The following is a 56,208-nucleotide window of genomic DNA, read 5'->3' as shown; positions in this document are numbered from 1 at the left end:
CGGCGAGCGGCTCGTCGTCGTAGGCCGCGTAGTCGTCGAAGAAAGTCTCCTGCCAGTCCTCGATCTCCTCGGCCGCCTGCTGCTTCTTCGTACGGAGCGTGTCCAGGTAGACGGCGATGGTGCGGGCGAAGGCATCCGGCGACGAGAACAACCGCTTCTTCAGGAGCAGCGTGACCAGGTCGGCTGCCTTCCGGCCGCCCTTGTAACGGGTGCCTAGCTTGGCGCGGCGCAGCAGGGCGTACTTCTTGAGGAGCTCGTGGATGCGGCGCTCGTCGTCGGTGTACTCGACAGGCAGGGCGACGGTCGTGCGCTCCAGGAAGCGACGGGTGCCGTCCGGCTCACGGATGTCGGTCTTGAGCCTACGTACGACCGTGTCCTTGACCGCGGCCGGGTCGGGATCGACACCGCGGGCGAAGCGCTGGCTGTCGATGATTTCCAGGAGGGCGGTGTACGACTGCTGGTAGCCGTTGTGCGGGGTGGCCGACAGGAAGAGCCGGTGCTCGAAGTGGGGCGCGAGGCGACGGATCAGCTTGGTCTGCTGAGAGTCGACGGGGTAGAGCTGCTGGGGCGCGGAGGGCGCGACATGGTGCGCTTCGTCGAGGATGAGCAGGTCGAAGACGCGCTTCGTGGGAGTGGCCGCGTCGGCGTTCTCGACAGGGAGCACTTCTGCGAGCAGGCGCTGCGCCTTGGGGCCACGCAGCCAGGGCAGGCTGACGATGCACTGCGGATAGATGTTGAAGGGGTTGGCCGCGCTGCCGTGGCTGCGGCGCACCTCGGCGCTGCGCTCGGAATCGATGATCGTGAAGTCCAGGCCGAACTTCTCGGCCATCTCGTCGCGCCACTTCACGGTCAGGCCGGCCGGGCAGACAATCATGATCTTGTGGGCGCGGTTGCGCAGGATCAGTTCCAGGGCGACGAGGCCAGCCTCGATGGTCTTGCCGAGACCGACGTCGTCGGCGAGGAGCAGGTTCACACGCGGTGCGGCGACGGCTCGGGACACAGGCTCCAGCTGGTACGGCTCCACAGCCACGCCGGAGCGGAACGGCGCCTGGAGTGTACGTACGTCCGCGGAGGTCACAGCCGACCAGCGGACCGCGTCAAGGAAAGCGGCAAGGCGCTCTGGAGGGTCGAAGCCTCCGGCAGTCACATCAGGGAGTGAGCCAGCCGGCAGCCTGCGCCGCCCCGGCTCGACCTCCCAGATCACTGAGAGGGTGTCGTTGTAGCGACCGTCCTCGACGCTGTTGAGGGTGACCAGAGTGGTGCCCCTGCTCGTGTCACCGCCCAGCCTCTCCGACTCGCCGAGGTCCACATCGGCCACCACCCACCGCTGGCCCCGTACCTCGACCAGGTCACTGATCTCAGGGACGGCGGTCGGATCCTGGGCATCGCCGCGGCGGCGGACCGCCCGCTGCGCCACTCCCGCCAGGTCGGTGGTCGACGATGTCGTCATCGGCTCTCCGCGCTCCTCACCCCACCCTGAACCGATACGGCGTCGGCCTGGGCGAATCCCGTCAAACACAGCAATTCAAACATGCACACGGACAGAGGCTGGGCGGCTCCCGATCCTGCCCGTCTCCTGCGCCTACTCTGGCACCGCCTCACACAGGCAGTACAGGTTTCGTCACAGCACGTCGAAGCCGGTCAAGTTGATCAGCTCATGAAAATTTCCGCGCCGGGTGAGATCGCCCTCGATCTTCAGGTCACGCCGGGTGCGGTGAGCGTCGGTCGCCCGGTCGTAGTCCCCTTCCGTGAGGTGAAGGTGTATCTGCCGCTGCTGACCGACGAGATCCCCGTTCTCCTGCATCAACCGGCCCTCCACGGTGACCTCGCCCGGCCCGAAGTCGGCGACCCGCTTGAGCTTGGTCGGACGACCCACGATGGTGACGCCGCGGTCCGGTTCCTGGCGCCGCAGATCCTGGGCGCCCTCCCGCAGCACGGGCACGAGGCGCTGAGGGAACTCTGCTACCGAGGTCTCGTACGGCACCGGCCATCGCGGCGACCAGGCGAAGTCGAGCGAGAAGCCATGGCCCGTCTGGCGATTGCCGTTCCCTGCCTGAGGGTTACGGCTGTCCTGCCCTCCGATTCCGGCCAGAGCCTCACACAGGTCGGCGGAGATTCCTTGCTCCACGCCCTCCGAGAAGGGGGCGGAGTCATCTGCCACCGCTGCTTGCTCAGCCGCCGTACGTGCCGCGGTCACCGCCTCGTACATCCTGCGCGACACCTGGCGAGCGAACGGCTCCGGCGCCACGTCCAGTTCGGGGGCTTCTTCGAAGAGCGATCCTTCCGATGTCGCTTCGGGCAGCGGGACTTGAACGGTGAAGATGTAGCTTCCTGGAGCGCTGGGGCCGAACCGGGCTCTCTCCACGAAGTCCTTCGCGCGCTGCGGCTTGCGTCTCGGCTGTACCAGTCGATGCTCCTCCGCGACGGTGTCGCAGGCCGCGGCCATCAGCAGATCCCGGGCACTGGTGACAGCCAGCACTGCGTCCAGCACGGGGATCGTCCCCGACGGTGTCCGTGGCATGGTCCTGATGTACTGCACGTCGAGGCCGGTCAGCGTCAGGTCCTGATGAACGACAGACGGCGGCCGCCCCTCCGTGGCGGACAGCGCATCGATCAGATCCGCCATCCGGTCCGCGTAGTCGGCGAGCTCACTGTCCAGAGGAAGGAGCACACGGTGGCGCTGCCCTCCCCATTCCAGCTCCCAGCGGCGGCTGTAGCGGACCCGGCCACCTGGCTTCCATCCTCTGCTGCGTAAGTAGTGGGCGACATCCCGCGGGCGCAGGCGCTCCAGCTCGTGCTCCGGTACTCCGACTGCTGTCATGGCACGGGCACCTCCTCGCACGCACTGTCGAAGAATTTGTGCAGAGCATCGACTGTGAGCAGATTGTCGCGCGGCACAGTGACAGTGAGGGTCTTCTGCCCCTGCTGAACGGGCATGGAGTGGTGCTCCAGCGACAGCCAGTAGGCCGAGTGGTGCAGGATCAGAGCTCGTTCATCGAGTCGGATGTACTCCTGCGGATCGGCGGGGACCACCACCATCACCAGGTAGCACGGAACCTGCCTTCGGCCCCGCAACCTCTTGAACTGCTCGATCGGGAGAGGGATCTTGAAGCCCGATTCGGTCGAAGTGAATTCGCCGACTCGACGGGACTTCACCTGGAGGGCGATCTGGACATCCAGTTCCGGCATCTCGTGGTCCCGGCCGAGGATGAGGTCCTTGCCGATGTCCGGGTAGGGCACGGCCACCTGAAAGCCGGCCGCGGCGGCTATGGCCGCCACGAACGTCTCCCCGTACCAGCCCTGGTGGTTGTTCAGCTCCATGCGCCCCCGCGCTCCGGTAACAGGCCACCCGTCACGCGCCCCACGCCCGGAGTGACACACCGTTCACTGTCCGCGCAGGCTACTCGAGCAATGATCTTCCAGAAAGGCCGAGATCCGGCCAGCCCCTGGTGTCAGACCACGGCGGATCCGTCATCGGCCGGCATCGGCCGTCGGGCCTCCGCCAAGGCCACTGTGTGCACGAACCATTCCAGGACGGCGCAGATCTCTTCGCTGCGGCTCGCGAAGACCTCCACCGGGAAGGAAGGACGCAGGTCCAGCTTCGCCTCCGCGAGATCGATGCCGTCGATCTTGTTCAACCTGGCCATCAGCTCGCGCCGCAGAGGTTCATCGTCAAAGGGCTGCCGTCGCTTCAAGTGCTCGAAGACGGCCTCGACTGTGCCCGTGACCGGATAGATCGCCAGTGGCCACAGCTTCCTGGACTCCAGCGCGTTGCCCGCATCGAGAGTTGGGAAGCAACTTGTCTCGCTCGCCTTGCCATAGGCGCGATAGCCACCCTGCTGCTCCCAGAACCGCAGTGCGTCTCCCACCCCCGTGACGGTCTCCGGCGTCTGGTTGTCGCGCAGTTGCGCTTCGAAACGGGCGGCGGCTGCCTGCTGTTCCTCGTCCAGGTCGTTGGTCGGCAAGAGGTCGCCAGCAACCTCCTTGCCCAGGAGGGTGGCCAGGTCAGCGGTGGTCAGCCGATGAGACCGGCGAGCGCGACGCGCATCGTCGAAAGGGACGCCCTCCGCTTCCAGGAGAGTCTGCGGGTCCGCTGACTGGTCACCGGCGGCCCAGTGAAAACCTTCCGAGACACGGCCATCGGCTGTCAGGACTCGGTAGGCAGCGTGTAGCCCCGCCTTGGAGGCCAGGTGGCTGCCCACTGCAACGGCATGGGTACCGATCAGCGCGGCAACGTCCCCATATGTCGTCCACGTACCCGCAGGCATGGCCAGAAGCGCGGCCCTCAGCTCCTTCCAGCCGACCCACTCGTCGTCGGCATGAACCATGCCTTCGATGGGACCGGGCCACAACTGCACTGCTCGCCCGCCGAGTTCGTCGGCGCGCGCGAGGATTTCCGCTCTGCCCCACCGCTCCTGCGCCGCGATCCCCTGGTTCATGCGCAGGGCACTGGAGTCGAGGATTTCCTGCTTGCGCCGGAAGGGGTGGTTCGAGAGCCGTGCGTTGTCCGCGGAGAGCGTGAGATTGCCCAGCGTGTGAACGAGCAGTGCATGCAGTTCGTCAGAGCTCTGGCCGTCTTCGGCCTCCTCAGCGAGCAGTTCGAACCATTGTTGTGCGGGGCTCTGCGGCAGCACGTGCTCCACGGTGAGTTTCGCCTTGGAGTAGTCGACCGGCTCGCTCGAACGGTAGCTCTCTTCCAGCCTGCGGAGCACCTGGAACCGCTGGTTGCTCCGTCCGAACTTGTAGAACGGCCGGGTGCGGATCGCCTCACGGACAGCCTCGTCTCCTGGCCACGCCCGCGCTCCCGTCTTATTTCTCGACAGGAACCGGCGTACGGCTTCTGCCGGGAAGCCGTCCTTGTCCGCCTCCTTCTCCAGCTCCCTGGGAAGCTCCATGAATACCCGGTTGCTTCCGGTCGTGGAGAGCCCGGCGAACAGGCGTCGCACCATGTAGCTCTCGGCGTACGCCAAAGCCTTTGCCGCATCGTGAGCCGTGACTTGACCGGCGTCGACCAGATCGAGCAGATGGAGGGCAAGGGGGTAGTGGGTCTGGCCGCCCCACCGAGTGAGCCGCTCCAGCGCCTCTCGCAGCTCCGGATTCCCCTCAAGCTCGGGCTCCAGGATCCGCTGCAGTCGTCCGGCCCGCTGGGCAAGCGCGCCGATCTCTGCCTCCAGTGCCGTCTCACTGCCGCTCAACAGCTCCAGACGCTTCTTCTGGTCACGGTAGATCTCGCTCTGCTTGGCCCGGCTGTTGCCGCCCACGACCAGGTCGAGCCAGACGAGCAGTTCGAGGTTCTCCGGACCGAGCTGTTCCTGCATGGGCAGCCAAAGGTTGCGGTACACCGACTCGCCACGGGTCGGCAGACACATGAAAAGGTAGTTGCGCAGCAGGTCGCTCTGGCTCAGGCCCACGCCGGTGTTGTTGATCGACTCGAAAATCCGGTAGACGTTGTCGCCCTCGGCGGCGGTGATCTCGACGATGGACAGCAGACTGCTCAGCACTGTCTCCACGGCGTCTGTCCATGCCTCGCCGCCGCTCTCCTCGCCTGTGGCGAGCGCCCCCAGGAAGAATCGGTACGCGCCACCCACGTTTCCGGGTCCGCCGGCCTTCGGCGAAGATTCGACACAGGCGGTGAAGGCATCCCGGTCGGCCTGGGTCGGCAGCAGGCGGTAGTGGTCCTCTCCATCCCGGTAGCTGTTGACCAGTAGGAGGTCGTGGATCCGGGCGGCCTTCTTGTCCGTGCCCCGTTCCCGATGGCGGTCCCTCAACGCAGTGAAGGCGAGCATCAACGTGGTGAGCCGCTGCTGGCCGTCGACAACGAGCCAGCGCTGCATGCCACCCGCAGTAATCCGCCCCGGCGCCAGCACGACGGAGCCCAGGAAGTGTGCGGCAGGCGGCCTGCCCTCCAACTGGTCTTCGACCAGCTCCAGTACGTCGTCCCACAGTTGTTGCAGTTCCTCCCGCTGCCAGCTGTAGGTACGCTGGTACAACGGAACCTGGAACTGCTTCTCGCCCTGGACAAGCTTGCTGAACGTGGTCTCTTGAGCGTGCACGCGCCTGTTCCCCCCAAGGTGTACCGGACCAGGTCGCCATTCTTCCCCATCCGGGTACGGTGATCAGGAGAACTGACGGACCGCACGAGCGGGGGCGCTGATGGCGACGCTGGGAATCCACAAGGACTTCCTGATGGAGTTCGCCAAGCTGGAAAAACCGGTCCAAAGACGCGTCCACGAAGTGTTCGAGAAGTTTCGAGAGCACCGCCACGCCGGACTGCATCTCGAAAAGCTCGAGAAGGCCCGGGACCCCCGCATCCGGACCATCCGCATCAACCAGTTCATGCGCGGTGTCCTCCTCGCTCCCGAGTCCGGCGACAGCTTCCTGCTGCTCAAGGTCCTGCCACATGACGACGCCATCGCCTGGGCGGTCAAGCACCGTGCCACCATCAATTCAGCCACTCAGGGCATCGAGCTTCGTAACGACGTCGCCCTGGAGCGGGCGACCGCCGGCGTACGGAGTCTCACCTCGACGGACACCAAGCGGCTCTTCGGGCATGTCAGCGACACGGACTTGACCCGCCTGGGGATCGACACCGACCTCCTGCCTCTCTTGAGGCATCTCGGTACCGAGGCACATCTCGATGCGTTGCGGAAGATCCTTCCCGAGCAGCAGTACGACGTTCTGGCCGGTCTCGCCGCCGGCATGGAACCGGAAGACGTATGGCGAGAGGTAGTCCAGGTACAGCTGGAGCACACTGGGCCGAGCGTCTCCCAACAGATCAGTGTCGTCGTGGGCAGCGACGAGTCGACCGCGCCGCAGCATCACGACGAACTGTCGGTCGCCATGGCCCGCTCACAAGGACGAATCGCTCTCGTCTCCGGGCCCGACGAGTTGATGGAAGTTTTGGCCAAGCCCTTCGACGCATGGCGGGTGTTCCTTCACCCGAGTCAACGGCGCGTGGCCTATAGGTCCTCGTACAACGGCCCCGCCCGCGTCACAGGCGGTCCCGGGACGGGCAAGACAGTGGTCGCCCTGCACCGCGCGCTGCACCTGGCCCGGCAGTTGCCGCGTGACGCCGGGGACGAGTCGATCCTGCTGACCACGTACACCCGGGATCTCGCCGCCGACCTCCGCCACAGCCTTGAACTACTGATCCCTGATGCGCAGTTGCGCGGCAGGATCCGCGTCATCAACGTGGACGCGCTCGCCAACGAAATCGTGCGAGAGACTCGCAAGGCCCCACTGAAGATTGTCACGAGTCAGAAGGACATCACCGCGCGTTGGGCACGCATTGCCCGTCGTCTCGGTATCGACTTCACCGATGTCTTCCTCGACCAGGAGTGGCGCCACGTCGTGCTCGCGCAAGACCTACGTTCGCCTGAGGCATATCTCAAAGCCTCGCGTAGTGGACGTGGTGCCGCCCTGGGGCCTCTGAAGCGTGCGCAGGTATGGCGAGCGCTCGAGGCTTTCACCAATGAGTTGCGCCAGGCCGACGAATGGACCTTCCTCCAAGTGTGCGAGGAGGCCGCCCGCCTTCTTGGCGAGCAGGACGAACCGCGTCGCTACAGGCATGTGGTGGTCGACGAAGCACAGGACCTTCACCCCGCGCAGTGGCGGCTGCTCCGAGCCCTGGTCTCATCCGGGCCAGACGATCTGTTCATCGCGGGCGACACCTACCAGCGGATCTACGGGAACAAGGTGTCGCTCCGGAGCCTCGGAATTTCTGTGACCGGACGCTCCACACGTCTGCGTATCAACTACCGAACCACTCAGGAAATCCTGGCCTGGTCCACTGCCCTCCTAACGGGAGAGCCGGTCGACGACATGGACGGCGGGGACGAAGCACTCATCGGATACCGATCCACCCTTCACGGCGCGCAACCGCAGACCAGCGGGGCTGAGAGCAAGCCCGAGGAGATCGCAGGCCTAGTGGCCCAGATCGATGATTGGGCCAAAGCTGGTGTGGCGCCGCGCGAGATTGGGGTCGCCGTGCGGTTCATCCAACTCGGCAAGGACATCGCGCAAGCTCTGGGGAAAGCCGGACTGCCCGCCGCTGTACTTGGTACGTCATCAACGGCAGGTGACGGGGTCCGTATCGGGACGATGCACCGAATGAAGGGGCTGGAGTTCCGTTGTATGGCTGTCGCCGGGGTGAATGACGGCGTCGTTCCCATGCGCAGCGCGGTCACCGCCGAAGAGATCGACCCTCAGAAGCATCGAGAGGACCTGCTGAGCGAGTTGAGCCTGCTATTTGTCGCTTGCACCCGGGCACGTGAGGCCCTGCGTGTCTCGTGGCACGGCGAACGTAGCCAATTTCTGCCCGCTGCCGGTGCACGGTGACGGCCCTACCGGGCTAGGCAGAAGGCTGCGGCACGGTTCGCTTTGAATCGTCAGCCGTGAGGAGCGTTCACCTCGTCTGGGTTCCCAGAAGTTGGCCCAGAATCAAACCAGCAGACGAGTCGGGCTGTACGCCGGGTTCTGTGCCCCGGTCCCTCGCGGGTGCCGGGGTGACGGCCATCCATCTAGGGCCGGTGTTGCCACCGGCCTCGTGCGGTCTACCCGGGGACTCGGGCGGGCGGCCCTCGAACGTCCCCGCAGAAGCACCGGGGTGCTTCCTTTTGACCTTGCTCCGGGTGGGGTTTACCTAGCTGCCCAGGTCACCCTGGGCACTGGTGGTCTCTTACACCACCGTTTCACCCTTACCGAGGACCGAGGTCCCCGGCGGTTTGCTTTCTGTGGCACTGTCCCGCGAGTCGCCTCGGGTGGCCGTTAGCCACCACCCTGCCCTGTGGAGCCCGGACGTTCCTCGGGAAGCCCCCTGAGGGGACTCCACGCGGCCGTCCGCCCGGCTCGTCTGCCGTGTCGACCATGTTACCGGGCGCCGGCCTCGTCTCGTTCCGGCCGGGGGTCCGGGCCGCGGCGGAGCCACTGACGGGCGGGGCGCACCGGCACCGGCTCCGCCGACCCCTTCGGTGCCGAGGCCATCGTCGCCAGCACCGACCCCGCAAGGATCAGCGCGAAGGAGACGGCGATCGTCGCGGTGAAGCTCTCGTCCAGGAACAACGCGCCCGCCGCCACCGCCACCGCCGGGTTGACGTACGTGATCACCGTCGAGCGGGTCGGGCCTATCTCCTTGATGAGCTCCAAGAAGGCCACGAAGGCCACCGCGGTGCACAGGACGCCCAGGGCGAGGAGAGAGAGGAGGGCCCCGGAGGACGGCATCGAGGCCGGCCAGGTCGCGGCCGCCGCGGGAGCGTAGACGATCGTCGCCAGGGTCAGGCAGGGGGCGATGAGCTGCAGTGTCGGTACGTCCTTCAGGCGGCGGGCCGCTATCAGGGGTGCCGTCGCGTAGCCGATCACCGTCAGCAGGACCTCGCCCAGGGAGCGGGCGTCGCCGCCGGTGAGGTGGGGGACGGTCAGGACGCCCACGCCGGCCAGGCCGATCAGCAGTCCCGCGATCCGGCGTGCGCCCAGGTGTTCCCGTTCGCCGCCGAAGTAGCGTGCCGCCACCACGCCCACGATCGGTACGCCCGCTATCAGCAGGCCCGCCGTGGAGCTGGACAGGTGGCGTTCGGCGTCCGTGAGCGTGAACCAGGGGCCCATGATCTCTATGCACGCGAAGGCCAGCATCGGGCGCCAGTGGGTGCGGATGGTCAGCCACAGGCCTCCCTGGCGGATCGCCAGGGGAAGGAGGAGCAGGGCGCCCACCGCACAACGCGCGAACACCACCATCGACGGGGACACCTCGTCCACCGCCACCTTGATCATCAGATAGGGGATGCCCCAGATCACTCCCATGAGGGAGAAGAGGAACCAGCCTCGTGCAGTCATGTACAGAGCATGGGTGTCAGGACTGTCCCGCGTCTTGAACGCTGTTGCGGTACGCCGCCGGGGTCACGCCCAGCACCCGGCGGAACCAGCGGGTCAGGTGGGCCTGGTCGGCGAAGCCCACCAGGGCGGCCGCCTCGGCCGGGCGAACGCCCGCCTCCAGCAGAGCGCGGGCCCGGGTCACCCGGTACTGGGCCAGCCAGGCGTACGGCGGGACGCCCATCGTCGTACGGAAGGCTCTGAGGAGCTGGTAGCGGGAGAGGCCCAGGTCGGCGGCCAGGTCGGCGAGTGAGGGTGGGGCGGTGAGTTCGTCGGCCAGTCTGTCTCGGACCAGGAGGGATATTCCCTGCGCCCCGGGGACGTGGTCCGTCGCCGGGCGGGCCGTGGAGTGGCGGCGGGACAGGGCTGTCAGCAGCCACGGGAGGCGGGATTCCGCTTCCAGCGGGTCGGGGCAGGTGGCCAGGTCGGTGTGGGCCCGGCGGAGGGCCGCGGCCAGTTCCGGGTCGTCCAGCACCGGGTCGCGGAAGTGCGGTGTGCCGGTGCCCAGGGTGCCCTCCGCCAACAGGGACGGGTCCGCGTACAGGGCGCGGTAGGCATAGCCCTCGGTCGGGGTGGCCGGGCCGCCGGTGTGCATCTCGCCCGGGGCCAGTACGACGATCGCTCCGGGGCCGTTGCGGATGTGGCCGCCCCGGTAGTCGATGATCTCGGAGCCGCTCACGCACACCCCGATGGTGAACTCCGCGTGCGCGTGCGGGGCGTAGATGTGGCGTTCGAAATGCGCCGTCAGCAGGTCGAGCGGCGGCCCGCAGCGGCCCAGCCGAGCCCTCGTCCACCGTGCTTGTTCCGCCACCTTCGGCACCCCCTACGCCCTGCCGCCTTGGGCAACCACTACGCGGTGCCACCTTAGGCAACCCCTACGCGGTGCCGCCTTGCGCAACCCCTACGCGGTGCCGCCTTCGGCAACCCCCTGTGCACCTACGCTGCAACACGCTCAGGCACCCGTTCCATGCCCCATCCGCTCCAGCGCGTCGAACGCCGCCCCCATCCGCTCCCGGTGGTTTTCGAGGACCTCCGCGAACGGGTCGCCCGCGAGCTGGCGCCGCACGGAGGCCACGCACACCGCGCGGTACGCGGCGACGGTCACCGCCGCCAGCAGCTCCGGGTCGGCCTCCCCGGCCTCGGCGAGCGCTCCGGCCAGCGCCCGTTCCACCTCCTCGGCCCCCTCGCGGGCACGCGCCAGCAGCGCCGGCGAGGCGGCGACGACCGGCCAGAAGCCCTCGAAACCCTCCCCCACCCCGCCCAGCGGGTGCCCCGCGCCGATGAACCGGAAGGCCAGGCGGCGCAGCGCCGCGAGCGGGGGCTCGCCGGGGGTGCGGTCCCGTACCGCACCGGAGAAGGCCTGGACGGCCTCCGGGATGCGGTCGAGGAACAGGTCCTCCTTGCGCGGGAAGTAGTTGAAGACGGTCATCGCCGAGACGCCCGCCGCCCGCGCGACCTCGGCGACGGTCACCTGGTCGAAGCCGTGTTCCCGGAACATCACCGTCGCGACGTTCGAGATCCGCTGCCGCGTCTCCCGCTTCTTGCGCTCCCGCAGGGACTCCCCTGGCCTGCTCTCATCGATCACAAGAAAACTATAGCCGCTCGAAACTTTTAGTGACTACAGTGAAGCCATGACGGCAACGACAGCAACGACAGCAACGACAGCAACTGATCGCAAGAACGACATGGACTACGACGTGGTGGTGGCCGGCGGTGGGCCCGTCGGGCTCTTTCTCGCCGGGGAGCTGCGGCTCGGCGGGGCGAGTGTGCTGGTCGTGGAGCGGCTGGCCGAGGTGGACGTGACCATCAAGGCGGGCGGCATCAACACGGCCGGCGCGGTGGCCCTCTACCGGCGGGGCATGCTGCCCGAGCTCGCGGAAGCCTGGGAACGGAACCGGTGGCGATTGCAGGCCTTCCTCGGGGACCGCGGTGCCGACGCGCCCCGGACTCCCCCGAAGTTCGCCGGGCACTTCGCCGGGATCATGATGCGCGGTGACCTGTTCGACGGCTCCGACCCGGCGTTCGCCGACATCGGCCCCGCCGACCAGGTCGGCCTCGGGGTCCCGCAGGCCGAACTGGAGCGGATCCTGGCCGCCCGCGCCGAACGGCTCGGCGTCGAGGTCCGCCGGGGCGTGGAGCTGACCGGCTTCGACGTCACCGACGACACCGTCACCGTACGGCTGGGCACCTCCGAGACGGTCCGGGCCGGCTGGCTCGTCGGGTGCGACGGCGGGCGGAGCACCGTCCGCAAGCTCGCCGGGTTCGACTTCCCCGGTACCGAACCGGAGATCACCGGCTATCAGGCCGTCGTCGAGATGAGCGGCGGCGAGCGGCTGGGGGCCGGGTGGAACACCACCGACGTGGGGACGTACGTCAACGGGCCCTTCCCCGGCCGGATCCTCACCGTCGAGTTCGACGGGCCGCCCGCCGACCGCTCCGCGCCCATCACCGCCGAGGAGATCCAGGCCGCCCTGCGCCGGGTCTCGGGGGTGCCCGAGGTGACCGTCCACGAGGTGCACTCGTCGACCCGGTTCACCGACAACGCCCGGCAGGCGAGCACCTACCGCAAGGGCCGGGTGCTGCTCGCCGGGGACGCGGCGCATGTGCACTCGCCGTTCGGCGGGCAGGGGCTCAACCTCGGCCTCGGCGACGCCATGAACCTCGGCTGGAAGCTGGCCGCCGTCGTACGCGGCCGGGCCCCCGAGGCCCTTCTCGACAGCTACACCGGCGAACGGCATCCGGTCGGCGCCTGGGTGCTGGACTGGACCCGCGCCCAGATCGCCGTGATGCGGCCCGACCGGCACGCCCGCGCCCTGCGCCGGGTGGTCACCGATCTCGCGCTGACGAGGGACGGGACGACGTACCTCGTCAAGCAGATCTCGGGCGTCTGGCAGCACTACGACCTGCCCGGCGAGCACCCGCTGACCGGCCGGAGCGCCCCTGACCTGGAGTTCTCCGACGGCACCCGGCTGGGCGACCGGCTGCACGGCGGCCGGGCGGTCCTGTTCGACCTCGCCGACGATCCCAAGCTGCGCGCCCGGGCGGAGGGGTACGGCGACCGGGTGGACGTCGTCGGCGCGACCTGCCCGGGGCGTCCGGAGCTGACCGGCCTCCTCGTCCGGCCCGACGGGTTCGTGGCCTGGGCCGCGGACGGGAACGACGACCTGGGAGACGACCTCGACGACGCTCTGACCCGCTGGTTCGTCACGACAGCCGGCTGAGCCTGCGGTACGACAGCCGGCTGAACCTGCGGTTGACCTTGCCGCAACGTCAACGTCTCTACTGGTGGCATGCGGATCGGAGAACTCGCCGCCACCGTCGGCGTCACCACGCGCACGGTGCGGCACTACCACCACCTGGGCCTGCTGCCCGAGCCCGAGCGGCTCTCGAACGGCTACCGGGACTACACCCTCCGGCATGCCGTGGTCCTCGCCCGGATCCGGCGGCTGACCGAGCTGGGGCTCGGGCTCGCCGAGGTGCGGGACGTGCTCGCGGACGACGCCGGCAAGGATCTCGTCGAGGTGCTCACCGAACTCGACGAGGACCTTGCCCGGCAGGAGGCGGAGATCCGGGAGCGGCGGCAGCGGCTGCGGGCCCTGCTGGACGCGGGCGAGCTGCCCGCCGAGGGACCGGTCTCGCCCGAACTGGCCGCCTTGTTCGCCACGGCGGCCCCCCGGCTGGCCGACTCCCCCATGGCCGCCAAGGACCGTGAGGTGTTCGCCCTGATCGAGACGGCGGCGGACCCGGCGCAGCGCGAGCGGCTGATGTCCCTGGCCGGCGCCATGGCCGGCTCGCCACAGGCGACCGCCCGGGTGAACGAGGTGTACGTGCTCCTCGACGCGCTCGCCGACGCCGGCACCGACGATCCCCGGGTGGCCGAGGCCGCCCGGGCGATCGCCGGCTGCATCCCCGCCGGCCTGCTCCCGGAGCACGGCTTCGACCACGGAGACAGCTTCCTGCGCGCCCTCTACGCGGACCTCGCCCCGGCACAGGCCGCCGCGGTCCGCCGGGCGCTGGACATCGTCGGCGGAGACCGGCCGTGAAGGCCGGGTACGCCGTGCTCCGGCACGAGCTGGGGCTGCTGGCGAGTCTGGTGCTGTGGGCCGGTCGGCGCACGAAAGGGACCGGGGAACGCTTCGGGTACGCCCGGGGCCAGGGCGCCATGATGTTCGGGCTCGCGTTCGTGTGCGTGATCGAGACGGTCGCGCTGTCGGTGCTGCTGCGCGACTGGCCGGCCGTGCACCGGATCATGCTGGTCCTGGACGTCTACACGGTGCTCTTCGTCGTCGGCCTGCACGCGGCCTCCGTGGTCCACCCGCACCTGCTGACCCCGGACGCCCTGCACGTCCGCAACGGCGTCCGGCTCGACCTGCGCATCCCGCTGGACGCGATCAAGTCCGTACGGCACGAGACGCGTTACCAGCACGACCGGAACGCCGAGGACCGACTCGACGTGCCCATCGGCTCCCAGACCTCGGTGACCCTCGAACTGGCCGCGCCCCTCGCCCACTTCACCCTGCTGGGCCGCCGCCGCGAGGTGAGCGTCGTGCGGTTCCACGCCGACGACGCCACCGGTCTCGTACGACAGCTCACGCGGGCGCGAACCGCACCTTCATCGTCCCCGGATCGGCCTGGGTCAGCCGCACCGGCAACCGCTCGCCCAGCGGAAGAGGCGCGCCGCCCTCGATCCGGCCTATGACGGCGGGCTGCTGCAACAGCACCTTCCCCACGGTCGGCTGACGCGCCTCGACCTCCACCACGCACCCGTCGAAGACCTCCCCGACCCGGTCCTTGAGCAGGGCCGCCTCGACGATGTCGACGCACTCCCGCTCCACCGTGCCCGCCCGCCGCGCACCCTCGGCCATCTCCTTGGGGAGCAGGTCCAGCGCCATCAGCACCCAGTCGGGCGGGGTCTCGCCGGCGGCCGCCGCCAGGCACAGCTCCGAGGCGTAGCGGTCGGCCAGGCGGCGCAGCGGCGCGGTGCAGTGCGCGTAGGGGGCGGCCACGGCCGCGTGGGTGGTGATCGCGGGGACCACGCCGTCCCGGAAGACCGTGTAGCCGGCGCCGCGCAGCAGCGTGGTGCACTCCTGGAGGAAGGCCGCGTGGCGGGGGCGGCGGGGGTTCAGGGAGCGGATCAGCGCGGCGTACGACACGTGGTGCGGCCACTCGATGTGCAGGGCGGTCGCGGTACGGCGCAGCCGCGCGACCGCGCCGTCGGGGGCGGTGGGCAGGGTGCGCAGGACGCCGGTGCCGTGGGCCAGCATCAGATCGGCGGCGGCCATGCCGGTGAGCAGGGAGATCTGGGCGTTCCAGGCCTCGGCGGGCAGCGGGGCGCGGTAGCTGAGCCGGTAGGTGTGGTCGTACTCGACGATCTCCTGCTCCGGCACGTTGAGCGAGATGCCGCCGCGTTCCACCTCAAGGCGTTCGCGCGCCTCGCCGATCGCCCTGAGCAGGGCGAGGGGTTCCTCGGCGGTCCCCTCGTCGATGTGCCGCTGCACGCCCGCGTAGTCGAGCTTGGCCCGGCTGCGGACGAGGGCCCGGCGGACGTCGGCGGTCAGCGTGCGCCCTTCTTCGTCCAGGTCGATGGTCCACAGGACGGCCGGGCAGGTCTGGCCGGGGAGCAGGCTGGCCGCGCCCTCGCTGAGCACGGCGGGGTGCAGCGGGACCCGCTCGTCCGGGAAGTAGAGCGTGTTCACACGGTGGTGCGCCTCGGAGTCGAGGTCGCCGCCGGGTACGACGAAGGCGGCGACGTCGGCGATGGCGTACCGGACGCGGTAGCCGCCGTGGTGCCGGGAGAGGTGCATCGCCTGGTCGAGGTCGTTCGCGGTGGGCGGGTCGATCGTGAGGAAGGGGATGTCGGTCGCGTCGTGGGCGGGCACGGCCGGGTACCTGGCGGCGCTCTCGGCCTCCGCGAGCACCTCGGGCCGGAAGCCGTCCGGGATGCCGAGGTCGTCCCGGAGTACGGCGAGCGCGGCCCGGAGGGGAGCCTCGGGAGCACCCTTGACACGTATGTGGCGGCTGGGCATAGGACGAGCGTAGTCACATCGCGCTGGTCCGGCGCTCTACGCTGGCGCGAAGCGTCGACGACGGACGTGATGTCGAACTTGGTGTCGGGCTTGATGGTGAGCTCGATGGTGATGAGGAGTACGTGTGCTGGTCCTGCTGCCGCCCTCGGAAGGCAAGGCGTCCTCGGGCCGTGGTGCCCCGCTGAAGCCGGAGTCGCTGTCCCTGCCGGGGCTCGCGGACGCCCGCGAGGCCGTGCTCGCCGAACTGGCCGACCTGTGCGCCGGTGACGAGGAGAAGGCGCGCGAGGTCCTCGGGCTGAGCGAGGGGCTGCGCGGCGAGGTCGCCAAGAACGCGGAGCTGCGGACGGCGGGCGCGCGGCCGGCCGGGGAGATCTACACGGGGGTGCTGTACGACGCCCTCGGCCTGGCCTCCCTGGACACGGCCGCGAAGCGGCGGGCCGCGCGGTCGCTGCTGGTGTTCTCGGGGCTGTGGGGCGCGGTCCGGGTGACGGACCGGATCCCCTCGTACCGCTGCTCGATGGGGGTGAGACTGCCGGGGCTCGGTGCGCTGGGGACGCACTGGCGGAAGCCGATGGCGGAGGTGCTGCCGGAGGCGGCCGGAGCGGGGCTGGTGCTGGACCTGCGGTCGGCGGCGTACGCGGCGGCGTGGAAGCCGAAGGGGGAGGTGGCCTCGCGGACGGCGACCGTGCGGGTGCTGCACGCGCCGACGCGGAAGGTGGTGAGCCACTTCAACAAGGCGACGAAGGGGCGGATCGTACGGAGTCTGCTGACCGCCGGGATCGCGCCGGCCGGCCCGGGCGAGCTGGTGGAGGCGTTGCGCGACCTGGGGTACGAGGTGGAGGTCGCGGCGCCGGGCAAGGCGGGGCAGGCCTGGGCGCTGGATGTGCTGGTGGCGGAGGTTCACTAGGAGCCGGCTCAGGCAGCTCAGGCAGCTCAGCCGAGCCAAGCCCGGCTCGGTCCGGCCCGGCCCATTGCAGTATGTGCAACGTGCTTTGCGCGGTGCGCATCGCCCCGGCAGGATGTCGGCCATGCCCACCTCCGTGCTGGACCTCGCCCCCGTCGTCCCCGTCGTCGTGATCGAGGACGCCGGCGATGCCGTCCCGCTCGCGCGGGCGCTGGTGGCCGGGGGGCTGCCCGCGATCGAGGTGACCCTGCGGACCCCGGCCGGGCTGGACGCGATCCGGGCGATCGCCGGCGCGGTGCCGGACGCGGTGGTCGGGGCGGGGACCGTGCTGACGCCCGGCCAGGTCACGGAGTGCGTGGCGGCCGGGGCCCGGTTTCTCGTGAGCCCGGGATGGACGGACGGGCTGCTGGAGGCGATGGCCGGGTCCGGGGTGCCGTTCCTGCCGGGCGTGTCGACCGCCTCGGAGGTGGTGGCGCTGCTCGAACGCGGGGTGCGGGAGATGAAGTTCTTCCCGGCACAGGCCGCCGGCGGCACGGCCTATCTGAAGTCCCTCGCGGGTCCCCTCCCGCAGGCCCGCTTCTGCCCGACCGGCGGGATCGGCGCGGAGAACGCCCCGGAGTACCTCGCCCTCCCCAACGTCGGCTGTGTGGGCGGCACCTGGATGCTCCCGGCGGACGCCGTGGCCGCCCGGGACTGGGCCCGCGTCGAGTCGCTGGCGCGGGCCGCGGCGGGCCTCAGGGACGCAGGTGGGACGTGTCGTTGAAGAGCCGCACGCTCGCGTTGCCGTCCGCGTAGTACGCCACCGCCGACAGGGAGGCCGCCGACAGTTCCATGCGGAACAGGGACTCCGCCGGGGCGCCGAGGGCGAGCCGCACGAACGTCTTGATCGGCGTGACGTGCGTGACCAGCAGGACCGTGCGGCCCGCGTAGGCCGCGACCAGCCTGTCCCGGGTGGCCGCGATGCGCGTCGCCGTCTCGGCGAAGCTCTCGCCGCCGCCGGTGGGGTGGGCCTCCGGGTCGGCGAGCCAGGCGTTCAGGTCGTCCGGGTAGCGCTCGCGGACCTCGCCGAAGGTGAGGCCCTCCCAGGTGCCGAAGTCCGTCTCCTTGAGCCCCTCCTCGACCGTGACGTCGAGGCCGAGGCGGGTGGCCACGGCCGCGGCGGTCTGGCGGGTGCGGGTGAGCGGGGACGCGAGGATCACCTCGATCGTGCCCCGCCGGGCGAGGGTCTCGGCGGCGCGCCGCGCCTGCTCCTGGCCGACGTCGGAGAGGGCGGGGTCGGTGCCGCCGCTGCCGGAGAAGCGTTTCTGGGGGGTGAGGGGGGTCTCGCCGTGGCGGAGGAGGACGAAGGTGGCCGGGGCACCCATGTCCGGCGACGCCCAGCCGGAGGTCGGCTGAGGTGACGTGGCTACGTTGCGTGCGGCGCGGGTGTCGGGGGCGGGGGCCTCGGTCGTCGTCACAGTGCCGGTGAGTGGGGGCTGGTCGCGCAGTTCCCCGCGCCCCTGAAGGGGCGCTGTCCTCGCCGTCGGTGCCCACGGCTCGCCCCGCTTGCCCGCGTCCATCGCCTCGTTCGCCAGTCTGTCGGCGTGCTTGTTCTCGGCTCTCGGGATCCACTCGTAGGTCACCCGGTCCGCCGGGAACACCCGGGACGCCTCTGTGGCCAGGGGCTTCATGTCGGGGTGTTTGATCTTCCAGCGGCCCGTCATCTGCTCGACGACCAGCTTGGAGTCCATGCGGACGTGCACGGCGGCGGTCGGGTCGAGGTCGTGCGCCGCGCGCAGGCCCGCGAGGAGGCCGCGGTACTCGGCGACGTTGTTGGTGACGACGCCGAGGTACTCGGCCGCCTCCGCCAGCGTCTCGCCGGTCGCCGCGTCGATGACCACCGCGCCGTAGCCGGCCGGCCCCGGGTTGCCCCGGGAGCCGCCGTCCGCCTCGACGATGAACTCCCTTGCCACGTACGCCCCTTAAGTGTTCCTACAGACCCGACTCGGACGTGCGCACCAGGATGCGGCGGCAGTTCTCGCAGCGCACCACCGTGTCGGGCGCGGCCGAGCGGATCTCGTTCAGCTCGGTGATGGCGAGCTCCTGGCGGCAGCCCTGGCAGCTGCGCGCGTACAGCTTGGCCGCGCCGATGCCGCCCTGCTGCTCGCGCAGCTTGTCGTAGAGCTTCAGCAGGTCCGCCGGGACCGCGCCCGCGATGACCTCACGCTCCTTGGCCACCGTGGCCGCCTCGGCGTCGAGCTCACCGGACGCGGCGGTGCGGCGGGCGGTGGCCTCGTCGATCCGGCCCTGGACGGCGCCGGTGCGCTCGGTCAGTTCGGCGACCCGCTCCTGGGCGGACTCGCGGCGCTCCATGACCTCCAGGACGACGTCCTCCAGGTCGCCCTGGCGCTTGGCGAGGGAGACGATCTCCTTCTGGAGGTTCTCCAGGTCCTTCGGGGAGGTGACCGCGCCGGAGTCCAGGCGCTGCTGGTCGCGGGCGGCGCGCTGGCGCACCTGGTCCACGTCCTGCTCGGCCTTGGTCTGCTCGCGGGCGGTGTCGCTCTCCTCGGTCTGCGCGGCCACGAGCAGGTCGCGCAGCTGGGTGAGGTCCTTCGTCAACGAGTCGATCTCGGCGTGTTCGGGCAGCGACTTCCGCTTGTGCGCCAGCTGCTGGAGGCGGACGTCCAGGGCCTGGACGTCGAGGAGTCGGATCTGGTCGGCGGACGCGGCGTTCAGTTGGGGGCTCCAAGGGAGGGGGTGTGGCTGGTCCAGGGGTCGGTGACCGTCTTGGAGACGTGCACGCGGAGGTCCCAGCCGTGGCGGTCGGAGATTTCGTCGAGCTGGGCTGCGGCCAGCTCGCACCAGGGCCATTCGGTGGCCCAGTGCGCCGCGTCGAGCAGCGCGAGGGGACTGTGGGCCACGGCTTCGGAGGCCGGGTGGTGGCGCAGGTCCGCCGTGAGGAAGGCGTCCACCCCGGCGGCGCGTACGACGTCGAAGAGGCTGTCGCCGCTGCCGCCGCTGACGGCGATCGTACGGACGAGGGCCTCGGGGTCACCGGCGACGCGGATGCCCTGCGCGGTGGCGGGGAGGCGCTCGGCTGCCCGACGCGCGAGTTCACCGACGGTGACCGGGTGGTCGAGTTCGCAGACGCGGCCGAGGCCCCGGCGGCCCTCCGGGTCGGTGGGGTCCGGGACGAGGGGGCGTACCACCCGCAGGTCCAGGGCGCCCGCGAGCGCGTCGGAGACGCCCGGGTCGGCGGTGTCGGCGTTGGTGTGGGCGACGTGCAGCGCGATGTCGTTCTTGATGAGGGTGTGGACCACCCGGCCCTTGAAGTGGCTCGCCGCGACCGTCGTCGTACCGCGCAGGTAGAGGGGGTGGTGGGTGACCAGCAGGTCGGCGCCCAGCTTCACCGCCTCGTCGACGATGTCCCGCACCGGGTCGACGGCGAAGAGGACCCGGGTGATCTCCTGCTCGGGGTCGCCCACGACGGTGCCGACCGCGTCCCAGGACTCGGCCCGCTCGGCGGGCCACAGGTTCTCCAGCGCGGCGATGACTTCTGACAGACGGGGCACGGGGAAAGGCTACCTGCCTGTTCCCCGGGGCCGTACCTGCTCGCCCACGGGAGGCAACGCCCAGCACACCCGTCACCGTTTCCTCAGGCGAATCGCCGCGTGTGCACCCGTATGTGTGAAGTCGCCGACCGGCGGTCCCCCGTCTGTGCGTGCGAAAACTAGCTTCATTGCCGGAGGTGACCGAGCGATGACGGCCTGTGCGATCGAACCCTCGGCTGCGGACGAGGACGACAGCGCGCCGAGAGCGGGCTGCACCATCACGGCGGACGGGGCGTACGCGGCCCGGCTGGCCCAGCAGGAAGGTTCCTGGTACCCGGAGCGGTGGACGCTGGACGGCCCCGAGCCGTACGCCGTTCCGCTGCCCGGCAACCAGCCCGAGGAGCCGGGCACCGAGGTGCAGCCGATGGGCGACGGGCGGGTGCTCATCCACCGGCTGGTGGACGGGCGGCACCACTTCGCCCTGCTCTATCCGACCGGGCCCGGCACCGGTGAGCTGCCGCTGGGTGCGGTGGAGTGCCCGGACGCGGGCACCTCGCTGCGGCTGCTGCCGCCCGCGCCGGGCGGCGGTGACGCCTGCGCGCTCGCCGTCGGGCCGCGCTCCTCGGTGGTGTGGCTGGTGGCGGGCGGGGCCTTCGGGCCGGAGCGGCTCGCGGTGGTTCCGGGGCGCTGTTCGGGCGGGGTCTGGCTGGACCGGGGCGGGCGGATGCTGGCCCTGGACCGGGAGCTGGGCGGGCGGACCAAGGCGGTGGTGGTCGATCTGGAGCGGGGCGGCGAGGTGTCGCCGCTGCTGCAGATCGCGGCGGACAGCGACGACCGGCTGCTGGTCGCCGACCCGGACAGCGGGCTGATCCTGGTCGGCTCGGACGCGCCCTCCCCCGGGCAGGAACGGTTGGGCTGGGGTGTCCTCGGCAGCACGCTGCCGGTGCGCTTTCCGGAGAGCCTGCGGCTGGCGGAGTGCACGGTGACGCCGTTCGCGATCCAGCCGGGGCTGGTGCTGATGCCGGAGAGCTGCGGGGTGGCGCTGCGCATCGACGGCCCGCTGGGCAGCTGGGTCGGCGTCTGGCGGCCGAGGGCCCGCGGGGTGTGCCATCTCCCGGCGCCGGAGGGGTGGTTGGCCGGCGCCGGGCTGTGGACGCAGGACGGGGTGCTGCGGCTGCCGTACGCCACGGGGGAGGTCCCGTGCGGCGTGGCGGAGGTCGCGGTGTCCTGGGGGGAGACGGGGGAGCACGGGGGGCCGGGGGACGCGGGCCCGGGGGATCCGGTTCGGGACGGCACGGCTGCCGGGGCGTCGGGTACGCCCGGGGAGCCGGCGGAACCGGATCCTCCGGAGCCTGTCGTGGCCCGGCCGGTGCCCCTGCAACAGGCCCCGCTGGGGCGGCTCGTAACAAAGTAGAGAAGGCTTGTAACGAAGTAGCACCGGTCGGCGTGCCTGCCTGGATTCGCCCTGTGGTGGGTTGGTTAAACTCGCCGCGCTGTAAGAAAGATCATGTTGACGGGGTGAATTCTTCCGATGAGCGACACCAGCACGTCTCAGCACCTGTCCGCCGACCTGCACGAGTCCGACAGCCACGGCAAGCACCGTGGTCCGGTCTCGGCCCAGGACGGCGAATCGGCCCCGAGCGGCCGGCACCGCAAGCCGGAGCCGGCCGAGACCGCGGCCTGACGGTACGTACGTACGACAGCGGCTCCGCCCTTGTGGGTGGGGCCGCTGTCGTCTGTACCGCAACTGCCACAACTGCCGCTACTGCCGCTTCAGCCCCAGCACCTCCGCCGCCGCGAAGGTCTCCCCCGGCGGCCGGTCGGCGTAGTGCGGGGTGAGCAGGGCGTCGAGTTCGCCGTAGTCGAAGGTGTCCTGCTTGCTGTCGAACCTGGCCTGGACCCGCGGCCGTTCGACGATCGCGACCATGCCGCCGTGGACGACCAGCAACTGGCCGTTGATCCGCCCGGCGGCCGGGGAGGCCAGGTAGCCGACGAGCGGGGCGACGTGTTCGGGGGCGAGCGGGTCGAGGCCCTCGGCGGGCCGCTCGAACCCGGCGAAGACGTCCTCGGTCATCCGGGTGCGGGCGCGCGGGCAGATCACGTTGGCGGTCACGCCGTACTTGGCGAGGGCGAGGGCGGTGGAGGTGGTCAGGCCGACGATGCCGCCTTTCGCGGCCGCGTAGTTGGGCTGGCCCGCGGAACCGGCGAGGAAGGCCTCGGAGGAGGTGTTGACGATCCGGCCGTACACCTTCGCGCCGCCGGCCGCCTTGGACCGCTCCCGCCAGTGCGCGGCCGCGAAGCGGGTGGTGTTGAAGTGGCCCTTGAGGTGGACCCGGATCACCGAGTCCCACTCGTCCTCGGTCATGGAGAAGACCATGCGGTCGCGCAGGATGCCGGCGTTGTTGACGAGGATGTCCAGCTTTCCGTAATGGGTTGTCGCCAGGGTGAGAAGGTCTCGCGCCTGTGTGAAGTCGGCGATGTCTCCGGTGTGGGCGACGGCCCGGCCGCCCGCGGCGCGGATCTCCTCGGCGACCTGCTCGGCGGGGCCCGCGGAGGCCGCCCCCGAGCCGTCCCGGCCCGGCCGGCCGAAGTCGTTGACGACGACGGCCGCGCCCAGCCGGGCCAGTTCGAGCGCCTCGGCCCGGCCGAGCCCCCGGCCCGCGCCGGTGACGATCGCACTGAGCCCTTCGAGCGGCCGTTCCGACAGTGGCCTTTCCGGCATACGGCGGCCCCTCAGATCTCTATGCAGGTGCGCAGCGCGGTGCCGGTGCGCATCTGGTCCAGGGCTTCGTTGATCTCCGCCAGCGGCACCCGGTGGGTGATCAGGCCCTCCAGGTCGATGCGGCCGGCCCGCCACAGGGCGATCGTGCGCTCGTAGGAGCCGACCACGTCCCCGCCGCCGTACATCGACGGCAGGATCCGCTTCTCGTCGAAGAACAGCTCGAACATGTTGAGCTGGAGGAAGTCGTCCATGGCGCCGGCGCCGACGACCACGAGGGTGCCGCCGCGCCGGGTGTTCTCGTACGCCGTGCGGGCGGTGGCGGACCTGCCGACGACCTCGAAGACGTAGTCGAAGCCCTCGCCGCCGGTGACCTCCTGCTTGGCGCCGGGCAGTTCGTCGGGCGAGACCGCCCTCGTGGCCCCGAACCCGATCGCGGCCTCGCGCCGGGACGCGACCGGGTCGACGGCGACGATCTCGGCCGCCCCCTTGAGCCGCGCCCCCTGGATCGCCGAGATCCCGACCCCTCCGCACCCGATCACGGCCACCGACGCACCCGCCTGCACGTCGGCCGTGTTGAGGGCCGCGCCGAGCCCGGTGGTCACCCCGCAGCCGATCAGCGCGGCGATGTCGAAGGGCACGTCGTCCGGGATCGGCACCGCGCACCCGGCGTCGACCACGACCTCCTCGGCGAAGGTGCCGGTGCCCGCGAAGCCGAAGACGTCACCGCCGGGGCGCCTGAAGTTGGGGGTGCCGGCGTTCATGAACCCGGCCAGGCACAGTTCGGTCTGCCCGCGCTTGCAGGCCGGACAGGCCCCGCAGGCCGGCAGCCAGCAGACGACCACCCGGTCGCCCGGCTTGACCCGGGTGACGCCCTCCCCCACCTCCAGGACCTCGCCCGCGCCCTCGTGGCCCGGCACGAACGGGGCCGGCTGCGGCAGCACCCCGTTCATCGCCGACAGGTCCGAGTGGCACAGCCCGGTGGCGCGCACCCGTATCCGCACCCTGCCGGGGCCGAATCCGACCGCCTCGACGTCGTCGAGGACCTCAAGCTTCTCCTGGCCTGTCTCCTGCAGTACGGCTGCGCGCATGGTGCGGCTCTCCCCTCGACTGCGTTCTGGACCGAGCTGGTTCAAGCTGGATCAAGCTGGATCAGGAGTGTTCGACGACGGTGTCGGCGAGGACGGGCGCGTCGTCCCGCTCGACGGCACCGACGGCGACGCGGACCTGCGAGTCGCCCTGCCACATGCGGATGCGCAGGGTCTCCCCCGGGTAGACGACCCCGGCGAACCGCGTCCCGTACGACCGCACCCTGCTCACGTCCCCGCCGAGCAGGGTGTCCACGACCGCCTTGAGCGTCATGCCGTAGGTGCACAGCCCGTGCAGGATGGGCCGGTCGAAGCCGGCGAGCTTCGCGAACTCCGGGTCGGCGTGCAGCGGGTTGTAGTCGCCGGAGAGGCGGTAGAGCAGGGCCTGGTCCTCGCGGATCGGGCGCTCGACGGTCCGGTCCGGCTCGCCGGCGGGCGGGGCCGGCCGGGTGGCGGGGCCGCGGTCGCCGCCCCAGCCGCCCTCCCCCCGTACGAAGATCTGCGCGCCGTTGGTCCACAGCGGGCCGTCGGCGTCCGCGACCTCGGTGCGCATCACCAGGACGGCCGCCTTGCCCTTGTCGTACACGGCGGCGATCCGGCCGGTGGCGGTCGCGGTCCCCGCGACCGGGATGGGCCGGTGCAGGGTGAGGGACTGGCCGCCGTGCAGCACCTTGGCGAGGTCGACGTCGACGCCGGGCATGGACAGTCCGCTGATCACCCCGGGCGAGCCGGCGCCCGCGACGGTGGCGAAGCTGGGCAGCACGTGCAGCCGGGTCTCCAGGGTGTAGCGCAGTTCGTCGGGGTCGGTCGCCGGGCGGCCCGCGCCGATGCCGAGGTGATAGAGCTGGACGTCCCGGCGCTCCCAGCCGATCTCCCCGGACCGGGGTTCGGCGGCAAGGGCCTTGGCTGCGTCGATGGGCATACGGCTCCTGATGGCTCAAGACCCCGGTACGGCCGTCCGCACCGTCGGCCGCACCGAGGTCGTCACGGGCCGACCTAGAACGCGTTCCAGTCCGGCGCCCCTTGTATAGCCCAGCACTCGGCAGTTGTGAAGGCTCCTGACACTGTGTCAGGTCGGGTGCCGGTTCGCCGGCCGGTGACATTTGTCCTGCCCTAGTCCGTACAAGCGCATCTGCCGCACGGTGGGCCCGGGTTCGTAGCGTCGTAGTCATGACACGGACAAGTGGGACGGCAGGCCGGACAGAGCGTGCCGTGTCCTTCGCGGGGGCGGTCAAGACCTTCGGCGCGGTGCGCGCCGTCGACGGGGTGGACCTTGAGATCGGGCGCGGTGAGACGGTCGCGCTGCTCGGCCGCAACGGCGCGGGCAAGTCGACGACGATCTCGTTGCTGCTCGGGCTGAACGCGCCCGACGCCGGCACGGTCGAGCTGTTCGGCGCGCAGCCGGCGAAGGCCGTACGCGGCGGGCTGGTCGGAGCGATGCTCCAGGAGGCACGGGCGGTGCCCCGGGTCACCGTCGGCGAGCTGGTCGCCTTCGTGGCCCGGCGCTATCCGACGCCGATGCCCGTCCCGCAGGTCCTGGAGCTGGCCGGTATCGGCGAGCTGGCCGGGCGGCGGATGGACCGTCTGTCGGGCGGGCAGACACAGCGCGTGCGGTTCGCCGTGGCGCTGGCCGGGAACCCCTCGCTGCTCGTCCTGGACGAGCCGACCGCCGCCCTGGACGTGGAGGCGCGGCAGGCGTTCTGGCACTCGATGCGGGCCTACGCCCGGCGCGGCCACACCGTCCTGTTCTCCACGCACTACCTGGAGGAGGCGGACGCGCACGCCGACCGCATCCTCGTCATCGACCGCGGCCGGATCGTCGCGGACGGCACCGGCGAGCAGCTCAGGCGGGCGGCCGGCGGCAGCCTCGTCTCCTTCGACCTGGCGGGCGGCGCCACCGAGGGCCTGGCCCGGTTGCCCGGCGTGCGGTCCCTCGAAGTGCGCGGCGACCGTGCGCTGCTGCGCACCGACGACTCGGACGCGACCGTGATCGCACTCGCCGCCCGGAACGCGATCCGCGGCCTGGAGGTCACCCCCGCCTCCCTCGACGACGCGTTCCTGGCCCTGACGTCCGGCCCGCGAACCGGCGACGGTGCGCTGTCCGGCCCGCCGCCCCGCGAAGCCGCCCCGAACGGCACCTCCCCCGCCCGCACCGCCTCCGAGACGGAGACCGTCTGATGCTCGACTACCTGCGCCTCGAAGTACGCCGCACCCTGCGCGACGTCGGCTTCGTCATCGGCGGGATCGCGATGCCGGTGATGATGTACCTGCTGTTCACCAACCTCGGCGGCGACGACGGCGGCTACAGGACCCAGGCCATGGTCGGCATGGCCGCCTACGGCGCGGTCGGCTCCGCCCTCAACACTGGCGGCGGGGTCGCCGAGGACCGGGCGATCGGCTGGCTGCGGCAGCTCCGGGTGACCCCGATGACCCCGCGCCAGGTCGTCCTCGGCCGGGCGCTGACCGGCTCGGTGACCGTACTGCCCGCGATCCTCGCGGTGCTCGCGGCGGGCGGTCTGGTCAACGGCGTACGGCTGGCGGCCTGGCAGTGGGCGGGGGTCGCGCTGCTGCTGTGGCTGGGCTCGATCCCCTTCACCCTGCTCGGCCTCGCCAACGGCTACGGACTGACCGCCCAGACCACCGGCGTGGCGAACATGGCCTGCAACCTGGGGCTCGCCGTGATCGGCGGCCTGTGGTTCCCGGTCAGCCTGTTCCCCGGCTGGCTGCGCGCCCTCTCGGAGTACACCCCGACCAACCGCTTCGCCGAACTCGGCACCTCCGTCGCCGACGGGCGCACCCCTGCACCCGGCGCGATCGCGGTCCTGACGGTGTGGCTGCTCGCGTTCGGTTCGTACGCTGTGCTGGCGTACCGCCGGACCGGGCGGACCGTGTGACCGGGGGAGCGAGAGAGATGTCCTGGATGCGAGGGATCACCTGCCAGGTACGCCGGGGGCGGGCGGCGCGGACCCAGTGGAAGGCCGACATGGCGGAGTTCAAGGCCGCGCAGAAGGAGTCGCAGCGCACGGGCGAGTGGTCCGAGAACCCGGGTCCGCCGCCGACCGGCTTCTCCCTGCTGCCGTGGCTGCTGCTGGGTCTGGGTTCCTTCTCCAACCTCCTCCAGGGCAAGACCCCCAACCCCTGGGTCGGCGGCCTGGGTCTGTTCGCCTTCAACTCCCTCTACATCTACGTCGTGTTCCGCTCCTTCGTGAAGGAGAAGCGCGAGGCGGCCGCGACGCGGGTGGCGCTCGGCCTGATGGGCCTGCTCACCTGCGGCCTCGCCCTCGGCTACGGCGGCAGCTGGCTGTACTTCTTCCCGCTGCTCGGCCTCGCCACCGGGGCCTGCCTGCGCGGCCCGCGGCTCGGCCGGATCGGCCTCTCGCTGACCGCCCTCGCGGCGGCGGTCTCCGTGTTCCGGGCGGGCTGGGACGCGATCAACGTCGCCTACGGGACCTTCCTGTCCACCATGGTGACCGCCGCGATCCTCTCCCTGTCCGAGGCGGTACGGGAGCTGCGCGCGGCCCGCGAGGAACTGGCCCGGCGCGCGGTGGAGAAGGAGCGGCTGCGCTTCTCCCGGGATCTGCACGACCTGCTCGGCCACACCCTCTCGGTGATCGTCGTGAAGTCGGAGGCGGCCCGCCGCCTCGCCCCCCGTGACATGGACGCGGCCCTCTCCCAGATCTCCGACATCGAGTCGGTGGGCCGGCAGGCGCTCACCGAGATCCGCGAGGCGGTCACCGGGTACCGCGAGGGCAGCCTGGCCACGGAGCTCGACCGGGCCCGCTCGGTCCTCTCGGCGGCGAGCGTCGAGCCGGTCGTCAGGCAGACCGGGACGCCGCTCGCCCCGCAGACCGAGACACTGCTGGGCTGGGTGGTGCGCGAGGCGGTCACCAACGTGGTCCGGCACAGCGACGCCACCCGCTGCGAGATCACCGTCGACAGCGGCGCCGAGCGGGTCCGGTTGACGGTCACCGACGACGGCACCGGCGCGGACGCTGCAGAGCCCCGCCACGAGGGCGTCGGCGGCACCGGCCTGAAGGGGCTGACCGAGCGCCTCGCGGCGGCGGGCGGCTCTCTCGAAGCCGGCCCGTCGCCACGCGGCGGCTTCACGGTCACCGCGGAACTCCCCACCGAGTCGCTGGAGTTGCTGACCTCGATGACGGTGGCGACTACGGCGCCCAGGGCGAGCTGACGACCCAGCTCACGTCGTCGGTCCACGAGGTCGCGCTGTCCCAGGCGTTGGAACCGCCGTCGCTCGCTATGTAGACGTTGTAGTTGTAGTGGCGCAGATATCGCGTCGGGTAGTTGTACGAGGCGAACGAGGTGCCCGTGCCGCTCTTGCCGGTCTCCGGGCAGAACGTGGCGTCGGCTCTGAACGTGGCGGTGCCGTCCATGGGCTGCCGCAGAAGCTTGAAGTTGTAGTGCCGCAGGAAGTCGCCCGGGTAGTTCCGCGACTCGAAGGAGACGCAGGAGTTGCTCGCCAGTCCGCGGCGGACGATCCAGGTGGCGTCGCTCTTGTCCAGGGCGGAGCTGCTGGAGGTGATGGCGGAGAGGACGGCCGCGTTGGCCTGGTGGCGGACGTAGTCGGTGGTGCAGCAGGACGTGGTGGCCTTCAGGGAGATCTCCGAGCCGGGGCTGAGCGTGCCGGTGGAGCCGGTCGCGCCGCCGTAGCCGACGGAGACGATGTTGGACTGGACGGCGTTGTCGGCGGCGTCGGTCGGGATGCCGGAGGTCATCACGCCCTCGAAGAACGAGCCGATGGAGCCGTTGCTGTTGTCCCCGCCGGTGCCGAGGACGATCGCGCCCTCCTGGTGCATGGGCGAGTAACCGCTGCCGGTGGTGGGCTCACCGCCGGAATAGGTGGTGGTGAGACCGCCGGATTGGGCGTTTCCCCATTTCAGTGCGAAATGGTCCTGGCCGTTGTTCTTCAGCAACGCGGTGACGAAAGGGATCGCCCCCGTCCCCGTGTTGGAGGAGTTGGTGCTGTGGCCGAGGTCGGACTGGAACAGCCCGTTCTCCAGGTCCGCCTGCACCCAGGGGCCCGAGCCGTAGCAGGGCGCGAACCAGCACTCGGTGCCGAAGTTGATGGCGTCCATGTGGCCGTTGCCGGTGTCCTGGTTGTTGGTCTCGGCGTTGCCGTAGTCGAAGCAGCAGCTGCCGTTGACATGAGTGCCGGAGGTGACCATGTACATCCCCTCGGCACCGCCGTTGGTGGCGACACCGGAGGTGGAGTTGTCCCGGTAGCCCATGCCGGCCGAGATCTCCAGGCCGTAGACCTGGTGCCCGCCGACGGTCACCGGCAGCGCGTCCGCCGGGGCCCCGACATCGGCCGCGCCGGCCCCGCCCGCACCCTCGACGGTGAGGTCGTTGTGCCTGCTGGACTGGTCGTAGATCCTGGTGACGATGCAGGTCGTGCCGGAGCAGAAGGAGTCCTGCGCGGCCGCGTCGGCGTATCCGCCGGTGGCCAGCAGACCGATGTTCGCGGTGGCGCCGTCCGAGGCGCGCTGCACCTGGTACAGGGATCCGCTGTACGACGAGTACAGCGCCCGGACCATGCTGTGCGCGGCCACGCACGGCGTGCCGGCGGTGGCGTAGACGTCACAGGGCAGCGAACCCGCGGCGGCGGCCTGCGGAGCACCGGCCCCGACGACGAGCGCGGCGACGGTCGCGAAGGCCGCGAGCGCGGACAGCAGGGCTCTCCTGACGCGTGGCGGACAGGAGCGCGGGGCTCGTAAGGACACTGAGAACACGATGCACCTCTTCTTCGGTTCCTCGTAGGGCGGTGCGGGTTCCTGGCCGGTATACCGAACGTCGTTCGACCGAAATACCGAACCTATTCAGCGGTCGACATACCGACCATTGACCGGGAATTCGGAGAATTGCAGAGGTGATTGTTTGAGCACGGTCAATCGCCGTCAAGCCCTGCGGCGCGGAACAAGGACCACTCTTTAATGACCGGGCCCGAGGCTAGGCTTGGGCTGTGTACGAGCCTGCGAACGAGATGCCCCGGGACCACCGGCCCGCCAAGTCGATCAGGGTGCTGCTCGCCGAGGACCAGGGCATGATGCGCGGGGCCCTCGCCTTACTGCTCGGGATGGAGCCGGACATCGAGGTCGTCGCCCAGGTCGCGACGGGTGACGCGATCGTGGACGCCGCGCTCGTCCACCGGCCCGATGTGGCCCTCCTCGACATCGAACTGCCGGGGATCAGCGGCCTGGACGCCGCGGCGGAGCTGCGCGCGCAGGCGCCCGACTGCCGGGTGCTGATCCTGACCACCTTCGGCCGGCCCGGCTATCTGCGCCGGGCCATGGAGGCCGGGGCGGCCGGCTTCCTCGTCAAGGACGGACCGGTCGAGGACCTGGCCCGGGCGATCCGGCAGGTGCTCACCGGGGAGACCGTGGTCGACCCGGCGCTCGCCGCGGCCGCGCTCAGCGCCGGGCCGAACCCGCTCACCGCCCGCGAGTGCGATGTGCTGAAGGCGTCGGTGGACGGCGCGACCGTCGCCGACGTCGCGGCGAAGCTGCACCTGTCGGAGTCGACGGTCCGCAACTACCTGTCCGCCGCGATCGGCAAGACCGGCACCCGCAACCGCACGGAGGCGGTACGGGAGGCCCGGCAGCAGGGGTGGCTGTGAGCGGGGCCCGCCGGTGCGGTCACCGCGTCACTCGCGCCTCCTTGTAGGCCGTGCCCTTCGGCGCCAGGCACACGAACCACTGGTCCGGAAAGCCCTCGGCCGAGCGGATGCCCTGCTGGACGTCACCGGTGCCGCCGTCGGCCGCGACCCGGTGGAGCCGGGTACTCGTACCGTCCTTCCAGAAACAGGTGACCTCCCGCGCCGTCTTGGCGACGTGACCGATGACGAGACGCTCGGGTCCGTCCGAGCCCGGCACCAGCCTGACCGCACCCAGTTCCAGATCCGTGCCCGCCAGGACGCCGCCCTTGGGGACCGAGTCCTCGATCACCCGCGCGCTCTTGCTCCCGTAACCGCGCACCGTGAAGTACATGGTCTTGCCGACCAGGTCGGAGACCTTGCGCACATCCGGGGGCGGCGTCTCCGCGTACTGGGCCATCGCCGCCCACTGGGTCTGCGCCTCCGTCCTGTCGCGCGGCGCGTCCCATACGTCGACGTAGACGTGCCACCGCTTGCCGTCCTCCGTCCCGCTCGCCAGCGTCGTCCGGTGCGGCCGGTACGGGGAGGTCTCGGACCGGGACGGCGACGGCTGCGTGGCCACCTGCCCGCCGCCCGTGCCCGGCAGCCCCGCCAGAGCGACCGCTCCCGTCGTCCCGGCGATCACCAGCGCCGCCCCCGCGACCACCGCCCAGCGCCGGGCCCTGCGCCGCCGACCGCCGCGCATCACCGCGTGCACAGGGGCTATACCGATCTCGACCTCGTCCGCGGCGTCCGCGAGGAGGAAGGCGATGTCCGACTCCGTCTGTGTCATGCCGTGGTTCTCCCGGTTCCCGCTCATCGGCCGTACCCTCCCTGCGTCACCATCTCGGCCAGTCCCGGTATGGCACGGAGTTTCGCGATCCCCTTGGCCGCGTTGCTCTTGACCGTGCCCACCGAGCAGCCCATCGCCTCCGCCGCCTGGGTCTCCGTCAGGTCCTCCCAGTAGCGCAGCACCACCGCCTCCCGCTGCCGCGCGGGCAGTTGGGCGAGCGCCTTGAGCAGGGCGCTGCGGTCGTCGGCCTGGGCGATCCGGTCCCCCGTGTCGGGCACCTCGCGCACCAGGCCCGAGTCGTCCTTCGGCGCGAGGAACTCCTTGAGTTTCCTTCTGTGCCTGCGTGCGTGCGCGTTCATCATCACGCGCCGTACGTACGCCTCCGGATCATCGGCCGAACCGACCTTCCGCCAGGCCACGAAGACCCGCTCGAGCGTCGACTGGACCAGGTCCTCGGCGGCGTGCTGCTCCCCCGTGAGGAGATATGCCGTACGCATCAGCCGCGGCCAGCGGCCGGTCATGAAGCTCTGGAACTCCTCGTTCCGAGCGTTCTCCCGTTCCCCCATGGGCACCTCCTAGATGTAAAGAGGAGTCCACGAGCCGCCCGGACCGTTGCCTCATCCAGCGGACGTCGGCGAAATTCTTCCCGGCAGCCACAGCAGCATCAGCACCGCCCCCGCCAGCAGCACCCCGGTGCTGGCGCGGAAGGCCAGCGCGTACCCCTCGGTCAGGGCCGCGGCCCCGCCGCCCGTACCGGTCCGGGCCGCCGCGACCGTCGACATCACCGCGAGTCCCAGCGAACCGCCCATCGTGCGCGAGGTGTTGACGAGCCCCGAGAGCAGCCCGGCCTCCGCCGGCGCCGCCCCGGAGGTGGCCAGCGCGGCCAGCGGGGTCGCGGCCAGGCCCGCGCCGAGCATCATCAGGATCCCGGGGAACATGATCGCCGTCAGGTAGGCGCCGTGCGGGCCCATGGTCGACTGCCAGCCGAACCCGGTCGCCGCGACCAGCGTGCCCGTCACCGCCACCGGCCGCGTGCCCGCCCGCCGCATCAGCCGGGGCGCCAGCTTGGAGCCGACGAGCACCGCGACCGAGCTGGGCACCAGGGCGAGGCCCGCCTCCAGCGGGGAGTAGCCGAGGACGTTCTGGGCGTAGAGCGTCATGAAGTACCACATGCAGAACATGGCCGACCCGGACACCAGCATGGCCGCGTTGGCCGACGCCACCGTCCGCCGCCCCAGCAGGCCGAGCGGCATCAGCGGGGCCGCCGTACGCGCCTCGACGGCCAGGAACAGCCCGAGCAGGGCGAGCCCGGCGATCAGCGGTACCAGGGTGGCCGCCGCCGTCCACCCCTTGGCCTCGGTCTGCGAGACCCCGTACGCCAGGGTCGCCAGGCCCGCCGTCACCAGCAGCGCGCCGGGCAGGTCGAGCCGCCGTCCGTCCCCGGCCCGGCTCTCCGTCAGCCACAGCACGGACCCGGCGAGGACCAGCGCGCCCACCGGCACGTTGATCAGCAGCACCCAGCGCCAGGACAGCACGTCCACCAGCACCCCGCCGACCAGCCCGCCGGCCGCGCCGCCGCCGGCCCCGACCGCCGTCCAGGTGGCGATCGCCCGCGCCCGGGCCGGGCCCTCCGGCACGGCGGCCGTGAGCAGGGTCAGCGTCGCGGGCGCAAGGACCGCCGCACCCAGCCCCTGCACGGCCCGGGCCAGCAGCAACTGCCAGCCGTCCTGGGCGAGGCCGCCGCCGAGCGAGGCCAGCGTGAACAGACCGAGCCCGACCAGGAACATCCGCTTGCGGCCGTACAGGTCACCGGCCCGCCCGCCGAGCAGCATGAACCCGGCGAAGGCGATGGCGTACGCGTTCACCACCCACTGCAGGCCCGACGCGCTCAGCCCCAGGTCCGCGCGCATCGACGGCAGCGCCACGTTCACCACGGACACGTCGAGCACGACCAGGAACTGCCCGGCACACGCCAGCGCCACCACCAGCCAGGTGGGGGGCGCGGTACGGCGGGATATTCGTGAGGTGTCCGCGGCTTCGAGCATGACCGTCATGCTCTCAAGCCGGTTACGGTCCTTGCATCGGCTTTTCGGCCCACCTGGCCCTCGGTCGTACGGCCTACACCGCCCCGCGCCGGGCCTTCTCAGCCGTAGGCCTACACCGTCCTCCGGAGCATGGTCACCACCGCGGCCCCGCCCAGCCCGATGTTGTGCGCGAGCCCCACCCGCGCGCCCGGTACCTGCCGCTCCCCCGCCGTGCCCCGCAGCTGCCAGACCAGTTCGGCGGTCTGCGCGAGGCCGGTCGCACCGAGCGGGTGCCCCTTGGAGATGAGCCCTCCGGAGGGGTTCACCACCCAGCGCCCGCCGTACGTCGTCGCCCCGGACTCGACGAGCTTGCCCGACTCGCCCACCGGGCACATGCCGAGCGCCTCGTACGTCAGCAGTTCGTTGACGGAGAAGCAGTCGTGCAGTTCCACGACGTCGACGTCCTCGATGCCGAGTCCTGAACGGTCGTAAACCTGGCGGGCCGCCGCCCGTGACATCGGCTGCCCGACGACGTCGATGCACGAGCCCGACGCGAAGGACTCCTCGGTGTCCGTCGTCATCGCCTGCGCGACGATCTCGACGAGGCCGGTGAGCCCGCGCCGCTCGGCGAACCGTTCCGAGACGACCACGGCCGCCGCCGCGCCGTCGGAGGTGGGCGAGCACTGGAGTTTGGTGAGCGGGCGGTGGACGGTGCGGGCGGCGAGGATGCCGGCGACGTCGTACACGTCCTGGAACTGGGCGTACGGATTGTGCGCGGAGTGCCGGTGGTTCTTGGCGGCCACGGCGGCGAACTGCGCCTCGGTGGTGCCGTACCGCTCCATGTGCTCGCGGGCCGCGTCGCCGAAGATCTGCGCGGTGGGCGGCGTCATCTCGAAGCCGTGCCGGGCGGTCATGATCCCGTAGTGCCGGGCGACGGGTGACGTCGAGAAGTCGTCACTGTCCGCCCCGCCCCCCAGCGCTCCCCTCTTCATCTTCTCGAAGCCGAGGGCCAGGACGCAGTCGGCCGCGCCGCCCTCGACGAGCTGACGGGCCAGCATCAGGGCGGTGGCGCCGGTGGCGCAGTTGTTGTTGACGTTGTAGACGGGGACGCCGGTGAGACCCAGTTCATAGACAGCGCGCTGACCGGCGGTGGAGGGCTGGAAACAGTAGCCGACAGGAACCTGTTCCACATCGCCGTACGAGATCCCCGCGTCCGCGAGCGCGGACCCGCCCGCTTCCCGGACCATGTCCCAGTACTGCCAGTCACGGGTCTCGGGCTTCTCGAACCTGGTCATTCCGACCCCGGCGACATACGCCTTCACGACACTCGCGGCATTCATGGCGGCACTCATGGCGCGTGAGACTAGAACACGTTCCATAAATTGACCAGAGCCTGACAGCGGATCAGAAACCCATGGGACGGTCAAGAATTCGTTAGGAGCTCGAAGCAACGGAATAGTTGCCTGTGCATACGAGGTTTACCCACCACTTATCCGATGCCGGATCCGACTCTTCGCGCACTTCCCGTCACTCTCTTGGCCCGGAGGCCTCACTCCATGACGCACACGACCGACCAGCCCGCCCGGGGCGCCAGCGGGGCCGTGGTCCCGGTGCTCGCCTTCGCGGGCATCGTGGTCGCGGTGATGCAGACCCTGCTCGTTCCGGTCATCAAGGACCTGCCGCAGCTGCTGGGCACCGAGCCCAGCAACGCCACCTGGGTCCTGACCTCGACGCTCCTGTCCGGCGCCGTGGCCACTCCGATCATGGGCCGCCTCGGCGACCTGTACGGCAAGCGGCGGATGCTGATATTCAGCCTCTCCGTGATGGTCGTGGGCGCGCTGGTCAGCGCACTCACCAGCGAACTGCTCACGATGATCGTCGGCCGTACCCTCCAGGGCTTCGCCATGGGCGCGATCCCCCTGGGCATCGGTCTGATGCGCGACATGCTGCCGCGCGAGAAGCTCGCCTCGGCGATGGCCCTGATGAGCTCCTCGATCGGCGTCGGCGGCGGTCTCGCGCTGCCCGCCGCGGCCCTGGTCGCGCAGCACGCCGACTGGCACGCCCTGTTCTACGGCGCCGCCGGCCTGGGCGTCATAGCCATCGTCCTCACCCTCTTCGCCGTACCGGAGTCCCCGGCGCGCGCCGCGGGCACGTTCGACGTCCTGGGCGCGATCGGTCTCTCCGTCGGCCTGGTCCTCTTCCTCCTCCCGATCACCAAGGGCAGCGACTGGGGCTGGACCTCCGGCACCACGCTCGGCCTCTTCGCCGCCGCCGCCGTCGTCCTCCTCCTGTGGGGCGTGATGGAGCTGCGGGTCAAGGCCCCGCTCGTCGACCTGCGCACCACGGCCCGCCCGGCGGTGCTCTTCACCAACCTCGCCTCGATCATGGTCGGCGTCAGCTTCTACGTCGTCTCGCTGGTCCTGCCGCAGCTGCTCCAGCTCCCGAAGGCCACCGGCTACGGCCTCGGCCAGTCGATGGTCACCGCCGGTCTGCTGGTCGCCCCGCTGGGCCTGACGATGATGTTCACGGCCCCCGTCTACGCCCGGCTGTCCGCCAAGTACGGCCCCAAGACCACCCTGATCCTCGGCATGCTGATCATCGGCATCGGCTACGGCGCGGGCCTCGGCCTGATGAGCGCGGCCTGGCAGAGCCTGGTCATCGCGGTGGTGCTGGGCGCCGGCATCGGCCTCGCGTACTCGTCCCTGCCGGCCCTGATCGTCGGCGCGGTGCCGGCGTCGGAGACGGGCGCGGCGAACGGTCTCAACACGCTGATGCGGTCCATCGGTACGTCCGTGTCCAGCGCCGTCATCGGCATGGTGCTGGCCAACACGGCGAACAACGTGGGCGGCGTCGCCATCCCGACCATGCACGGCTTCCGGGTCTCCTTCCTGATCGCGACGGGTGCGGTGGCCGTGGGCCTGGTCCTCGCCCTGCTGCTGCCGAAGCGGAGCACGCCGGCGGCGGAGGCCGCGCAGCACACGCAGTTGCGGGCGAGCAGCGACGAGGAGGCGGTGCTGGCCGACGCCGAGGAGGTGCTGCGGGGCTTCCGTGGGCGCGTGCTGGACGCCGCGGGCGTTCCGGTGGCCCGCGCCAAGGTCACGCTGATCGACCGGCGGGGGCGGCAGGCGGGCGCCACGCTGTCCGGTGACGACGGTACGTATGCACTGACGGTGCCGACCGAGGGGGCGTATGTGCTGGCCGCGAAGGCGGCGGGGCACGGACCGTTGGCCTCTTCGGCTTCGCATGCGGGGGATGAGCGGGCCGTTGACCTGGATCTTTCGTTGCCGGTAGCGACTGTTACGGCTTAACGGGCGCGTTGTCGGCTGCGGGTGCGTGGGGGCTGGTCGCGCCCACCCGGCGGAGCCGCACATTGATACAGCCCCGCGCCCCTTCAGGGGCGCTGCCCCTGAGGACGCATCATTCGTACCCCCTGTCGAACAATCGGCAGGGGGTACGACAGCATGGGGCGCCGAGACCGTCGTACGACCGAAAGGACCCCCATGGCCGTGGCCGCACCCCAGCCCGAGACTCTGGCCGCGCTCGAGAAGGCCAAGGGGTTCATGCCCGTGCACGAGGGGCTGGCGCTGTACGCGGCCGCTGTCGAAGCCGGGGCACTCGGCCTCCCGCTCCTGGAGGTCGGGACGTACTGCGGGCGCTCCACGCTTCTCCTCGCCGACGCGGCGCGCGCCACCGGGGTCACCGCTGTCACCGTCGACCACCACCGGGGCAGCGAGGAGCAGCAGCCGGGCTGGGACTACCACGACCCGGAGACGGTCGACCCGGAGCTCGGGCTGATGGACACGCTGCCGACGTTCCGGCGCACCCTGCACCGGGCCGGGCTGGAAGAGCACGTCGTCGCCGTCGTCGGCCGTTCCCCGCAGATCGCCGCGTTCTGGAACTCGCCCCTCGGGTTCGTCTTCATCGACGGCGGCCACACCGACGAGCACGCCACCGCCGACTACGAGGGCTGGGCCCCCCATGTGGCCCAAGGCGGGCTCCTGCTGATCCACGACGTCTTCCCGGACCCGAAGGACGAGTTCACCGGCCAGGCCCCTTACCGCGTCTACCTCCGCGCCCTGGAGTCGGGCGCGTTCACGGAGGTCTCGGCGCACGACTCGCTGCGTGTCCTGCGGCGAACGCGGGCGGGGATCTGAGGGCGCGGTTAGAGTCGCAGACGTGTCGTACACAGGCCCGGAATTCGATCCCCCGCAGCAGCGGCGCTCCCGGCGGGCGCCCATGACCGTCGCTCTCGCCGCGCTCGTGCCCGGTGCGCTGCTCGGATGGGTGGTGTTCGAGGGAGTGGGAAAGCCCGGCGGAAATGGTGGCGGGGATGCGGACGCGGCGACGCCCAGGTCGGCGTCCGTGTCGCCCGGCGATGACGCCAAGGTGCCCAGTCCCAGTGCGGCTCTTCCGCTGAAGGGCAAGGTCGTCGTCATCGACCCGGGGCACAACCCGGGGAACTTCCAGCACACGTCCGAGATCAACCAGAAGGTGGATATCGGGACGAACTGGAAGGAGTGCGACACGACGGGGACCGCCACCAACGCCGGTTACTCGGAGGCACGGTTCACGCTCGACGTCGCGCACCGGCTGCGGACGCTGCTGGAGGAGCAGGGCGCCACGGTGAAACTGACCCGTGACGGGGACCAGCCCGTCTGGGGACCGTGCGTGGACCAGCGGGCGAAGATCGGGAACGACGCGCACGCCGACGCGGCCATCTCCATCCACGCCGACGGGGCGCCCGAGGGCGACCGCGGCTTCCACGTCATCCTGCCCGCGTCCGTACACTCCGGCAGCGCCGACACCCGCCCGATCGTCGGCCCCTCGCGCACCCTCGGCGAGCACATCGAGAGCGACTTCGCGAAGGCGACCGGTAGCTCCCCGTCCAACTACGTCGGCAACGGCACCGGTCTCGACGTACGCAAGGATCTCGGCGGCCTCAATCTGTCGACGGTTCCCAAGGTGTTCATCGAGTGCGGCAACATGCGCGACAGCAAGGACGCGGCACTGGTGACCAGCGGGGCCTGGCGGCAGAAGGCGGCGCAGGGCATCTCGGACGGCATCGCGGACTTCCTCGGCAAGTAGAGGACCGCCGCGCGATCCCGCGCCTGCCGGGTGAGCGGGAAGTTCCCACCGCGGCCCGGCTGTGCGGTTCCGGGAGTCACCGGGCCTTGGGTAACGGAATCGTGAGTTTCCTGCGCGGAGTAGACATCGGCGGGCAGGACCGGGCGGACAGCCTGATCGGCCGGACGATAGTGTCCTTCCTACCTACCGTGAGAGGCCACGTGCGACGCCTCCTCCGCCGACGAGACGACCTGCGAAGGACCTGAAGTGAATATCCGCTCCCTCACTAGAGGCGACGGCGTGCTGATCGGAGCAGCGGTGTTGCTCTTCATCGCGTCGTTCCTCAACACGTTCGACAAGTCCGGCCCGAACGCCTGGGACAACCTCGGCCTGGTGATGAGCATGTACGTCGGCGGGATCGCCGGCGTGGTCCTGATCGTCCTCGCCCGCGCGCTGCCGCAGCCGCTGAAGTTCGTCGGTCTCGACCTGGGCCAGATCGGCGTCGGGCTCACCGTGTTCGCCCTGTGGACCGCGCTGTGGTCGACCATCGACCCGCTGGGCGCGTTCGACGACCTCAACACCGTTGACATCGGCGCCGGTTCCGGTCTGATCCTCGGTCTGCTCGCGACGCTGGTCGCGGCCGCGGCCGCGATCGCCACCCCGCTGGTCCCGGCCCTCCAGGCGGCCCTGGTCCCGGCCCCCAAGCCGCCGGCCCCGCAGCCCTACGGCGCCCAGCCCCCCGGCGGCTACGGCTACCCCGGTGCCGCCGCCCCGCAGCCCGGCCAGCCGTACGGCGCCCAGCCGCAGGCCGGTCAGCCGTTCGGCCAGCAGCAGCCCCCGGCCGCCGCGCACCAGCAGCCGGCCACCCCGGCACCCGACTTCTCGCCGTTCTGGTTCGCCGTCCCGGTGGCCCGGCCGCTGTTCGCGGAGGACGGCTCGCCCGCGCCGATCGCCGAACTGGCCCCCGGCACCTGGTACTTGGCCGTCGAGCAGCGCGGCGGCGCCCTGGTGGCACAGACGCAGGACGGCCGCCGTGGCGTGCTGCAGGACACCTCCGGGATCCAGCGCGGCTGATCCGCCGAAGACCGCCTACGGCCCCTCGCCCTTCCGGGCGGGGGGCCGTTGTCGTACAGTCGTCCATCGATCGTCTGACGAATCGTCAGGAGGCTTGCATGCGGCTCGGGTTGGCGCTCGGATACTGGGGGCGGGGGCCCTCCCCGGACCATGTGCCGCTGGCGCGGGAGGCGGAGCGGCTCGGATACCACTCGGTGTGGACGGCGGAGTCCTGGGGCTCGGACGCCTTCACCCCGCTCACCTGGATCGCCGCGCAGACGACAACCATCAAGCTGGGTACGGCCGTTGCCCAGATGGCGGCCCGCTCGCCGACCACCACCGCGATGCACGCGCTGACCCTGGACCACCTGTCGGGAGGCCGGGTGATGCTGGGGCTCGGCCTGTCCGGGCCGCAGGTCGTGGAGGGCTGGTACGGCCGCCCGTTCCCGACGTCGCCGCTGACCGCGACCAGGGAGTACGTGGACGTCGTACGGCAGGTGCTGCGGCGGGAGGGGCCGGTCGAGTCGGCGGGGCGGTTCCACTCCCATCCGTACCGGGGTCCTGACGCCACCGGTCTGGGCAAGCCGCTGAAGCCGATCACCCATCCGCTCCGGCCCGATCTGCCGGTCCTGCTCGGCGCCGAGGGGCCGAAGAACGTCGCCCAGACGGTCCGGATCGCCGACGGCTGGCTGCCGCTGTACTGGGCGCCGAGCCGCCCCGAGGTGTACGGACCCGCGGTGGCCGACCTGCCGGAGGGCTTCCTGGTCGCCCCCATGGCCCAGGTGAAGGTCTGCGACGACGTGGCCGCCGGACTGCTGCCCGTGAAGGCCATGCTCGGCTTCTACATCGGCGGGATGGGGCACGCGGCCCGCAACTTCCACGCCGACCTGATGGCGCGCATGGGGTACGAGGAGGAGGCGCGGCGGATCCAGGAGCTGTTCCTGTCCGGGCGGCGCGAGGAGGCCGTGCTGGCGGTGCCGGACGCGTTCGCCGACGAGATCTCGCTGGTCGGCCCACGCGAACGCATCGCCGAGCGGCTGGAGTCGTGGCGCAAGGGCCCGGTGACCGATCTGCTGGCCCTGGCGCCCGACCCGCACACCCTGCGGGTGCTCGCGGAGCTCAACTCCTAGCGGGGCCACGGCGGTTCATCGGAAGACGGCGAGCGGGTCCAGGGTCAGCTCCCGGGCCCGGCGGTTCCAGCTGCGTACCTTGCCCAGGCAGCGGGCCTGGAACTCGACGCCGTCGGAGTACTCCTCGTCCTGGAACTCCTCGCGGACCTCGGAGACCGAGCAGGTCATCCTGACGTGGGCGGGCTCGTCGGGGGCGGCCCCGTAGCCGGCCCGCAGCACCAGGGTGCTGTCACCCAGCCGGCTGGCGGTGAAGCGGCCGGTGACCCAGACGAACTCCGACATGACGTCGCTCAGCACGACCCGCTCGCTGCGCCGCTCGCGCAGCCGCTCGCCGAGCGCCCGGTTGGGCACGAGCCGGCCGGTGAGCAGGTCGGCGTCCACGACCACGTCCTCCTTGCGCATGGTGTCCATGAGCAGCCGTATCACCGTGATCGGGGTGTTCTGCCTGACGTAGGTCGTGACGCGCTCCCGGGTGATGTCCTGCGTCGCTCCCCCGTCGCCGAAGCCCAGCCGGCCCTTGAGCCCGAACCCGGTGGTGACGTTGGTGCGGTCGGCGACCTCCTGCTCCAGGGCCGCCGCGAAGCCGCCGCTCTGGAAGAGGTCCATCACCCGCTGCTCGTGGAGGTAGAAGCACATGCCGTGGACGGTGCGTCCGCCGCCGCGGCCGGCCCGCCGGCGGACGAACGCCGTCACGCCGTACCCGGCGAGGACCAGCCACGCCAGTACCGTCAGCGCCCACAGGAGGGCCCACGGCCATCCCCACGCGCCCCACCACTCGCTGTCAATGGCACCCACGGATCTCCTTGAACGCCTCGGAGAGGGAGGAGAGTCCGGCGTCGACCATACGGCCCCCGGTGGCCGCGGCGGCCCGTTTCAGGGCGCCGGCGTCGGCCTCTCCGAACTGGACGGTGAACGTCGGCACCGCCCGCGCCGCGCTGCCGAGCGCGTCGTACCGGCGCAGGAACTCACCGTAGGACAGGCCCGAGTTGCTCTCGCCGTCGGTCATCAGGACGATCGCCACCGGCCGTTCGGGCTTTTCGCGCACGGCGTCGGCGGCGATCCGGTAGCCGCGGTCGAGCGCCGACCACACGGCGGTGGCGTCGTCGAAGCCGCCGTCGGCGACCACCCGGTCGAGGGCGCGCAGATCACCGTCGCCCCGGACGGTCACCGTGCGTTCCTGGAGGACATGCCCGCCGAACCGGACGACGGTGAGCCGCTCCCCCCGGTAGAAGCGGGTGAACTTGCCGCTGCGGGACGGGTCGGCACCGCTCAGGCCGGCGAACGCGGCGCGCAGGCCGGCGATCCGCTCGCCGCGCATCGAGGTGGAGAAGTCCAGCACGAACACCACCTGGTCACCGGTGACCCCGTAGTCGTCGACCAGTTGCTCGACGACGGCGAGCCGGTCGGGGAAGGACAGGGCGTTGCCGACGGAGGTGCGCAGGGCCGGGGCCGGGGTGACGTCCTGGTTGACCGGCCGCCGGTACGTCGTCTCCATCAGCTTCTGCTGCGCGTCGGCGCCGAGCAGCCAGTCGACGGCCCTGCGGTACGCCTCCCGCCGGGCGGGGTCGAGCAGCAGCAGCGGGAAGTCGGACAGCACCATGCCGTCGTCGGGGTGGACGATCTCCAGCGGTTCGCGCAGTTTCCCCGTGGCGTTCAGGGAGAGCAGTTCGGACTCGTGGGCGATCAGCGCGTCGGCCCGGTCCTGGTGGGCCGGGTAGCCGGCGAGCAGGTCGCGGGAGCTGGCGCCGGTCAGGGTCTGGCCGGCGCGGAAGCCGCGCAGCCGGTCGCAGGAGACATCCTGGGCCCGCAGCGCGCTGCCGGTGCCGGCCGCCGCCGTGGCCACCCCGACCAGGGCGGCCCGCCCGGTGTCGCTGCGCCGCGGGTCGGCCATCCCGAACCGTACGGTGCCCCGGGCGGCCGCGTCCGCGATGTCCGCCCAGGTCAGCCGCCCGCCGGGGACGCTCTTGCGCAGCCGCTCGGCGACCGAGGGGGCGAGGCCGACCACGACCGGTGAGCGCATGATGGGCGTCGACTCGGGCCGGGCCGCACTCTTCCCGGACTCCTGCAACCGCAGCAGGAACGAGCGGTCCGAGACCGGCCAGGCGAGGTCGTACGACGGCTTCCCGGACGCGGCCGGCTGCCCGGCGAGGTCGGCGGTGGCCTCGTACGACATGTCCAGGCGAACCCCGGTGTCCTCCGCCAGCTCGTCCAACAGCGGTTCCATGTCGGCGAGTTCGGGGCTGGCGAGGACGCGCAGGGTGACCTGGTCGGCGTGGCCGCCGCCGCACGAGGTGGTGAGGGCGGCGAGCAGCAACAGGGCCAGGCAGGCGGTGCGGACCACCCGGACGGGCCGGCTCATTCGTCGTCCTGGGCCGGCGGCGGGCAGTTGCCCACGTAGGTGATGATGTCCTCCAGGACGTCCAGGGCGGGCTCGTAGACCTTGGTCTCGTCGGTGTTCTGCCGGGGCACCTGGATGCCGTGGTCGCGCAGATAGGCGTTGAGCCGCTCGCTGGTGCCGTCCTCGCCGCTGAACCGCACCCGGAAGCCCAGTTCGACGGCGCGGTCGCGCAGTTCGGGGTCGTTCTGCATCAGGTCGGTGAGCTTGTCGCCCTTGGCGCTGAGGGAGATCAGCTGGGGTTCGGTGAGGGCGTAGGGGGTGGGGTAGAGCAGGACGCGTTCGGTGTCCTGGCGGTGGTGCTTGTCGTGGTACTCGATCTGGTGGGCCAGATACTGGTGCTCGTAGATCACCGAGACCGGTGCGATGCTCTCGCCGAGGTCGGAGAAGTAGCTGTCGGCCTGTTCGTCGGCCCACATGCCCTGGAGGTCGATCAGCGGCTTGATCTTCTCGGCGAGCCGGTGCACGGCGTCGGAGGCGAGCCGCGGGTCGTTGCTGTCCGCGGTGCCGGGGGTGGTGTTCCCGTTGGCGACGAAGGCCAGGATGCTCAGGTAGGTGCCGGCCGAGTTGGACTCGCAGACGCTGGAGGTGCGCACCAGGACCCGGCCGCTGTTGCTGCGGCCGCTGACCGCGCGGAGGCCGATGCCGTTCCAGGTGTCGGCCGTGCGGCCGGTGCCGTCCCCGGGGTTCTTCCTGTCGTCCCTGCCGTCGAGCAGGCCCGTGAAGCGGCGCATGTCGAGGTCGTAGTAGAGGGTGTGGGCCGCGTCCGAGCCGGGCTGGGGGCTGGCCACCCCGGCCTTCACCAGGGTCTCGGCGTAGTCCCGGAAGGTGGCGAGGACCAGCGGGGTGACGAAGGGGCGCGCGGACTTCGCGCTCATGCCGTGCTGCCGGTCGAGGATCATCTTCGCGGCGGGCTGGCCGGACGGGAAGACCACGTCCATGCCCTTGAGGGACTGGGTGGCGATGCCCCGGGAGCCGAGGCGGTGGATGTCCACCCGGATGCCGTGCCTGAGCAGCAGCCGCCGGACCTCGGCGTCCTTGAAGAAGTCCGACTTGGAGGCCATCTTGGCCTCGACGGTGACGATGCCCTGGTAGGGCCGGGGCGCGTCCACGGGCAGCAGCAGCGAGAGCGGGCCGGCGAGGGCCAGCGGAAGGGCGAGCAGGACGCGGCGGGGGAAATGGCGCCGGGGTCTTCGGCCGAGGCCGAGCCGGGGCTCGTCGGCGGTGACGGGTCTGGAGTCGGACACCTGCACTCCTGCCTCTCCGGGGGCAGGATCATCGGGGACCGTCTCGAACAGTCTCCGCCGGAAGCGTCAACTCCGGCCGAACACCGGGCGAACGAGCCGAACAGCGGGCGCAGGACACCCGGACACTCCGGCGCCGTTCCCGAACCACGTTTCTCAGTGGGTGAGTTGAGACGCCGAAGGCACCTGGTTGGTGACCGGGGCGCCGGCGCTCTTCCCCGCGTCCTTCACGTTGTTGATGATGTCGTTGAACGAACTGGCCGCGTTCCCGTCGCCCTTGCGGAGCTTGGACGGCAGATCCTTCAGCGCGTCGATGCCGGACGAGAGCGGGGCGACGGCCTTGGACAGCAGGGGATCGCCCTGGGCGTTCCGCAGGGCGGCCTTGAGCCGGTTGTAGGCGAAGGTGCCCGCCAGACCGGCCTTGATCAGGGCGAAGGTGCGGCCGTGGGCGCCCTTCTTGAACTTGCCGGCCTTCCAGGGTTTCACGATCCACTGGTAGGTCGCGCCGGCCGCGAGTGACGCGTTCGCGATGAACCGGGTCTTCGCGAACTTCTGTTTCTCGGCGGACGTACTCGGACTGGGCGTGTCGGCCACGGGTACCGCGGCCATGCCGGTGTCGGTGGACTTGCTCTGAGTGCTGCTGCATGCGGTCACGCCGGCGACGAGTGCGCAGCAGAGGGTCAGCGCGACGACCAGGCGCCGTATCGGTACGGGCACGGGGTCCTCCCGTGTGTCTCGATGTCCTCCCCGAGCGGTTGCTTCCTCCGGCAGCCTCACCCAGATGGCGGCGCCGCGCCACTCGGGGAGAACGCGGTTCAGGTTTCAAGGACCGTTCAGCGGCAAGCCGCAGGGTATGTCCTCTGAAAGCGGTGCCAATCAGGCCGGTAGGGTCGTCGCGATCGTCGCCGACGTCATGGCCCTCATCCTGGGCCTCTGGATCCTGATGTACCTGTTGGACGCGAACCGGGCGAACAGCCTGGTCCAGTTCGTCCACAACGCAGCCGACTGGCTGGCCGGCTGGTCACACGACCTGTTCACCTTCGACAAGGCATGGGCGCGAGTGGTGGCCGGTTACGGCCTGGCCGCGGTGGTCTACCTGTTCGTGGGCCACGCGATCGCAAACCGGATGCACCGCCACTGAAGCAGCCCCGGTCAGGAAAAGCGCCCCCGTAAGGGGCGCTGGGGGTACCCCCGGCCGAAGGCTGGGGGAGGAACTGCGCGAACAACCACGACGGCGCCGCACCCGCCGCAGCACAGAACCCCCGCCCCCTCAGGCGCAGCAATCCACCTCAAGCCCAGCAGGAAGCTCCCCGCCCCCGAACACCGCACACGTCGCGTCATGCCCCCCGAGCGCGGCCACGGCGAGCAGCAGCGACCCCGCCGTCCACGTGGTCAGCTCCCGCGGCCAGATCGCATCGTCCTCGAAGACGTATCCGGTCCAGTACAGCCCCGACTCCGCGTCCCGCAGATGCTGGATGGACTGCAGGATCTCCAACGCGCGGTCGGACTCGCCCACCGCCCACAGCGCGAGGGCGAGTTCGGCCGACTCCCCGCCCGTCACCCAGGGATTGGGGACGACACACCGCACCCCGAACCCGGGTACGACGAACCGCTCCCAGTCCTTCTCGATCCGCGCACCCGCCTCCGCACCCGTCAACGCCCCGCCCAGCACCGGGTAGTACCAGTCCATCGAGTACCGGTCCTTGTCCAGGAACCGCTCCGGGTGGCGCCGTATCGCGTGCCGCAGCGCGCCCACCGCCAACTCCCAGTCCGGCTGCGGCTCTTCCCGCTGCTCGGCGATGGCGAGCGCGCAGCGCAGCGCGTGGTGGACCGACGAACTCCCGGTCAGCAGCGCGTCGTCGGTGGCAGTCCCGTCGTCCTCGCGGCGCCAGCCGATCTCGCCGCCGGGCTGCTGCAACCGCAGTACCCACTCGACGGCCGCGTAGACGACGGGCCACATCCGGTCGAGGAAGGTGTCGTCGCCGGTGGAGAGGTAGTGGTGCCAGACGCCCACGGCGATGTAGGCGACGAAGTTGGACTCGCGGGCGCGGTCGGTGACGTCGTCGTACGCGCCGTCGGCGTAGGCCGCGTACCAGGAGCCGTCCTCGTTCTGGTGCTCGGCGAGCCAGGTGTAGGCCCGGTCGGCGGCGGTGTGCTCCCCTGCCGCGTCCAGCGCCATCGCGGCCTCGGTGTGGTCCCAGGGGTCGAGGTGGTGCCCCCGGAACCACGGGATCGCGCCGTCCTCCCGCTGTACGGCGAGGATGCCACGGACGGTCGCGGCAGCCTGCCCGGCGGTGAGGACCCCGGGCAGGACGAGGTGTTCTGTCCGGGGGGTGGTCACTTGGCGGCCACCTCGGTGTCCGCGGGGGCGTCGGTCCCGGCCTCGGGCCCGGCATCGGTCCGGGGCAGGTGCGGCTTGGTGGCGTAGACGACGAAGCTCTTGCCCATGACCGGGTTGAGCGCCTGCTCGGCGACGCGCGTGGCCAGCGGCTTCTTCATGATGTCCCAGACGAGCAGCTTGTGGTACGCCCGTACCGGCAGCGCCTTGTCGTTGTCGACGCCGAACGCGCACTTCAGCCACCAGTACGGCGAGTGCAGCGCGTGCGCGTGGTGGCTGCCGTACGGCCGCAGACCGGCTCCCTTGATCTTCCCGACCAGCTCGTCGGCCTTGTAGATGCGGATGTGCCCGCCCTCGACCTCGTGATAGGCGTCGGAGAGGGTCCAGCAGACCTTCTCGGGGCCGTAGCGCGGCACGGTGACGGCTATCCGCCCGCCGGGCCTGAGCACGCGCACCATCTCGGCGAGCACGCCCTTGTCGTCGGGGATGTGCTCCATGACCTCGGAGATGATGACGACGTCGAAGGACTCGTCGGGGAAGGGGAGCGCCAGCGCGTCGCCCTCCATGGCGGTGGCGGTCGCGCCGGCCGGGGCCTCGCCGGCCTCCGCCATCGCCGCGAACCACTTGGCGACCTCGCGGATCTCCTCGCCGTTCTGGTCGAGGGCCACGACCTGGGCGCCGCGCCGGTAACACTCGAAGGCGTGGCGGCCGGCCCCGCAGCCGAGGTCCAGGACGCGGTCGCCCGGGGCGAGCGGGAACCGGGAGAAGTCGACGGTCAGCACGTAGCCCTGCCTTCGGAATTGACAACCTCTGAAGAGACAAAGTCCGGGGAGACGGCCTCTGGGGCCTCCGGCACCTCCGACCCCACGGGGCGGTGGACGGCCGTGGCCGCCGGGCGGGCAGCCGCCGCGGTCGCCGGGCGCGTCCCGGTGCGGTGCGGTGCGGTGGCGATCGCCTCGCGGTACCGGGCCACCGTGCCCTCCGCGGCGCGCGCCCAGGTGAAGTGCCGCAGCACCCGCTCACGGCCGGCCCGGCCCAGCCGTACCCGCAGCTCAGGGTCGCCGAGGAGGCGGCTCAGGCCGGCGGCCAGCGCGTCGGCGTCGCCCGGCGGCACGGCCAGGCAGGTCTCCCCGTCCCGTCCGGCGACCTCGGGAATCGCGCCGCCCGTCGTGGCGAGCAGCGGGGTGCCGGTCGCCATGGCCTCGGCGGCGGGCAGTGAGAAGCCCTCGTAGAGCGAGGGCACGCAGGCGACCTCGGCCGAACGGACCAGGTCGACGAGTTCGGCGTCGGAGATGCCCTTCACGAACTCGACGGCGCCGTCGAGGCCGTACCGCTCCATGGCCTGCGCGACGGGCCCCTCGGCGGGCCGCTTGCCGACGACGACGAGGTGGGCGGCGGGGTGCTCGGTCCGTACCTTGGCGAGGGCCTCGACCAGGAAGACCAGCCCCTTCAGGGGTACGTCCGCGCTGGAGGTGGTGACGATCCGGCCGGGCACCTGCGGTACCGCGGGATTCGGCGCGAAGAGGTCGGTGTCGGCGCCGATGTGGACGACGTGCACGCGGTCCTCGCGTACGCCGAGATGGTCGACGATCTCCTGGCGGGAGGTGCCGGAGACGGTGAGCACGGAGGGCAGCCGACGGGCGACCCGCTTCTGCATCCGGGTGAAGGCGTACCAGCGCCGTACCGAGTACCGCCGCTTCCACCCCTCGGCCGCGTCCAGCTCCAACTGCCGGTCGACGGTGATGGGGTGGTGGATGGTGGTGACGAGGGGCGCGCCGACGTCCCCCAACAGGCCGTATCCCAGCGTCTGGTTGTCGTGGACGACGTCGAACTCCCCGGCGCGGGCGCGCAGATGGCGACGGGCGCGGAGCGAGAAGGTCAGCGGTTCGGGGAAGCCGCCGGTCCACATGGTGGCCACTTCGAGCGCGTCGACCCAGTCCCGGTACTCGTCCCGCCCGGGCGTGCGGAAGGGGTCCGGGGAGCGGTACAGATCGAGGCTGGGCAGCTCGGTGAGGCCGAGCGCGGGGTAGCCCTCGTCGAGGACGGGGTACGGCTGCGAGCCGATCACCTCGACGCGGTGCCCGAGACGGGCCAGCTCGCGGGAGAGGTGCCGTACGTAGACGCCCTGGCCGCCGCAGAACGGGTTCCCTTTATAGGTGAGGAGCGCGATGTCGAGCGGTCGCTCGCCGTCGGCGGCAGGTTCCTGGTCGGCACCCGCCCGCCTGGCCTCAGCGGTCACTCTGGGCCCCCTTCTCACTGCTATTTCCCGCGAGGTTACGCCGGGACGCTAATCTAGAACAAGTTTCAGACTTGATCGTTCAAGAAGCTCTGAATCTACCGGCAGGTAGGGGCGGAGTGAGCAGTGGATCAGGTGATTCGCGCCACGACGCGACCCCTGCCATGCTGTCTGATCACTCGCCCTGAGCACTGCCCTCACCGACTGTCACGGACGGGACCCATGCCTGCGGAAGCCAAGGTGGACATCGGCGCCAGATCGGCCACCCCGCCGCTCACCGAGCGGCAGGAGGCCCGGCGCCGCCGGATCCTGCACGCGAGCGCCCAGCTGGCCAGCCGGGGCGGTTTCGACGCGGTGCAGATGCGTGAGGTGGCCGAGTCCTCCCAGGTGGCGCTGGGCACGCTCTACCGGTACTTCCCGTCCAAGATCCATCTGCTGGTCGCGACCATGCAGGACCAGCTGGAGCACATGCACGGCACGCTGCGCAAGAAGCCTCCGGCGGGCGAGACGGCGTCCGAGCGGGTCGCCGAGACCCTGATGCGGGCCTTCCGGGCACTCCAGCGCGAGCCGCACCTGGCCGACGCGATGGTGCGGGCCCTGACCTTCGCCGACCGCAGCGTCTCCCCCGAGGTGGACCAGGTCTCCCGGCAGACGACGGCGATCATCCTGGACGCGATGGGCCTGACCGACCCGACCCCCGCCCAGCTCTCCGCCGTCCGCGTCATCGAGCACACCTGGCACTCGGCCCTGATCACCTGGCTCTCGGGCCGCGCCTCCATCGCCCAGGTGAAGATCGACATCGAGACGGTGTGCCGGCTGATCGACCTGACGGAGCCGGGCGGGAAGCCACAGGACAAGCCGTAGGGCACACGAAGACCTACGAGACGGGTTCCCTTCGCCGGCATGGTCCGGATCAGGTACTGGGGGTCGCCGTCCGGCCCAACTGCTGCCTTCCGACCTCTCAGCCCGACCGTCGACGTCGGCACTGGCGGATGCTGATGCATCTGCGTCACGCCTGAGTCGGCTACGCCGCTCGGACTCCCTCACTCGCCTCGTAGGCTGATACCAGCATAGAACGCACGAAGGGGAATAGAACACCCCAATGGTGGATTTTTTCTACTTTTCCTGATACGGCGCATACGCGAGCGTTTCCGGGTCGCCGGCCCAGCCCTCCGGGTCGCTACCCCACCGTCTCCAGCCCGCTCCAGCTCCGCCCGATCGCGGTCTCCCCCGCCCAGCGCTCCAGCAGCATCCGGGCCTCTTCCTCCGGGGCCGCCAGGGACACCCGCTGGGCCCCCGCGTGGACCTTGCGCGACTGTTCGTGGGTGCCCTCGCTGCAACAGGAGCAGAGCATCTCCAGGCTGCTCGCGGGTTCCGCGCCGAAGTCGTGCTCGACGAAGAGGGCGATCAGCGCGTCCAGGTCGGCGGCCTCGCCCGCGGTCACCGTCACCTCCAGGGTCGGCAGCTCGGACGCCCGGAGCAGGAGCAGCTCGTCGAAGACGGGGAACTCGCGGCCGTCGACCACCCGGCGCCCCGTGGGCTCGCCGTCGTGCACGACGACCTCCCCGAACCGCCGCCCCGCCGTCACCGGCACGTTCATCACCCTCCCCCGCGTGGGGCACAACCGGTCGATCCACACGACCTCCCGCTCGCCGCCGGTGTCCAGCCGCATGCAGGCCGCTCCGAACCGCCCGTCGATCTCCCCCTCCCCCGCCGGGAGTTCGATGCCGAAGCCGGCCCAGGCGGCCCGGGCGGTGGCCCAGTCGCCCTGGATGGTGGCCGCGATGCCGAGGTTCCAGAACGCCGGGTCGCCCTCACCGCGCGGAGCACGGGCGGCGGCCTCGCGGCCCAGCGCGCAGGCCTTGGCCCAGTTGCGCAGGAACTTGTGGGCGAGCGCCGCGTCGTACCACCACACCGCGCTCCGCTCCTCGTCCGGGAACCGCGCGAGAACCCGCTCGAAGAGCCCCGCGGCGGTCAGCCACTCCTCGGCCTCCCAGGCCTCGTAGGCCTCGCTGATCAGGCCCTCGGCCTCGGACTTGCGCACGTTCCCCACCCTGATCGGCCCGCCGGACGGCAGGAGCGTATCCCAGACCACCGACAGCCCCCGCCAGGCCGACGCCGGGCCGGCGGATCGGTCGGCGGGGTGAAAAGTCTCTGGCGGGACCCCGCGCCTGATCGGAGAATCTCCCCCATGGCACTCATCCACCACACCACCCTCAAGCCCACCAAGGTCGAACTCCTGGCCGGCTGGCTCCCCACCCGTCCCTGGTACCACGGCCCCGCCGCACCGGAGTTGGTGAAGGCCGGCGGGTTCCGGCTCGACGACCCGGAGGGCGAGGTGGGGATCGAGTTCATGGTCGTCACCGAGGGCACGGACGCGTATCTCGTACCGCTCACCTATCGCGCCGCCCCGCTCGACGGCGCCGAGCACGCGCTCGTCGGCACCATGGAGCACGGCGTGCTCGGTACCCGCTGGGCCTACGACGGCTGCCACGACCCCGTGCTGACGGCCGAGTTGGGCGCCCTGATCGAGGGGCGTGCCGCGGCGCAGGCACAGAGCCTCACCGACACCCCGGACCGGGAGGTCGCCCGCGGATACACCGGAGCAGGCCCGCTCCCCGGCCTCGGCGCCCCCGTCGACACCGACGAGAGCACCGAGTTCGCCCTTTCGGACGACGGCGGCCTGCACCTGCGGCTGCGGCGCGTGCTGACCCCCGGCTCGCTGCCGCCCGCCGACGCGGCCGGGCATGTCACCGGAGCCTGGCAGCAGCCGGACGGCACGCGCACCAGGGCGCTGTTCGCCGCCCTTCAGCCTCGCTAGTCCTCGGGCGGAAGCCAGGTCTCGGGCGGGAGCCGGCCCTCGGTCGGAAGCTACTCCTCGGGCGGGAAGACGGGTTCCCCGCTGCCCAGCAGGGTGATCGTGATCGCCTCCACCGGGCAGTTCTCGGCCGCATCGAGGATCCGGCCGTTGGCGTCCGTCTCCGGGTCCACGGGATGCGACTGCATGGCGGAGTCGAGGCGGAAGGCCCCGGTGGCGCGGTTGACGCACTGGGCCGAGCCGATACAGATCGAACGGTCGACCTCGACGTGCCAGCGGTCACCCATGACCTCTCACGCCTCCCAGCCGGCCGGGAGGTGGATCATCTTGTGTTCGAGGAACTCGCTGTACCCCTCGGGCCCGAACTCCCGCCCCAGACCGGAGTTCTTGTAGCCGCCGAACGGCCCGAGCATGTCCAGGCTGAAGGTGTTGACGGAGTAGGTGCCGGTACGGACCTGACGCGCGACCTCGATGCCGTGCTCCACGTCCGCCGTCCACACGCTTCCGCTCAGCCCGTAGTCCGAGTCGTTCGCGATCTTCAGGGCCTCGGACTCGTCGCCGTAGGGGAGGAGGCAGATCACCGGGCCGAAGATCTCCTCCCTGGCGATCCGCATGGAGTTGTCGACGTCGCCGAAGAGGGTCGGCTCGACGTACCAGCCCTTCTCCAGGCCCGCCGGACGGCCGCCGCCCGTGAGGATCTTCGCGCCTTCCTCCTGGCCGATGCGGATGTAGTCCAGATTCCGTTGCTGCTGGCGGCGGGCGACGAGGGGGCCCACCTGAGTGGCCGGGTCCAGCGGGTCGCCGACCTTCAGGGCGCTCGCCGCGGCCGCGAGGGCGTCGGCGAACTCGTCGTAGCGGGAGCGCGGGACGAGAATGCGGGTCTGCGCGACGCACGCCTGGCCGTTGTTCATCCAGGCCGCGGGGACGATCCCGGCGACGGAGGTGGCCACGTCCGCGTCCGGCAGCACGACCGCGGCCGACTTGCCGCCCAGCTCCAGCGTCACGCGGGTGAGGTTCCGTGCGGCGACCTCCATCACCCGCTTGCCGGCCGCGACCGAGCCGGTGAAGGAGACCTTGTCGACGCCCGGGTGCGCGACCAGGTACTCACTGACCTCGCGGTCCGCCGGGAGGATGGACAGGACGCCGTCCGGCAGCCCGGCCTCCTTGGTGATCTCACCGAGTATGTAGGCGTCCAGCGGCGACTCCGGGGACGGCTTGAGCACCACCGTGCAGCCGGTGAGCAGCGCGGGGGCGAGCTTGGCGGCGGCCACGAACTGCGGCACGTTCCAGGGCACGACGGCCGCCACGACCCCGACGGGCTCCCGGCGCACCAGGATCTTCCCCAGCACCCCGTCGCGCGTCTCCTCGTACGTGAAGTCGCGTGCGACCTTGATCGCCGAGTCCCACACCATCATCGCGCCGAGCGCCTGCGCGAGCACGCTCCACGAGTACGGCGAACCGTTCTCGGAGGAGATCACCCGCGCGATCTCCTCGTGCCGCACGGCGATCGCGTCCTTGATCCGGGTGACGACCTCGACCCGCTCCGCAAGGCTCATCCGCGGCCAGGGCCCCTCGTCGAAGGCGCGCCGCGCGACCCCGACCGCCCGGTCCACGTCCTCCCGCGAGGCATGCGGCACCCGCCCGAACACCTCCTCGGTGTGCGGCGAGACCACCTCGATGACGTCCTTGCCCAGAGGGTCGGTCAACTCCCCGCCGATGAAAAGCTGCCCATGTTCCAGGAACTCGGTCATGGCGCCCCGCCACCCTTCCTGACGATGTTTCAGAACTGATACCAGTTCTAGTTAAACTAAGCCAGGGCAGAGACCAAATAGGCCCCCACCAGCGGTTTCGCCGCCGGTGGGGAATGCCGTCAAGCCGCCTGGGCCGTCTGTGGGCCGTCATCGCCCCCACGGGCCGCCCGGTTCATGCCGTCAACCGCCTTCCGGGTGCGGCTCTCACTGCTCGGCATGAGGTGCGTGTAGACCCGCAGCGTGAACCCCGGGTCGGTGTGCCCCAGGTACCGGCTCAGTGCCTTGATGTTCTCGCCGGCATCGAGCAGCACGGACGCGTAGAAGTGCCTGAGCGCGTGCATGCCGTCCTCACGGGACTCTGCGAACCGCTCCCCCTGCTCGGGTTCCGGGAGCACTCCAGCTGCCACCAGAGCGGGGGCTTCCAGGCGTTCACGTTGAAGTTGCTGCGCAGAACGGCGCCGCCGTCGGGAGCGGTGAACAGAAGCTTCTTCGTCACGGAGGCCCCGCCGGGAACCAGCCAGGGCAAGGTGACGTCCACGGGCGGGAATTGCTTCGTGTGGGCCGCGAGCGCCCGCCCGACCGTTTCCGGCAGCGGCACGTCTCGCTCTTTCCCGCGCTTCGGGGGCGCGAATACAGGGTGTCCGTTGATGAGCTTCACCTGATAGGCGCCGTGCAACCACCCTTTGAGGAGCTGACTTCGTCAACCGGGAGGCCGAAGATCTCCCCTTGCCGCAGACCGCAACCGCCGCCCGCGTCCACCATGGCGCGGTACGACTCGGGGATCGCCGCACGCACGGCGAACACCCGCTCAGACGTCCAGGGCCGTACCCGGCTCGGTACTACGGCCGGCAGCTTGACCGAGACAGCGCGGCACGGGTTCTTGCTCAAGAGTCCGTCGTCCACGGCGGCCGTGAAGACAGTGGACACGTTGGAGATGATGACGCGCCGATAGGACGCGGCCAGCCCCTTGTCCTGCAACTCGCGAAACCACACACGGATGTGTTCCGGCTGGAACGACGCGAGCGGACGGGAGCCGATGTGCGGGTAGGCCGGGCTCACGGAGGCCGTCGGTCCATGTACGGCCATGAGTCACCCATGCCGTGAAGCCCCGCCGCGCGCGCCCTCCTATGTCCGTCTCAGCGTTGTCCCGAACCATCCGCCCTCCGGCGCTGAGCCGGACGCCGCACAGTGCGGCGACAGCCTCGAAGTACTCGTACGCCGGTTTCCTGGCTCCGATCTCTTCCGAGACACAGATGCCGTCGAAGTACGACGCAAGCCCAGTCACGGCTAGCTTGGCCCGTTGGATGTCCCCTGCCCCGTTCGTCGCGATGCCGAGCGTCCACCCCACACCACGCAGCGCTTCGAGTCCTTCCCTCACCCCTGGGAGGCAGCGCACCGACCGCGCGATGCCGTCAACGTAGTCGCGCCACAGGGCGCCCGGGTCGTCGCCGAGCCCGAGCGCTTCTCGCAGATGGACGAAGTCCGCTGGTTAGGCCCGCTCTCGGAGCCGTTCGCAGACGACGGACTCCGAGCCCCCGGCAGTAGCCGCGACCGCGCGAAGTCACGGGCCCACTCCTCCAGGCCCCCGCGCCGATCGACCAGGGTGTCGTCGAGGTCGAAGAGCGCCAGCACACAGCGACGCTACGCGATCGGTGTGGAGCGGCTGAGTGAGCTGTCCCACAGGATCAAGGGCGGTCTCAGTTGTGGTCTCGGTCCGGGGGCCCGTGGGCCATGTGTGGGTCAGGCGGCACCTTGCGGCAGCAGGAATAGCCCACGACCCGGGCATTCGTACTGCACGCTTGACGCTCTTGAAAGCCGTCGAACCATCCAGCAGCCTCTGCGAATAGACCGTAAAGCTCGGGGACGGCCGTGGATCCCGCCAGTCTTCAGACGCGGGGCGTCTGTTCCGCCTTCTTCCGCCACTGGGCGAGATTACTGCGGGTGTTCAGGGTGTGGGGGTGGTCCTCGCCCAGTACCCGGATCTGGTCGGTCAGTAGCTGCTCGAACGCGGCTGCGGCACCAGCCGCATCGCCCGCCTTCCCCCGCCACCGCGCGAGGTTACTGCGGGTGTTCAGGGTGTGGGGGTGGTCCTCGCCCTGCAACCGGATCAGGCCGGGCAGCAGCTGCTCGAACGCGGCTGCGGCACCAGCCGCATCGCCCGCCTCCCCCCGCCAGTAGGCGAGGCTGCGGCGGATGGTCAGGGTGTGTGGGTGGTCCTCGCCCTGCACCCGGATCTGGTCGGTCAGTAGCTGCTCGAACGCGGCTGCGGCACCGGCCGCATCGCCCGCCTTCCCCCGCCAGTAGGCGAGGTTGTGGCGGATGGTCAGGGTGTGTGGGTGGTCCTCGCCCTGCACCCGGATCTGGTCGGTCAGTAGCTGCTCGAACGCGGCTGCGGCACCGGCCGCATCGCCCGCCTTCCCGCGCCAGTGGGCGATGTTGTGGCGGGTGGCCAGGGTGCGGGGGTGGTCCTCGCCCAGCACCCGCAGCCGGTCGTTCAGTAGCTGCTCGAACGCGGCTGCGGCACCGGCCGCATCGTCCGCCTCCCCCCGATACCGGGCGAGGTTACTGCGGGCGATCAGGGTGTG

50 protein-coding genes, 1 other RNA gene, 2 pseudogenes and 1 riboswitch (1 of these 54 only partly in view) are annotated in these 56,208 nt (G+C 70.9%); of the genes and pseudogenes, 20 read left to right on the top strand and 33 right to left on the bottom strand.

The features are described 5' to 3' along the window. The 4 genes from drmD to ACFWXC_RS28380 form a co-directional block, all read right to left on the bottom strand. Positions 1-1,450: the start of a DISARM system SNF2-like helicase DrmD gene (drmD, locus tag ACFWXC_RS28395; RefSeq protein ID WP_384483123.1), read on the bottom strand. 1,796 nt of this gene lie to the left of the window's left edge; 1,450 of the gene's 3,246 nt are visible here — the first part of the coding sequence; it begins with the start codon at positions 1,448-1,450; its stop codon lies beyond the left edge, outside the window. A gap of 171 nt (positions 1,451-1,621) precedes the next feature. Beyond that, on the bottom strand, positions 1,622-2,821 hold the full coding sequence (locus ACFWXC_RS28390) for a hypothetical protein (RefSeq protein WP_384483122.1): 1,200 nt from the start codon (positions 2,819-2,821) through the stop codon (positions 1,622-1,624). Beyond that, complete coding sequence (locus tag ACFWXC_RS28385) at positions 2,818-3,321, bottom strand: DUF4365 domain-containing protein (protein ID WP_384483121.1); 504 nt, start codon at positions 3,319-3,321, stop codon at positions 2,818-2,820. Before ACFWXC_RS28385 ends, ACFWXC_RS28390 begins: the two co-directional genes overlap by 4 nt. A gap of 131 nt (positions 3,322-3,452) precedes the next feature. Then, entirely contained in the window at positions 3,453-6,053 is a 2,601-nt protein-coding gene (locus ACFWXC_RS28380) for a DUF262 domain-containing protein (RefSeq protein WP_384483120.1), read from the bottom strand. A 100-nt stretch (positions 6,054-6,153) separates the two neighbouring features. Here ACFWXC_RS28380 and ACFWXC_RS28375 point away from each other — a divergent pair, with 100 nt between their 5' ends. After that, positions 6,154-8,337: a UvrD-helicase domain-containing protein gene (locus ACFWXC_RS28375; protein ID WP_384483119.1), complete on the top strand. Its 2,184-nt coding sequence runs from the start codon at positions 6,154-6,156 to the stop codon at positions 8,335-8,337. A 111-nt stretch (positions 8,338-8,448) separates the two neighbouring features. Here the strand turns inward: ACFWXC_RS28375 and rnpB are convergent. From rnpB to ACFWXC_RS28355, 4 genes are all read right to left on the bottom strand, one after another. After that, positions 8,449-8,850, bottom strand: an RNA gene (rnpB, locus tag ACFWXC_RS28370) — RNase P RNA component class A. An 18-nt stretch (positions 8,851-8,868) separates the two neighbouring features. After that, positions 8,869-9,828 (bottom strand): DMT family transporter, encoded by a 960-nt coding sequence (locus ACFWXC_RS28365; protein ID WP_384483118.1) that lies wholly within the window; start codon positions 9,826-9,828, stop codon positions 8,869-8,871. A gap of 16 nt (positions 9,829-9,844) precedes the next feature. Further along, a complete protein-coding gene (locus ACFWXC_RS28360; RefSeq protein ID WP_384483117.1) occupies positions 9,845-10,675 on the bottom strand; it encodes an AraC family transcriptional regulator in 831 nt (276 codons plus the stop codon). Positions 10,676-10,816: 141 nt separating this feature from the next. Next, positions 10,817-11,449: a TetR/AcrR family transcriptional regulator gene (locus tag ACFWXC_RS28355; RefSeq protein WP_384483116.1), complete on the bottom strand. Its 633-nt coding sequence runs from the start codon at positions 11,447-11,449 to the stop codon at positions 10,817-10,819. A gap of 100 nt (positions 11,450-11,549) precedes the next feature. Between ACFWXC_RS28355 and ACFWXC_RS28350 the strand changes: the two genes are divergently transcribed. The 3 genes from ACFWXC_RS28350 to ACFWXC_RS28340 all read left to right on the top strand — a co-directional run bounded on the left by ACFWXC_RS28350 (position 11,550) and on the right by ACFWXC_RS28340 (position 14,563). Beyond that, positions 11,550-13,085 carry an FAD-dependent monooxygenase gene (locus ACFWXC_RS28350; RefSeq protein WP_384483173.1) on the top strand — a complete coding sequence of 512 codons (1,536 nt, stop codon included), beginning with the start codon at positions 11,550-11,552 and terminating at the stop codon, positions 13,083-13,085. Between the two features lie 69 nt (positions 13,086-13,154). After that, the gene (locus ACFWXC_RS28345; protein ID WP_384483115.1) at positions 13,155-13,907 is read left to right on the top strand and encodes a MerR family transcriptional regulator; all 753 of its coding nucleotides are present in this window, start codon (positions 13,155-13,157) and stop codon (positions 13,905-13,907) included. Next, positions 13,904-14,563, top strand: coding sequence for a hypothetical protein (locus tag ACFWXC_RS28340; RefSeq protein ID WP_384483114.1), 660 nt, complete (start codon positions 13,904-13,906; stop codon positions 14,561-14,563). The genes ACFWXC_RS28345 and ACFWXC_RS28340 overlap by 4 nt, the downstream gene beginning before the upstream one ends. Here ACFWXC_RS28340 and ACFWXC_RS28335 read toward each other — a convergent pair. Beyond that, entirely contained in the window at positions 14,454-15,890 is a 1,437-nt protein-coding gene (locus ACFWXC_RS28335; RefSeq protein ID WP_384483113.1) for an RNB domain-containing ribonuclease, read from the bottom strand. The two genes, ACFWXC_RS28340 and ACFWXC_RS28335, sit on opposite strands and share 110 nt — an antisense overlap. A 124-nt stretch (positions 15,891-16,014) precedes the next feature. On the opposite strand from ACFWXC_RS28335, the gene yaaA reads away from it, so the two are divergent. After that, positions 16,015-16,797: a peroxide stress protein YaaA gene (gene yaaA, locus ACFWXC_RS28330; RefSeq protein ID WP_384483112.1), complete on the top strand. Its 783-nt coding sequence runs from the start codon at positions 16,015-16,017 to the stop codon at positions 16,795-16,797. A 112-nt stretch (positions 16,798-16,909) separates the two neighbouring features. Beyond that, positions 16,910-17,557: a bifunctional 4-hydroxy-2-oxoglutarate aldolase/2-dehydro-3-deoxy-phosphogluconate aldolase gene (locus ACFWXC_RS28325; protein WP_384483111.1), complete on the top strand. Its 648-nt coding sequence runs from the start codon at positions 16,910-16,912 to the stop codon at positions 17,555-17,557. Here the strand turns inward: ACFWXC_RS28325 and ACFWXC_RS28320 are convergent. The 3 genes from ACFWXC_RS28320 to ACFWXC_RS28310 are packed head-to-tail and all read right to left on the bottom strand — an operon-like array spanning position 17,529 to position 20,345. Continuing rightward, on the bottom strand, positions 17,529-18,746 hold the full coding sequence (locus ACFWXC_RS28320; RefSeq protein WP_384483110.1) for a bifunctional RNase H/acid phosphatase: 1,218 nt from the start codon (positions 18,744-18,746) through the stop codon (positions 17,529-17,531). The genes ACFWXC_RS28325 and ACFWXC_RS28320 overlap by 29 nt on opposite strands. A 19-nt stretch (positions 18,747-18,765) precedes the next feature. Beyond that, positions 18,766-19,509, bottom strand: coding sequence for a zinc ribbon domain-containing protein (locus ACFWXC_RS28315; protein WP_384483172.1), 744 nt, complete (start codon positions 19,507-19,509; stop codon positions 18,766-18,768). Beyond that, positions 19,506-20,345 carry a Nif3-like dinuclear metal center hexameric protein gene (locus tag ACFWXC_RS28310; protein WP_384483109.1) on the bottom strand — a complete coding sequence of 280 codons (840 nt, stop codon included), beginning with the start codon at positions 20,343-20,345 and terminating at the stop codon, positions 19,506-19,508. The genes ACFWXC_RS28315 and ACFWXC_RS28310 overlap by 4 nt, the downstream gene beginning before the upstream one ends. Before the next feature lie 187 nt (positions 20,346-20,532). Between ACFWXC_RS28310 and ACFWXC_RS28305 the strand changes: the two genes are divergently transcribed. Then, entirely contained in the window at positions 20,533-21,738 is a 1,206-nt protein-coding gene (locus tag ACFWXC_RS28305; RefSeq protein ID WP_384483108.1) for a hypothetical protein, read from the top strand. Positions 21,739-21,855: 117 nt separating this feature from the next. Continuing rightward, on the top strand, positions 21,856-22,008 hold the full coding sequence (locus tag ACFWXC_RS28300; RefSeq protein ID WP_351692390.1) for a hypothetical protein: 153 nt from the start codon (positions 21,856-21,858) through the stop codon (positions 22,006-22,008). Positions 22,009-22,086: 78 nt separating this feature from the next. Here the strand turns inward: ACFWXC_RS28300 and ACFWXC_RS28295 are convergent, their stop codons facing one another. The 3 genes from ACFWXC_RS28295 to ACFWXC_RS28285 all read right to left on the bottom strand — a co-directional run bounded on the left by ACFWXC_RS28295 (position 22,087) and on the right by ACFWXC_RS28285 (position 25,053). Continuing rightward, a complete protein-coding gene (locus tag ACFWXC_RS28295) occupies positions 22,087-23,046 on the bottom strand; it encodes a 3-oxoacyl-ACP reductase (RefSeq protein ID WP_384483107.1) in 960 nt (319 codons plus the stop codon). An 11-nt stretch (positions 23,047-23,057) separates the two neighbouring features. Continuing rightward, positions 23,058-24,134, bottom strand: coding sequence for a Zn-dependent alcohol dehydrogenase (locus tag ACFWXC_RS28290; RefSeq protein ID WP_384483106.1), 1,077 nt, complete (start codon positions 24,132-24,134; stop codon positions 23,058-23,060). 61 nt (positions 24,135-24,195) lie between these two features. Then, complete coding sequence (locus tag ACFWXC_RS28285; protein WP_384483105.1) at positions 24,196-25,053, bottom strand: MaoC/PaaZ C-terminal domain-containing protein; 858 nt, start codon at positions 25,051-25,053, stop codon at positions 24,196-24,198. A 248-nt stretch (positions 25,054-25,301) separates the two neighbouring features. Here ACFWXC_RS28285 and ACFWXC_RS28280 point away from each other — a divergent pair, with 248 nt between their 5' ends. Genes ACFWXC_RS28280 through ACFWXC_RS28270 form a run of 3 tightly spaced genes read left to right on the top strand, consistent with a single transcriptional unit; the run spans position 25,302 to position 28,320 of the window. Next, complete coding sequence (locus ACFWXC_RS28280) at positions 25,302-26,309, top strand: ABC transporter ATP-binding protein (RefSeq protein ID WP_384483104.1); 1,008 nt, start codon at positions 25,302-25,304, stop codon at positions 26,307-26,309. Further along, positions 26,309-27,025: an ABC transporter permease gene (locus ACFWXC_RS28275; protein ID WP_384483103.1), complete on the top strand. Its 717-nt coding sequence runs from the start codon at positions 26,309-26,311 to the stop codon at positions 27,023-27,025. The genes ACFWXC_RS28280 and ACFWXC_RS28275 overlap by 1 nt, the downstream gene beginning before the upstream one ends. Before the next feature lie 17 nt (positions 27,026-27,042). Then, positions 27,043-28,320, top strand: a complete 1,278-nt coding sequence (locus ACFWXC_RS28270; protein WP_384483102.1) for a sensor histidine kinase — start codon at positions 27,043-27,045, stop codon at positions 28,318-28,320. Here the strand turns inward: ACFWXC_RS28270 and ACFWXC_RS28265 are convergent. Next, positions 28,298-29,869 carry an alpha-L-arabinofuranosidase B gene (locus ACFWXC_RS28265; RefSeq protein WP_384483101.1) on the bottom strand — a complete coding sequence of 524 codons (1,572 nt, stop codon included), beginning with the start codon at positions 29,867-29,869 and terminating at the stop codon, positions 28,298-28,300. The two genes, ACFWXC_RS28270 and ACFWXC_RS28265, sit on opposite strands and share 23 nt — an antisense overlap. Positions 29,870-30,129: 260 nt before the next feature. Here ACFWXC_RS28265 and ACFWXC_RS28260 point away from each other — a divergent pair, with 260 nt between their 5' ends. Further along, positions 30,130-30,762, top strand: coding sequence for a response regulator transcription factor (locus ACFWXC_RS28260; RefSeq protein ID WP_351692874.1), 633 nt, complete (start codon positions 30,130-30,132; stop codon positions 30,760-30,762). Positions 30,763-30,781: 19 nt separating this feature from the next. Here ACFWXC_RS28260 and ACFWXC_RS28255 read toward each other — a convergent pair whose 3' ends face one another. The 4 genes from ACFWXC_RS28255 to ACFWXC_RS28240 form a co-directional block, all read right to left on the bottom strand. Then, complete coding sequence (locus tag ACFWXC_RS28255) at positions 30,782-31,597, bottom strand: hypothetical protein (RefSeq protein WP_384483100.1); 816 nt, start codon at positions 31,595-31,597, stop codon at positions 30,782-30,784. Next, positions 31,594-32,136, bottom strand: a complete 543-nt coding sequence (locus tag ACFWXC_RS28250) for a SigE family RNA polymerase sigma factor (protein WP_384483099.1) — start codon at positions 32,134-32,136, stop codon at positions 31,594-31,596. Before ACFWXC_RS28250 ends, ACFWXC_RS28255 begins: the two co-directional genes overlap by 4 nt. 51 nt (positions 32,137-32,187) lie before the next feature. Beyond that, entirely contained in the window at positions 32,188-33,615 is a 1,428-nt protein-coding gene (locus tag ACFWXC_RS28245; protein ID WP_384483098.1) for an MFS transporter, read from the bottom strand. 110 nt (positions 33,616-33,725) lie between these two features. Next, complete coding sequence (locus ACFWXC_RS28240; RefSeq protein ID WP_384483097.1) at positions 33,726-34,946, bottom strand: lipid-transfer protein; 1,221 nt, start codon at positions 34,944-34,946, stop codon at positions 33,726-33,728. Between the two features lie 204 nt (positions 34,947-35,150). Here ACFWXC_RS28240 and ACFWXC_RS28235 point away from each other — a divergent pair, with 204 nt between their 5' ends. The 5 genes from ACFWXC_RS28235 to ACFWXC_RS28215 all read left to right on the top strand — a co-directional run bounded on the left by ACFWXC_RS28235 (position 35,151) and on the right by ACFWXC_RS28215 (position 40,841). Continuing rightward, positions 35,151-36,902, top strand: a complete 1,752-nt coding sequence (locus ACFWXC_RS28235) for an MFS transporter (RefSeq protein ID WP_384483096.1) — start codon at positions 35,151-35,153, stop codon at positions 36,900-36,902. Between the two features lie 192 nt (positions 36,903-37,094). Then, positions 37,095-37,748 carry a class I SAM-dependent methyltransferase gene (locus tag ACFWXC_RS28230; protein WP_384483095.1) on the top strand — a complete coding sequence of 218 codons (654 nt, stop codon included), beginning with the start codon at positions 37,095-37,097 and terminating at the stop codon, positions 37,746-37,748. Positions 37,749-37,770: 22 nt separating this feature from the next. Then, on the top strand, positions 37,771-38,679 hold the full coding sequence (locus ACFWXC_RS28225; protein WP_384483094.1) for an N-acetylmuramoyl-L-alanine amidase: 909 nt from the start codon (positions 37,771-37,773) through the stop codon (positions 38,677-38,679). 246 nt (positions 38,680-38,925) lie between these two features. Then, on the top strand, positions 38,926-39,732 hold the full coding sequence (locus tag ACFWXC_RS28220; protein WP_384483093.1) for a hypothetical protein: 807 nt from the start codon (positions 38,926-38,928) through the stop codon (positions 39,730-39,732). 98 nt (positions 39,733-39,830) lie between these two features. Then, positions 39,831-40,841 (top strand): LLM class F420-dependent oxidoreductase, encoded by a 1,011-nt coding sequence (locus ACFWXC_RS28215; RefSeq protein WP_384483092.1) that lies wholly within the window; start codon positions 39,831-39,833, stop codon positions 40,839-40,841. 15 nt (positions 40,842-40,856) lie between these two features. Here ACFWXC_RS28215 and ACFWXC_RS28210 read toward each other — a convergent pair whose 3' ends face one another. The 4 genes from ACFWXC_RS28210 to ACFWXC_RS28195 all read right to left on the bottom strand — a co-directional run bounded on the left by ACFWXC_RS28210 (position 40,857) and on the right by ACFWXC_RS28195 (position 45,197). After that, a complete protein-coding gene (locus ACFWXC_RS28210) occupies positions 40,857-41,636 on the bottom strand; it encodes a hypothetical protein (RefSeq protein WP_384483091.1) in 780 nt (259 codons plus the stop codon). Further along, a complete protein-coding gene (locus ACFWXC_RS28205) occupies positions 41,623-43,200 on the bottom strand; it encodes a substrate-binding domain-containing protein (RefSeq protein WP_384483090.1) in 1,578 nt (525 codons plus the stop codon). The genes ACFWXC_RS28210 and ACFWXC_RS28205 overlap by 14 nt, the downstream gene beginning before the upstream one ends. Then, complete coding sequence (locus tag ACFWXC_RS28200) at positions 43,197-44,483, bottom strand: hypothetical protein (RefSeq protein ID WP_384483089.1); 1,287 nt, start codon at positions 44,481-44,483, stop codon at positions 43,197-43,199. Before ACFWXC_RS28200 ends, ACFWXC_RS28205 begins: the two co-directional genes overlap by 4 nt. Positions 44,484-44,636: 153 nt before the next feature. Further along, positions 44,637-45,197, bottom strand: a complete 561-nt coding sequence (locus ACFWXC_RS28195; protein ID WP_384483088.1) for a hypothetical protein — start codon at positions 45,195-45,197, stop codon at positions 44,637-44,639. A gap of 136 nt (positions 45,198-45,333) precedes the next feature. Between ACFWXC_RS28195 and ACFWXC_RS28190 the strand changes: the two genes are divergently transcribed. After that, positions 45,334-45,621 (top strand): hypothetical protein, encoded by a 288-nt coding sequence (locus tag ACFWXC_RS28190; protein ID WP_384483087.1) that lies wholly within the window; start codon positions 45,334-45,336, stop codon positions 45,619-45,621. Positions 45,622-45,750: 129 nt separating this feature from the next. Here ACFWXC_RS28190 and ACFWXC_RS28185 read toward each other — a convergent pair whose 3' ends face one another. Genes ACFWXC_RS28185 through ACFWXC_RS28175 form a run of 3 tightly spaced genes read right to left on the bottom strand, consistent with a single transcriptional unit; the run spans position 45,751 to position 49,057 of the window. Beyond that, entirely contained in the window at positions 45,751-46,821 is a 1,071-nt protein-coding gene (locus tag ACFWXC_RS28185; protein WP_384483086.1) for a prenyltransferase/squalene oxidase repeat-containing protein, read from the bottom strand. After that, a complete protein-coding gene (locus ACFWXC_RS28180; protein WP_384483085.1) occupies positions 46,818-47,600 on the bottom strand; it encodes a class I SAM-dependent methyltransferase in 783 nt (260 codons plus the stop codon). The genes ACFWXC_RS28185 and ACFWXC_RS28180 overlap by 4 nt, the downstream gene beginning before the upstream one ends. Next, positions 47,594-49,057, bottom strand: coding sequence for a glycosyltransferase family 4 protein (locus tag ACFWXC_RS28175; RefSeq protein WP_384483084.1), 1,464 nt, complete (start codon positions 49,055-49,057; stop codon positions 47,594-47,596). The genes ACFWXC_RS28180 and ACFWXC_RS28175 overlap by 7 nt, the downstream gene beginning before the upstream one ends. Positions 49,058-49,276: 219 nt before the next feature. Here ACFWXC_RS28175 and ACFWXC_RS28170 point away from each other — a divergent pair, with 219 nt between their 5' ends. After that, positions 49,277-49,918 (top strand): TetR family transcriptional regulator, encoded by a 642-nt coding sequence (locus ACFWXC_RS28170; RefSeq protein ID WP_384483083.1) that lies wholly within the window; start codon positions 49,277-49,279, stop codon positions 49,916-49,918. 9 nt (positions 49,919-49,927) lie between these two features. After that, a riboswitch (TPP riboswitch) is annotated at positions 49,928-50,109 on the bottom strand. A 125-nt stretch (positions 50,110-50,234) separates the two neighbouring features. On the opposite strand, the gene ACFWXC_RS28165 is transcribed toward ACFWXC_RS28170, so the two are convergent. Next, the gene (locus ACFWXC_RS28165; protein WP_384483082.1) at positions 50,235-51,098 is read right to left on the bottom strand and encodes a tol-pal system YbgF family protein; all 864 of its coding nucleotides are present in this window, start codon (positions 51,096-51,098) and stop codon (positions 50,235-50,237) included. A gap of 147 nt (positions 51,099-51,245) precedes the next feature. On the opposite strand from ACFWXC_RS28165, the gene ACFWXC_RS28160 reads away from it, so the two are divergent. Continuing rightward, a complete protein-coding gene (locus ACFWXC_RS28160; RefSeq protein ID WP_384483081.1) occupies positions 51,246-51,875 on the top strand; it encodes a 1,4-alpha-glucan branching protein in 630 nt (209 codons plus the stop codon). Between the two features lie 50 nt (positions 51,876-51,925). Here ACFWXC_RS28160 and ACFWXC_RS28155 read toward each other — a convergent pair whose 3' ends face one another. From ACFWXC_RS28155 to ACFWXC_RS28135, 5 genes and pseudogenes are all read right to left on the bottom strand, one after another. Then, complete coding sequence (locus ACFWXC_RS28155; RefSeq protein ID WP_351731702.1) at positions 51,926-52,159, bottom strand: ferredoxin; 234 nt, start codon at positions 52,157-52,159, stop codon at positions 51,926-51,928. Between the two features lie 6 nt (positions 52,160-52,165). Beyond that, the gene (locus ACFWXC_RS28150; RefSeq protein WP_384483080.1) at positions 52,166-53,623 is read right to left on the bottom strand and encodes an aldehyde dehydrogenase; all 1,458 of its coding nucleotides are present in this window, start codon (positions 53,621-53,623) and stop codon (positions 52,166-52,168) included. 119 nt (positions 53,624-53,742) lie between these two features. After that, positions 53,743-54,673, bottom strand: a pseudogene (locus ACFWXC_RS28145) (tyrosine-type recombinase/integrase); the annotation flags it as partial. Between the two features lie 184 nt (positions 54,674-54,857). Continuing rightward, positions 54,858-55,001, bottom strand: a pseudogene (locus ACFWXC_RS28140) (HAD family hydrolase); the annotation flags it as partial. Between the two features lie 508 nt (positions 55,002-55,509). Further along, positions 55,510-56,208: tetratricopeptide repeat protein (locus ACFWXC_RS28135; RefSeq protein WP_384483079.1), on the bottom strand; the 699-nt coding region annotated here is incomplete at its 5' end.

The organism is Streptomyces sp. NPDC058683 (assembly GCF_042716195.1).
Classification (GTDB): Bacteria; Actinomycetota; Actinomycetes; order Streptomycetales; family Streptomycetaceae; genus Streptomyces.
Note: the sequence above shows the minus strand (reverse complement) of the source record. Positions and strands in the feature narration are given on the sequence as shown.

Excerpts from the sequence above, each read along its gene's own strand:
- ACFWXC_RS28245 (WP_384483098.1), bottom strand. The coding sequence starts at position 33,615 with ATGCTCGAAGCCGCGGACACCTCACGAATATCCCGCCGTACCGCGCCC.
- ACFWXC_RS28375 (WP_384483119.1), top strand. The coding sequence starts at position 6,154 with ATGGCGACGCTGGGAATCCACAAGGACTTCCTGATGGAGTTCGCCAAG.
- ACFWXC_RS28285 (WP_384483105.1), bottom strand. The coding sequence starts at position 25,053 with ATGCCCATCGACGCAGCCAAGGCCCTTGCCGCCGAACCCCGGTCCGGG.
- ACFWXC_RS28300 (WP_351692390.1), top strand. The coding sequence starts at position 21,856 with ATGAGCGACACCAGCACGTCTCAGCACCTGTCCGCCGACCTGCACGAG.
- ACFWXC_RS28390 (WP_384483122.1), bottom strand. The coding sequence starts at position 2,821 with ATGACAGCAGTCGGAGTACCGGAGCACGAGCTGGAGCGCCTGCGCCCG.
- ACFWXC_RS28305 (WP_384483108.1), top strand. The coding sequence starts at position 20,533 with ATGACGGCCTGTGCGATCGAACCCTCGGCTGCGGACGAGGACGACAGC.
- ACFWXC_RS28190 (WP_384483087.1), top strand. The coding sequence starts at position 45,334 with ATGTCCTCTGAAAGCGGTGCCAATCAGGCCGGTAGGGTCGTCGCGATC.
- ACFWXC_RS28205 (WP_384483090.1), bottom strand. The coding sequence starts at position 43,200 with ATGAGCCGGCCCGTCCGGGTGGTCCGCACCGCCTGCCTGGCCCTGTTG.
- ACFWXC_RS28235 (WP_384483096.1), top strand. The coding sequence starts at position 35,151 with ATGACGCACACGACCGACCAGCCCGCCCGGGGCGCCAGCGGGGCCGTG.
- ACFWXC_RS28385 (WP_384483121.1), bottom strand. The coding sequence starts at position 3,321 with ATGGAGCTGAACAACCACCAGGGCTGGTACGGGGAGACGTTCGTGGCG.
- ACFWXC_RS28160 (WP_384483081.1), top strand. The coding sequence starts at position 51,246 with ATGGCACTCATCCACCACACCACCCTCAAGCCCACCAAGGTCGAACTC.
- ACFWXC_RS28150 (WP_384483080.1), bottom strand. The coding sequence starts at position 53,623 with ATGACCGAGTTCCTGGAACATGGGCAGCTTTTCATCGGCGGGGAGTTG.
- ACFWXC_RS28170 (WP_384483083.1), top strand. The coding sequence starts at position 49,277 with ATGCCTGCGGAAGCCAAGGTGGACATCGGCGCCAGATCGGCCACCCCG.
- ACFWXC_RS28240 (WP_384483097.1), bottom strand. The coding sequence starts at position 34,946 with ATGAGTGCCGCCATGAATGCCGCGAGTGTCGTGAAGGCGTATGTCGCC.
- ACFWXC_RS28155 (WP_351731702.1), bottom strand. The coding sequence starts at position 52,159 with ATGGGTGACCGCTGGCACGTCGAGGTCGACCGTTCGATCTGTATCGGC.
- ACFWXC_RS28270 (WP_384483102.1), top strand. The coding sequence starts at position 27,043 with ATGTCCTGGATGCGAGGGATCACCTGCCAGGTACGCCGGGGGCGGGCG.
- ACFWXC_RS28365 (WP_384483118.1), bottom strand. The coding sequence starts at position 9,828 with ATGACTGCACGAGGCTGGTTCCTCTTCTCCCTCATGGGAGTGATCTGG.
- ACFWXC_RS28250 (WP_384483099.1), bottom strand. The coding sequence starts at position 32,136 with ATGGGGGAACGGGAGAACGCTCGGAACGAGGAGTTCCAGAGCTTCATG.
- ACFWXC_RS28325 (WP_384483111.1), top strand. The coding sequence starts at position 16,910 with ATGTCGGCCATGCCCACCTCCGTGCTGGACCTCGCCCCCGTCGTCCCC.
- ACFWXC_RS28290 (WP_384483106.1), bottom strand. The coding sequence starts at position 24,134 with ATGCGCGCAGCCGTACTGCAGGAGACAGGCCAGGAGAAGCTTGAGGTC.
- ACFWXC_RS28260 (WP_351692874.1), top strand. The coding sequence starts at position 30,130 with ATGCCCCGGGACCACCGGCCCGCCAAGTCGATCAGGGTGCTGCTCGCC.
- ACFWXC_RS28350 (WP_384483173.1), top strand. The coding sequence starts at position 11,550 with ATGGACTACGACGTGGTGGTGGCCGGCGGTGGGCCCGTCGGGCTCTTT.
- ACFWXC_RS28335 (WP_384483113.1), bottom strand. The coding sequence starts at position 15,890 with ATGCCCAGCCGCCACATACGTGTCAAGGGTGCTCCCGAGGCTCCCCTC.
- ACFWXC_RS28345 (WP_384483115.1), top strand. The coding sequence starts at position 13,155 with ATGCGGATCGGAGAACTCGCCGCCACCGTCGGCGTCACCACGCGCACG.
- ACFWXC_RS28295 (WP_384483107.1), bottom strand. The coding sequence starts at position 23,046 with ATGCCGGAAAGGCCACTGTCGGAACGGCCGCTCGAAGGGCTCAGTGCG.
- ACFWXC_RS28255 (WP_384483100.1), bottom strand. The coding sequence starts at position 31,597 with ATGAGCGGGAACCGGGAGAACCACGGCATGACACAGACGGAGTCGGAC.
- ACFWXC_RS28215 (WP_384483092.1), top strand. The coding sequence starts at position 39,831 with ATGCGGCTCGGGTTGGCGCTCGGATACTGGGGGCGGGGGCCCTCCCCG.
- ACFWXC_RS28230 (WP_384483095.1), top strand. The coding sequence starts at position 37,095 with ATGGCCGTGGCCGCACCCCAGCCCGAGACTCTGGCCGCGCTCGAGAAG.
- ACFWXC_RS28280 (WP_384483104.1), top strand. The coding sequence starts at position 25,302 with ATGACACGGACAAGTGGGACGGCAGGCCGGACAGAGCGTGCCGTGTCC.
- ACFWXC_RS28275 (WP_384483103.1), top strand. The coding sequence starts at position 26,309 with ATGCTCGACTACCTGCGCCTCGAAGTACGCCGCACCCTGCGCGACGTC.